General features: G+C 69.8%; 34 protein-coding genes and 7 pseudogenes (2 of these 41 only partly in view). 23 read left to right on the forward strand and 18 right to left on the reverse strand.

Annotated features, from left to right (window positions below):
* From BTZ20_RS29450 to BTZ20_RS13400, 7 genes and pseudogenes are all read left to right on the forward strand, one after another.
* Window positions 1-2,597, forward strand: the 3' portion of a protein-coding gene (locus BTZ20_RS29450; RefSeq protein ID WP_189636467.1) for a non-ribosomal peptide synthetase. Its footprint begins 1,627 nt before the window's first position; 2,597 of the gene's 4,224 nt are visible here — the last part of the coding sequence; the start codon falls outside the window, past its left edge; the stop codon is at window positions 2,595-2,597.
* 23 nt (window positions 2,598-2,620) lie between these two features.
* Entirely contained in the window at window positions 2,621-5,197 is a 2,577-nt protein-coding gene (locus BTZ20_RS29455) for a non-ribosomal peptide synthetase (protein WP_317616036.1), read from the forward strand.
* A pseudogene (locus BTZ20_RS29830) lies at window positions 5,110-5,493 on the forward strand (AMP-binding enzyme); the annotation flags it as partial. The gene BTZ20_RS29455 and the pseudogene BTZ20_RS29830, both read left to right, overlap by 88 nt.
* 120 nt (window positions 5,494-5,613) lie before the next feature.
* Window positions 5,614-16,828, forward strand: a pseudogene (locus tag BTZ20_RS29465) (amino acid adenylation domain-containing protein); the annotation flags it as partial.
* Window positions 16,829-16,840: 12 nt separating this feature from the next.
* A pseudogene (locus BTZ20_RS29835) lies at window positions 16,841-18,007 on the forward strand (condensation domain-containing protein); the annotation flags it as partial.
* Window positions 18,008-18,081: 74 nt separating this feature from the next.
* Complete coding sequence (locus tag BTZ20_RS29470; RefSeq protein ID WP_317616037.1) at window positions 18,082-25,266, forward strand: non-ribosomal peptide synthetase; 7,185 nt, start codon at window positions 18,082-18,084, stop codon at window positions 25,264-25,266.
* A 1,361-nt stretch (window positions 25,267-26,627) separates the two neighbouring features.
* Window positions 26,628-27,389 carry an alpha/beta hydrolase gene (locus BTZ20_RS13400; RefSeq protein WP_077041711.1) on the forward strand — a complete coding sequence of 254 codons (762 nt, stop codon included), beginning with the start codon at window positions 26,628-26,630 and terminating at the stop codon, window positions 27,387-27,389.
* 78 nt (window positions 27,390-27,467) lie between these two features.
* Here BTZ20_RS13400 and BTZ20_RS13405 read toward each other — a convergent pair whose 3' ends face one another.
* Entirely contained in the window at window positions 27,468-28,133 is a 666-nt protein-coding gene (locus BTZ20_RS13405; RefSeq protein WP_077041712.1) for a hypothetical protein, read from the reverse strand.
* 350 nt (window positions 28,134-28,483) lie between these two features.
* Window positions 28,484-29,311: an alpha/beta fold hydrolase gene (locus BTZ20_RS13410; RefSeq protein WP_077043692.1), complete on the reverse strand. Its 828-nt coding sequence runs from the start codon at window positions 29,309-29,311 to the stop codon at window positions 28,484-28,486.
* A 772-nt stretch (window positions 29,312-30,083) separates the two neighbouring features.
* On the opposite strand from BTZ20_RS13410, the gene BTZ20_RS13415 reads away from it, so the two are divergent.
* The 3 genes from BTZ20_RS13415 (at window position 30,084) to BTZ20_RS13425 (ending at window position 34,457) form a co-directional block, all read left to right on the forward strand.
* Complete coding sequence (locus BTZ20_RS13415) at window positions 30,084-31,232, forward strand: tyrosine-type recombinase/integrase (protein ID WP_083742664.1); 1,149 nt, start codon at window positions 30,084-30,086, stop codon at window positions 31,230-31,232.
* Window positions 31,233-31,340: 108 nt separating this feature from the next.
* Window positions 31,341-33,707 (forward strand): ATP-binding protein, encoded by a 2,367-nt coding sequence (locus BTZ20_RS13420; protein ID WP_077041713.1) that lies wholly within the window; start codon window positions 31,341-31,343, stop codon window positions 33,705-33,707.
* 126 nt (window positions 33,708-33,833) lie between these two features.
* Window positions 33,834-34,457 (forward strand): PAS and ANTAR domain-containing protein, encoded by a 624-nt coding sequence (locus BTZ20_RS13425; RefSeq protein ID WP_077043693.1) that lies wholly within the window; start codon window positions 33,834-33,836, stop codon window positions 34,455-34,457.
* Window positions 34,458-34,619: 162 nt separating this feature from the next.
* Here the strand turns inward: BTZ20_RS13425 and BTZ20_RS13430 are convergent, their stop codons facing one another.
* Window positions 34,620-35,057: an STAS domain-containing protein gene (locus BTZ20_RS13430; RefSeq protein WP_083742666.1), complete on the reverse strand. Its 438-nt coding sequence runs from the start codon at window positions 35,055-35,057 to the stop codon at window positions 34,620-34,622.
* Between the two features lie 271 nt (window positions 35,058-35,328).
* Here BTZ20_RS13430 and BTZ20_RS13435 point away from each other — a divergent pair, with 271 nt between their 5' ends.
* The 5 genes from BTZ20_RS13435 to BTZ20_RS13455 all read left to right on the forward strand — a co-directional run bounded on the left by BTZ20_RS13435 (window position 35,329) and on the right by BTZ20_RS13455 (window position 37,450).
* Window positions 35,329-35,769, forward strand: a complete 441-nt coding sequence (locus BTZ20_RS13435; RefSeq protein ID WP_077041715.1) for an ATP-binding protein — start codon at window positions 35,329-35,331, stop codon at window positions 35,767-35,769.
* Window positions 35,766-36,548, forward strand: a complete 783-nt coding sequence (locus BTZ20_RS13440; protein WP_077041716.1) for a SigB/SigF/SigG family RNA polymerase sigma factor — start codon at window positions 35,766-35,768, stop codon at window positions 36,546-36,548. Before BTZ20_RS13435 ends, BTZ20_RS13440 begins: the two co-directional genes overlap by 4 nt.
* Before the next feature lie 109 nt (window positions 36,549-36,657).
* Window positions 36,658-36,927, forward strand: coding sequence for a Rho termination factor N-terminal domain-containing protein (locus BTZ20_RS13445; RefSeq protein WP_077041717.1), 270 nt, complete (start codon window positions 36,658-36,660; stop codon window positions 36,925-36,927).
* Window positions 36,928-36,951: 24 nt separating this feature from the next.
* Complete coding sequence (locus BTZ20_RS13450; protein WP_077041718.1) at window positions 36,952-37,125, forward strand: CsbD family protein; 174 nt, start codon at window positions 36,952-36,954, stop codon at window positions 37,123-37,125.
* A gap of 124 nt (window positions 37,126-37,249) precedes the next feature.
* Entirely contained in the window at window positions 37,250-37,450 is a 201-nt protein-coding gene (locus tag BTZ20_RS13455; protein WP_077041719.1) for a hypothetical protein, read from the forward strand.
* A gap of 15 nt (window positions 37,451-37,465) precedes the next feature.
* Here BTZ20_RS13455 and BTZ20_RS27265 read toward each other — a convergent pair whose 3' ends face one another.
* A complete protein-coding gene (locus tag BTZ20_RS27265) occupies window positions 37,466-37,621 on the reverse strand; it encodes a DUF6131 family protein (protein WP_223263330.1) in 156 nt (51 codons plus the stop codon).
* Between the two features lie 537 nt (window positions 37,622-38,158).
* On the opposite strand from BTZ20_RS27265, the gene BTZ20_RS13460 reads away from it, so the two are divergent.
* A complete protein-coding gene (locus BTZ20_RS13460; RefSeq protein ID WP_077041720.1) occupies window positions 38,159-38,434 on the forward strand; it encodes a hypothetical protein in 276 nt (91 codons plus the stop codon).
* Here the strand turns inward: BTZ20_RS13460 and BTZ20_RS13465 are convergent.
* The gene (locus tag BTZ20_RS13465; protein WP_223263331.1) at window positions 38,404-39,705 is read right to left on the reverse strand and encodes a hypothetical protein; all 1,302 of its coding nucleotides are present in this window, start codon (window positions 39,703-39,705) and stop codon (window positions 38,404-38,406) included. The two genes, BTZ20_RS13460 and BTZ20_RS13465, sit on opposite strands and share 31 nt — an antisense overlap.
* A gap of 78 nt (window positions 39,706-39,783) precedes the next feature.
* Window positions 39,784-41,061, reverse strand: coding sequence for an ATP-binding protein (locus BTZ20_RS13470; protein WP_077043694.1), 1,278 nt, complete (start codon window positions 41,059-41,061; stop codon window positions 39,784-39,786).
* A gap of 217 nt (window positions 41,062-41,278) precedes the next feature.
* Between BTZ20_RS13470 and hypF the strand changes: the two genes are divergently transcribed.
* The 7 genes and pseudogenes from hypF (at window position 41,279) to BTZ20_RS26745 (ending at window position 48,447) form a co-directional block, all read left to right on the forward strand.
* Window positions 41,279-43,672 (forward strand): carbamoyltransferase HypF, encoded by a 2,394-nt coding sequence (gene hypF, locus BTZ20_RS13475; RefSeq protein ID WP_083742667.1) that lies wholly within the window; start codon window positions 41,279-41,281, stop codon window positions 43,670-43,672.
* Window positions 43,669-44,411, forward strand: a pseudogene (locus BTZ20_RS13480) (hydrogenase assembly protein HupF). The gene hypF and the pseudogene BTZ20_RS13480 overlap by 4 nt, the downstream one beginning before the upstream one ends.
* Window positions 44,408-45,097 (forward strand): SIS domain-containing protein, encoded by a 690-nt coding sequence (locus BTZ20_RS13485; RefSeq protein ID WP_077041723.1) that lies wholly within the window; start codon window positions 44,408-44,410, stop codon window positions 45,095-45,097. The pseudogene BTZ20_RS13480 and the gene BTZ20_RS13485 overlap by 4 nt, the downstream one beginning before the upstream one ends.
* A complete protein-coding gene (gene hypE, locus BTZ20_RS13490; protein ID WP_077041724.1) occupies window positions 45,094-46,206 on the forward strand; it encodes a hydrogenase expression/formation protein HypE in 1,113 nt (370 codons plus the stop codon). The genes BTZ20_RS13485 and hypE overlap by 4 nt, the downstream gene beginning before the upstream one ends.
* Before the next feature lie 30 nt (window positions 46,207-46,236).
* Window positions 46,237-46,509, forward strand: a complete 273-nt coding sequence (locus BTZ20_RS13495; RefSeq protein WP_077041725.1) for a HypC/HybG/HupF family hydrogenase formation chaperone — start codon at window positions 46,237-46,239, stop codon at window positions 46,507-46,509.
* Window positions 46,510-46,542: 33 nt separating this feature from the next.
* The gene (gene hypD, locus BTZ20_RS13500; protein WP_145982294.1) at window positions 46,543-47,676 is read left to right on the forward strand and encodes a hydrogenase formation protein HypD; all 1,134 of its coding nucleotides are present in this window, start codon (window positions 46,543-46,545) and stop codon (window positions 47,674-47,676) included.
* Window positions 47,677-48,447, forward strand: a complete 771-nt coding sequence (locus BTZ20_RS26745; protein WP_145982295.1) for a DUF6390 family protein — start codon at window positions 47,677-47,679, stop codon at window positions 48,445-48,447. It abuts the gene before it with no gap.
* A 74-nt stretch (window positions 48,448-48,521) separates the two neighbouring features.
* On the opposite strand, the gene BTZ20_RS13505 is transcribed toward BTZ20_RS26745, so the two are convergent.
* The 12 genes and pseudogenes from BTZ20_RS13505 to BTZ20_RS13555 form a co-directional block, all read right to left on the reverse strand.
* Window positions 48,522-49,265, reverse strand: a complete 744-nt coding sequence (locus BTZ20_RS13505; RefSeq protein WP_223263332.1) for a DUF6226 family protein — start codon at window positions 49,263-49,265, stop codon at window positions 48,522-48,524.
* A gap of 183 nt (window positions 49,266-49,448) precedes the next feature.
* Window positions 49,449-50,060, reverse strand: coding sequence for a LysE family translocator (locus tag BTZ20_RS13510; protein WP_077041726.1), 612 nt, complete (start codon window positions 50,058-50,060; stop codon window positions 49,449-49,451).
* Between the two features lie 7 nt (window positions 50,061-50,067).
* Window positions 50,068-50,688: an RES family NAD+ phosphorylase gene (locus BTZ20_RS13515; RefSeq protein ID WP_083742668.1), complete on the reverse strand. Its 621-nt coding sequence runs from the start codon at window positions 50,686-50,688 to the stop codon at window positions 50,068-50,070.
* Between the two features lie 19 nt (window positions 50,689-50,707).
* Complete coding sequence (locus tag BTZ20_RS13520; protein WP_077041728.1) at window positions 50,708-51,340, reverse strand: hypothetical protein; 633 nt, start codon at window positions 51,338-51,340, stop codon at window positions 50,708-50,710.
* A 73-nt stretch (window positions 51,341-51,413) separates the two neighbouring features.
* A complete protein-coding gene (locus tag BTZ20_RS13525) occupies window positions 51,414-51,671 on the reverse strand; it encodes a HypC/HybG/HupF family hydrogenase formation chaperone (RefSeq protein WP_077041729.1) in 258 nt (85 codons plus the stop codon).
* Between the two features lie 4 nt (window positions 51,672-51,675).
* The gene (locus BTZ20_RS13530) at window positions 51,676-52,209 is read right to left on the reverse strand and encodes a hydrogenase maturation protease (RefSeq protein ID WP_077041730.1); all 534 of its coding nucleotides are present in this window, start codon (window positions 52,207-52,209) and stop codon (window positions 51,676-51,678) included.
* 18 nt (window positions 52,210-52,227) lie between these two features.
* Window positions 52,228-52,347 (reverse strand): DUF6893 family small protein, encoded by a 120-nt coding sequence (locus BTZ20_RS29840; protein WP_097213325.1) that lies wholly within the window; start codon window positions 52,345-52,347, stop codon window positions 52,228-52,230.
* Window positions 52,348-52,349: 2 nt separating this feature from the next.
* Window positions 52,350-53,728: pseudogene (locus BTZ20_RS13535) on the reverse strand (hypothetical protein).
* Window positions 53,725-54,360: a DUF6084 family protein gene (locus BTZ20_RS13540; protein WP_077043696.1), complete on the reverse strand. Its 636-nt coding sequence runs from the start codon at window positions 54,358-54,360 to the stop codon at window positions 53,725-53,727. Before BTZ20_RS13540 ends, BTZ20_RS13535 begins: the two are co-directional and overlap by 4 nt.
* A gap of 40 nt (window positions 54,361-54,400) precedes the next feature.
* Window positions 54,401-55,009: pseudogene (locus BTZ20_RS28100) on the reverse strand (DUF5947 family protein); the annotation flags it as partial.
* A gap of 4 nt (window positions 55,010-55,013) precedes the next feature.
* Window positions 55,014-55,949, reverse strand: a complete 936-nt coding sequence (locus tag BTZ20_RS13550; RefSeq protein WP_083742934.1) for a NifU family protein — start codon at window positions 55,947-55,949, stop codon at window positions 55,014-55,016.
* A 2-nt stretch (window positions 55,950-55,951) separates the two neighbouring features.
* Window positions 55,952-57,671 (reverse strand): annotated as a pseudogene (locus BTZ20_RS13555) (nickel-dependent hydrogenase large subunit); it runs 75 nt beyond the window's last position.

Raw genomic sequence — 57,671 nt, forward strand, 5'->3', positions numbered from 1 at the left:
ACACCGACGACATCGTCATCGCCGCTCCGGTGCCGAGCTGGCCCGACCTGTCGCCGGGGGCGAACCCGGATCGGGGCGCACCCACTGCCGTCCCCAACACCGTGGCCCTGCGCACTCCGATCGACCCGTCGGCACGCTTCCCCGACCTCGCGCGCGAGACCGGCGAGTGCGAGCGCCGCGCCTTCGCCCACCCGGAGACCCCGTTCGAACGGGTCATCGAGACGCTCGGCGGCCCCCGTCCGCGCGTGACGCTCGACGTCCACACCGCCGACACCGCGGCGACCGCGCAGGAGACCACCGAGCTCACTGTCGAACTCGCCGAGCACTTCACCGCACACGGCACGCCCGCCGGTATCGACGCGCGACTGACCTACGACAACACCGCCCTGGACGAGCACACCGTCACCGCCCTCATCGATCGGTTCGAGCGGCTGCTCGCAGGAGTCACCGCGGATCCCGACCGGCCGGTGGGGGACGTGCCCATCCTGACCGCCGCGGAGACCGAGGGGCTGACCCCGGTAGCGGGTCCGCCCGACGTCGCCCCGCGGACACTTGCCCGGATCCTCGCCGACGCGGTGGCCGCCGATCCGGACCACGAGGCGATCGTCGCCGATGGGCGCAGGCTTTCCTACCGTGAACTCGACGAACTCGCCGACAGGCTGTCGAGGCGTCTGCTCGATCACGGTCTCGGTCCGGATTCCGTTGTGGCCCTGGCGATCACGCGGTCAGTCGAGTCGGTGACCGCGGTCTGGGCGGTGGCACGCATCGGGGCCGCGTTCCTGCCCGTCGACCCGAACTACCCAGTGGACCGGATCGAGCACATGCTCTCCGACTCCGGCGCCGCGCTCGGCCTGACCGTCCGGGCGCACAGCGGCCAGCTGCCCGAGGCCATCACGTGGTTGGTCCTCGACGACCCGATCGAGGCCCCCGGCCCCATGGCCTCCGTCGCCGCGGCGACCCGTCCGGTCCACCTCGACGACGCGGCCTACCTGATCTACACCTCCGGATCGACGGGCCTGCCCAAGGGAGTGTTGGTGACCCATCGCGGGCTGGCGAACCTCGCTGCGGAGGAACGCGAACGGTTCGCGATCACCGCGGACTCCCGCACCCTGTCCTTCTCCTCGCCCAGCTTCGACGCGTCCGTGCTCGAACTGCTGATGGCGGTGGGGTCCGGCGCGACGATGGTCGTGGCCCCGCCGGACGTGTACGGAGGCGTGGAACTGGCGGGCGTCCTACGCCGTGAGCGGGTCACGCACGCGTTCGTCACCCCCGCAGCGCTGGCGTCCGTCGACCCCGCCGGGCTCGATCATCTCGAGTGCGTGGTCACCGGTGGTGACGTGTGCCCGCCCGCGCTGGTCCGGCAGTGGGCTACACCGACATCCCAGAGCTCCCGCGGACCAGGCCGGCGGATGTTCAACGCGTACGGCCCCACGGAGGCCACCGTGGTCGCCGGGATCAGCGCCGCATTACGGCCCGGTGCCCCGGTCACGGTCGGCGGACCGTCTCGCGGGTGCGGCGAATTGGTTCTTGACCGGCGGCTGCGGCCGGTGCCGGTGGGCGCGGTGGGTGAGCTGTACGTGACGGGCGACGGGCTGGCCCGCGGCTACCGGCACCGGCCGGGGCAGACCGCGGAACGCTTCGTGGCGGACCCGTACAGCGCCGGCGGCGGACGGATGTACCGGACCGGCGACCTGGTGCGGTGGATTGTTCGAACGCGCGACGGGAGGCCGAACGCGGCAGCGCTCGAACTCGAGTTCCTCGGCCGCAGCGACTTCCAGATCAAGATCCGCGGCTTCCGGATCGAGCTCGGCGAGATCGACAGTGTGCTCCTGGCTCATCCGAGTGTCGCGTTCGCGGCGACCACCGGGCACACCCGTCCCTCAGGCGACGTCGTGCTGGTCGGCTACGTGCTGCCCCTGGCCGACGCCCAGGTCGACGAGGCCGAGCTCCTCGCCCATGCCGCCGCGTCGCTGCCCGCGCACATGGTGCCCGCGACGATCGTCGTCCTCGACCGCGTGCCGCTGACCCCGGCGGGCAAGCTGGACAGGAATGCGTTGCCTGAACCTCGCTTGCGCGGGACCACCGCCGAGTACCGGGCGCCACACACCCCGACGGAGAATACGGTCGCCGCGGTGTTCGCGGACCTGCTCGGGCAGGCCCGGGTCGGTGCCGACGACAGCTTCTTCGACCTGGGCGGCGACTCCCTGGTCGCCACGAGAGTGATCGGACGGGTGAATGCGGCGCTGCCGGTGCGGCTGAGCGTGCGGGACCTGTTCGCGGAACCGACCGTTTCGGGACTGGCGCACCACGTCGACCGGATCCTCGAGAACGCCGATCCCGGTCGGCCGGCGCGAGACCGGCCCGCGCTCGTTGCGCGGGATCGCCCGGACCGGCTCCCGTTGTCCCCTGCGCAGCAGCGGATGTGGCTGGTGAACCAGTTCGACATCGCGTCGCCTGCGTACAACATCCCGTTCGCCGTGACGTTCACGGGCGAGATCGACCGTGCGGCACTGCAGACCGCGTTGGGTGACGTGATCGACAGGCACGAGGCACTGCGGACGGTGTTCCCGGCCGATGCGCGGGGCCCTACCAGGTGATCCTGCCGGCTCCGGACGCGGCGGTGGACCTGACACCCGTCGTCGTGGACCAGGAGCGGGTGGTGGAGTCGGTCGCGGCGACGGCCGCCTCCGGTTTCGATGTCCGCGAGCAGATTCCGCTGAGGATCGTGCTGCTGCGGACCGGGTCGCGTCGACACGTCCTTGCCGTGGTGCTGCACCACATATCGGCGGACGGGCAGTCCGTCGAGCTGCTGGCCCGAGACGTGGCGGCGGCGTACGCCGCGCGGGCGGCCGGACGCGCGCCCGAGTGGGATCCACTGCCGCTGCAGTACGCCGACTACGCCCTGTGGCAGCGCGAACTGCTCGGGGCGGAGGACGATCCGCAGTCGCTCGCCGCCCAGCAACTCGCCTACTGGAGTGACCGGCTGGCCGACCTTCCTGCGACGATCTCGCTGCCGCACGACCGTCCCCGGTCGCCGCGCACGACCGTGTCCGGCGGCAGGATCGAGTTCGATGTCGAGGCCGGGATCCACCGTGGCCTGGTCCGGATCGCTCGCGAGCACGGCTGCACGCTGTTCATGGTCCTACACGCCGCGCTCGCAGTTCTGCTCGCCCGGCTCGGTGCCGGGCCCGACGTCGCCGTGGGCACACCGGTCGCCGGCCGCGGCGAACCCGAACTCGACGACCTGGTCGGCATGTTCGTCAACACCCTCGTCCTGCGCAGCACGGTCCGGCCCGAGACCACCTTCACCGACCTGCTCGCACAGGTGCGCGAGACCGACCTGGGAGCGTTCGCCAACGCCGATCTGCCATTCGAGCGTCTGGTCGACGAGTTCACCTCGGACCGGTCACCCATACACGCGCCGCTGGTGCAGGTGCTGCTCGAGTTCCAGCACGGCGAGCCCACGACGGTGGCCATGCCTGGACTGTCCGCGGAGGCGGCCGAGGTGGACACGGGTGTCGCCAAGTTCGACCTGCAGCTGGGAGTGCGGGAACGATTCGACGACTCTGGTCGCGCCGCCGGACTGTCTGCGGCCCTGCGGTTCGCGACCGACCTGTTCGACCGCACCACGGTCGCCGGGATCTGCGACCGCCTGGTGCGGATCCTGGCCGCAGCGGCCGCCGATCCGACCGCGGTGGTGGGCGACATCGAGATCACCGACGAGCAGGAGAGGTCACTCGCCGCGCGGGGGCGGCCGGGGCGTGCGGTGCCGCCGACCACTCTGCCGGAGCTGTTCACGAGCGCCGCGGCACGCAGTCCTGGCGCATGCGCAGTCGTCGCAGGCACCGCCCGCATCCGGTATTCGGACCTGGCGGCGCGTGCGAACCGGTTGGCCCGCTTGCTGATCGGCCACGGAGTGGGGCCGGCGTCACTGGTGGCGGTCGCGGTGACGCGTTCGGACGACCTACCGGTCGCTCTCCTCGCGGTCCTCACCGCCGGCGCCGCATACGTCCCCGTGGACGTCGACTATCCGGAGGACCGCATCGCCTACGTGCTCGCCGACGCCGCACCGGTGTGTGTCCTGGTCGACGGCGGCGCGAGCGGTTCGGCTCTGCGTCGCACCGGCATTCCGGTTGTCGACCTCGGCGATCCAGGGGTGGCGACCGCGATCGGCACGCTGTCGCCGGCACCGGTGACCGATGCCGACCGGACCGCGCCGTTGTACCCGGACTCGCTCGCCTACGTGATCTACACGTCCGGGTCGACCGGTCGGCCGAAGGGAGTGGCGGTCTCGCACCGCAGCGTGACCACGCTGTTCGCCAATGCGGCGGAGTTGTTCCGATTCGACGGCGACGACGTGTGGACGATGTTCCATTCACACGCCTTCGATTTCGCCGTGTGGGAGTTGTGGGGTGCGCTGATCCACGGCGGCACGGCGGTGCTGGTCGACCACGCCACGGCCCGCGCGCCACACGAGCTGCTGCAGCTGTTACAGGACGAGGCGGTCACGGTCCTGTGCCAGACCCCGAGCGCCTTCTACCAGTTGGCCGACGCCGAGCGGACCCGCACCGACGCCGGGGACGCCGCGGTGCTGCGCCTGCGGTATGTGATCTTCGGCGGGGAGGCGCTGGATCCGGGGCGGCTCACCGAATGGTTCTCTCGCCGTGGCGACTCGGCACCGCAGTTGGTGAACATGTACGGGATCACCGAGACGTGCGTGCACGTGACCCACGGCCCGTTGTCCGGGGCGCCGGGCGCGAGTCGTCGAGGGTCGATCGGCAGCGCGCTGCCGGGGCTGCGGGTGCGCGTGCTCGACGAGCGGCTCCACGTGGTCCCGCCTGGTGTGGTGGGCGAGCTGTACGTGTCCGGCCCTCAGCTGGCGCGGGGTTATCCGCGTCTCGCGGGGAGACCGCGGCGCGATTCGTCGCCGACCCTTCCGGGGCAGGCACCCGGATGTACCGCACCGGCGATCTGGGCCGGTGGCGGGTGGACGGCACGCTCGAGTACGCCGGCCGCAGGGACCACCAGGTGCAGGTGCGCGGCTACCGGGTGGAGCTGGGAGAGGTGGAGGCCGCGATCGCGGCTGTGTCGGGGGTGGCGTCCGCGGTGGTGGTCGCGGACGAGGGACCCGTCGGGATCCGGCTGGTGGGGTACGCGGTGCCCGACGGCGGTGCGGTCCTCGATCCGGACGAGGTGAGGGCGTCTGTCGCCCAGTTCCTTCCGGGCTACATGGTGCCGTCGACGGTACTGATCCTGGACCGTCTTCCGGTCACCGCGCACGGCAAGCTCGACCGCGGGAGCCTGCCGGTCCCCGGTGCCACCGAGGGCTCCTACGTCGCGCCGCGCAACCCGGTCGAGGAGATCGTGGCGGGGGTGATGACCGACCTGCTCGGCGTCGACCGTGTGGGTGCCGCCGACGGATTCTTCGTCCTCGGTGGCAATTCGCTGGTGTCGGCGCAGTTGGTGGCCCGGATCAACGACGCGACCGGCGCCGCGCTCGGCATCCGGGACGTCTTCGACGGCCCCACGGTCGCCGAGCTCGCCAGGAGGGTCGGCGGGGAGGGCAGCGGGGTGCGCCGATCGCCGCTGATCCCGCAGGCCCGGCCCGCCCGGATCCCGTTGTCCCCTGCGCAGCTGCGGATGTGGTTCGTCAACCAGTACGATCCGCAGTCCCCGGCCTACAACATCTCGTTCTCGCTGCGATTGTCGGGTCACCTCGACGTCTCGGCGCTGCGGGCCGCGCTCGGCGACGTCATCGCCCGACACGAATCCTTGCGCACGGTCTACCCGCTCACCGACGACGGGCCGTGCCAGGAGATCCTGCCCGCCGAGTTGGCCGAGCCCGGACTCGAGGTCGTCCGGGTACGTGATGCGGACGACCTGCACGCCCGGATGTGGGCGGCGACGGCACGGGGCTTCGACGTCGCGGACCAGATTCCGCTGCGGGCGATCCTGTTCCGGGCCGACGAGACGAACCACGTGCTCACCGTGGTGCTGCACCACATTCTCGCGGACGGCTTCTCGCTGAACCCGCTGGCGCGGGACGTGGCAGCCGCGTATGCCGCGCGGCTGTGTCGCGGTGCACCGCAGTGGCCGCCGTTGACCGCGCAGTACGCGGACTACTCACTGTGGCAGCGCGAATGGCTGGGCAGTGAGGACGACGCGTCGTCCCCGCTCGCCCGTCAGCTCGACTACTGGACCACCACGCTGTCGGGCCTGGACGAGGTACTGGATCTGCCGAGCGACAGGCCACGGCCTGCGGTCCGCTCGCAGTCCGGTGGGCGGGTCGCGTTCACAGTCGACGAGCGCCTGCACCGGAGCCTGATCGCGCTCGCCCATCGGCACGATGCGAGCGTGTTCATGGTGGTGCATGCGGCGCTAGCCACCCTGCTGTCCCGGCTTGCCTGCACCGACGACATCGCGATCGGCACCCCGATCGCCGGGCGCGGGGCCGCGGCTCTCGACGACATGGTCGGGATGTTCGTCGGCACCCTCGTGCTGCGGTGCGATGTCGGCGGGGCGTGCTCGTTCGGTGAACTGCTTCGCCGGGTCCGGGAGACCGACCTCGGCGCATTCACGCACGCGGACATCCCGTTCGAACGGATTGTGGAGGCGCTGGATCCGCCCCGCTCGCACGCCCATACGCCGTTGTTCCAGGTGATGCTCGAGTTCAGGACCATCGCGCGGCCGGATCTCGCGCTGCCGGACCTGCGAGTGGAGGCGCTCGACTCCGGCGACGTGGCCGCCAACTTCGACCTGCAGCTCACCGTGGCGGAGGAGTTCGACGCCACGGGCGGCGCAGCCGGGATGGCCGCCGGTCTGGTGTTCGCCACCGACATGTTCGACGAGGCCACCGCGCGGACCTTCGCCGACAGATTCGTGCGGATCCTGGAGGCTGTGGCCCAGTCCCCGGACATGCCGGTGGCGGACATCGAGATCCTCGACGGTGCGGAGCGCGCCGCGCTCACGGCGGTGCGGGGTGCGCCGGGGGCACCGCCGCGCACGCTGGCCGCTGTGCTCGCGGCCGGGGCGGCGATCGATCCGCGATCGCCTGCAATCCGGTTCGACGGCAACGAGATCTCGTACCTCGACCTCGACCGCGTGTCGACCGGGCTCGCCCGCAGGCTGATCGACGTGGGTGTCGGACCCGGTTCTGTTGTGGCGCTCGGCATGCCCCGCAGCGTCGAGTACATCATCGGTCTGTGGGCCGTCGCGAAGACCGGGGCCGCCTTCGTCCCGATCGACCCGGCGCACCCGGCGGATCGGATCGCCTTCATGCTCGACGATTCGGGTGCGGTCCTGGGGCTAACCGTCGCGCAGTCCCGGGACGCCCTCCCCGACGCGCTGCGATGGTGGACGCTCGACGCCGACCGTCTCATGCGCGACCACACCGCCGTCTCGCCGATCCGTGACACCGACCGGACCACCCGGCTGCGGCTCGACCAGGCCGCCTACCTGATCTACACCTCCGGCTCGACGGGAATCCCGAAGGGCGTCACGGTTTCTCACCGCGGTCTCGCGGCGTTCGCCGACCACGTGCACAAGCGCTGCCGGACGACGCCACGCTCCCGGGCACTACACTTCACGTCGCCCAGCTTCGACGCCTCGATCCTCGACTTCATCCTCGCCTTCGGTGCCGGGGGACCCTGGTGATCGCGCCGCCCACCGTGTACGGCGGTGACGAGCTGAGAGAGCTGCTCGCGGCCGAACGCGTGACCCACTGCTTCCTCACCCCGACGGCGCTCGCCGCGATGGACCCGGCCGGACTCGACGACCTGGTGTGCGTGGTGTCGGGCGGCGAAGCCTGCCCGCCCGACCTGGTGGCCCGCTGGGCCCCCGGACGGCGGATGCACAACGGGTATGGTCCGACGGAGGCGACCATCGCGGCGAGCATCAGCGATCCGCTGACCCCGGGCGAGCCCATCACGTTGGGACACCCGGCACCGGGATTCCGTGTGCGAGTGCTCGATCGCAGGCTGCAGCCGGTGCCGGTCGGGGTGCTCGGCGAGCTGTACCTTGCGGGCCCGGCGTTGGCCCGCGGCTACCACCGGCGTCCTGGGCTGACGGCCGGCCGGTTCGTCGCCGAATCCGGCGGCGAGCGGATGTACCGCACGGGGGATCTCGTGCGGTGGACCGCCGACGGTCAGCTGGTCTCCCTGGGTCGCGGCGATCGGCAGGTCAAGGTGCGCGGCAATCGCATCGAGCTCGGTGAGGTCGAATCGTGCCTGACGGCAGCCGGATCCGTCGGTCAGGCGGTGGCCGACGTGCGCGCGGTCGGGCCAAGGGGAGACCTGCTGATCGCGTACGTGGTGGCAGCCGCAGGGGCGGCGGTGGACACGGCGCGTCTGCACGAGGCCCTCGCGGCACGGCTGCCCGCGTACATGGTTCCCGCGCACATCGTGGTGCTGTCCGAGATGCCGATGACCGTGCACGGCAAGCGCGACCGGGCAGCACTGCCGACTCCCGATCTCGGGGCGGAGGTGTCGGTGGGCCGGGCACCGTCCGGCGCAGCCGAGGAGAACCTGGGCCTGCTGTTCGCCGAGGTTCTCGGCCTGGACACGGTCGGGATGGAGGACTCGTTCTTCGCCCTTGGCGGCGACAGCATCATGTCGATCCAGCTGGTCGCGCGGGCGAAGGCGGCGGGGCTGTCCCTCACGCCGCGTGACGTGTTCGATCACCCGACGGTCGCCGGACTCGCCGCGGTGGCGGACTCGCGCGTCGCAACCCGGCCCGCGACACTCGAGGAGTTGCCCGGCGGCGGCGTCGGGGATGTGCCGCTCACCCCGATCCTCGCGTGGATACTCCGCCGCAGTGCCGGCCGAATCGACAGGTTCTCCCAGTCGGTGCTGTTGGCGCTGCCCCACGGAGTCGACCGGGTCACGCTCGAGGTCGCGGTGCAGGCCGTGTTGGACGCACACGACATGCTCCGGGCCCGGCTCGAACGTGACAGTGGTACCGAGAGTGGCTGGCGCATGACGGTGCCCGACGCCGCCAGCGTCACGGGCCGGGACGTGCTGACGCGCGTCGAGGTGGATTCGGTGGACGACGCGGCGTTCGACGTCCGCGCCGCCGCGGAGGCGGATGCCGCGGCCGACCGCCTGGATCCGGCCGCAGGCACGATGGTGCAGCTCGTGTGGTTCGACGGTCCGTCCGGCACCGGACGGCTGCTGCTGGTCGTCCACCACGCCGTCGTCGACGGCGTGTCGTGGCGCGTGCTGGTGCCGGACCTGGCGTCGGCATGGGCGCAGGCGTCGGAGGGGCGGGTGCCCGAGTTGGCGCCGGTGGGCACGTCGATGCGCCGGTGGGCGCACGCTCTGGAAGATGTTGCCCCGCAGCGGGTCGGCGAACGGCCGATGTGGGAGCGAATCCTGGGCGGCGACGACCCGGCGATCGGATCGCGACCGCTGGATTCCGCGCGCGACGTCATGGCCACGAGCGAGGTGCTGACCAGCGAGGCGTCCCCCGAGGTCACCGAGGCCGTGCTCGCCGCGCTGCCTGCGTCGCTCCGCGCCGACGTGCTCGACGGGCTGCTGACTGCCCTCGCGATGGCGGTGGTCCGCTGGCGCGCCGAGCGAGGCGTCGAACGGTCGGACGTCCTTGTCGGCGTCGAGGGGCACGGGCGGGAGGAGGCGGCCGTGCCCGGTGCGGACCTGACCCGCACGGTCGGCTGGTTCACGACGCTCTCGCCGGTGCGCCCGGATCTGTCGTCGATCGACCTCGGCGAGGCGTTCACCGGGGGAGCGGCGGCCGGAGCTGCGGTCAAGCTCGTGAAGGAAGAGCTGCGGGCGATCCCGGATCGGGGGATCGGCTACGGACTGCTCCGTGGGCTTGCCGGGGAGTCGGGGGCGCGGGTCCGCGGGTGGCGCGAGCCCCAGATCGTCTTCAACTACCTGGGCCGGATAGCCGGCACCGCCGGCGTGGGCCGGATCACGGCGGGGGCAGGCGGCGATCCGCAGGCGTGGCTGCCCACCCCGCGTTACGGGCTCGGCAGCGCCCACGACCCACAGATGCCCGTGACGGCCGTCGTCGACATCGCGGCCGGGTTCGTGCCGCGGCCGGGAGGCGCTGTCCTGCAGTCGTCCTGGACCTTCCCGACCGGGGTTCTCGATGCCGCGGATGTGCACCGGCTCGCGGACCTGTGGCACCGGGCGCTGGGTGCGCTCGCCGCCTACGCCAACACCGAAGGCGCGGGCGGGCTCACCCCATCGGACGTCGATCTCGTCCCGCTCGACCAGGCGGCGATCGACGCCCTCGAGGCACGGCGACCCGGGCTGACGGACGTGTGGCCGCTGACCCCGCTGCAGTCGGGACTGCTGTTCCACGCCCGTCTCGCGGAGCGATCGGTCGACGCGTACATCGTCCAGCTCGTCGTCGGGCTGCACGGCCGGCCGTCGCCGGAGCGGATGCGCCGGGCCGCGCGGACTCTGCTCGATCGCCACCCGAACCTGCGGGTGTGCTTCGTCGAAGACGACGCGGGCGAGGTCCACCAGGTCGTCGAGGGTCGTGTTTCGTTGCCGTGGAGTGAGATCGACCTGTCCGGCCTGGACGGCTCGGCGGGCCGGGAACGCTGGCGGGAGCTGCTCGCGGTGGATCGATCGACGCCGTTCGTAATGGACCGCGCACCGCTGCTGCGCTTCACACTGGTCCGGACGGGAGCGGAGGAGCACCGGCTGCTGCTCACCCACCACCACATCCTGCTGGACGGCTGGTCGACGCCGCTGCTGCTCGAGGAGTTGCTCGCCCTGTACGCCGCCGACCGGGAGCCGACGTCGGCACCGGCGGGCGACTACCGCGACTACCTGACGTGGCTGACCGCGCAGGACCACGCGTCCGGTGTCGCGGAGTGGCGCCGGGCCCTCGCCGGCGCCGACGGGCCGACGCTGCTGGTACCCGGGGACGGGTCTGTGCTCGATCCGCAGGCTCCGCTCGACCCTGTGCTCGCTCCGCAGGCTCCGCTCGACGCAGTCGTGACACTGGCCGAACCGGGGGAGGCGACGCTGACCTTGCCCGCCGAGGAGACCGCGGCTCTGGTGGCGGTGGCCAGGGAGCACGGGGTCACGGTCAACACCGTCGTACAGGTCGCCTGGGCGCTGGTGCTCGGTGCACTGACCGGCCGCACCGATGTGGTGTTCGGTGCGACGGTGTCGGGCCGTCCCCCGCAGGTGCCCGGGATCGAGGCGATGATCGGACTGTTCATCAACACCGTGCCGGTCCGGATCGCGTTCGATCCCGCGAAAGCGTCGGCGAGTTGCTCAGTCGTGTGCAGTCGGAGCAGGCGGAGATGCTCGACCACCACCACATCGGGCTCGCCGAGATCCAACGGGAGGCGGGTCCGGCGGCGACGTTCGACACCCTGACGGTCTTCGAGTCGTACCCTGTCGACCGCTCGGCACTCACGCGCGCCACCGACATCGCCGGCCTACGGGTGGTGGGTGTCGAGGGTGTCGACGCCACCCACTACCCACTCACCGTGCTGGCGCGCGTGGACGACCGCTTACGGCTTCAGCTGAAGTACCGGCCGGACCGGCTCGACCCGGCCGTGGTGGACTCGATCGCCGACCAGCTGCGGCGCGCGCTCGCGACCGTCACGCAGGATAGGGCGCGCCCCATCGCCCGGGTCGACCTGCTGTCCGAGCACGAGGAGGCCGCGCCCATTCGGGGCGGCCCGGCGAACCCGCCACGCCTGCTGCCGGAGATCCTCGTCGCCGGAGCCGCGATCGAGCCCGACGGCGTCGCGGTGGACTCGGAGGACGCTCGGCTGTCCTACCGGGAGCTCGACGAGGAGTCGAATCGGTTGGCGCGGTATCTGATCGGTGCGGGGGCACGGCCGGGCGTGGCGGTGGTGATCGCCCTGCCGCGTTCGGTGCGGTCGGTGACGGCCGTATGGGCGGTCGCAAAGACCGGTGCGGCGTTCGTACCGGTGGATCCGACCTACCCGCGTGCCCGCGTCCAGCACATGCTCACCGACTCGGACGCCGCCGTCGGACTGGCGCTCGTCTCCGATCGCGGCAATCTGCCGGACTCCGTGCATTGGCTCGTACTCGATGATCCGGGGTGCGCGGCGGACCTCGCCGCACTTCCTGCGGATTCCATCGCCGAGGCAGAGCGGCTGGCCACCCTGCGCGTCGACGACGCGGCGTACCTGCTCTACACGTCGGGATCGACGGGCCTGCCAAAAGGCGTGAGCGTCACCCACCGCGGCCTGTCGAGCCTGCTCGCCGCGCAGCGGGACCGCTATGTCGTTCCGGCGACGGCGCGCTGCCTGCACGTGTGCTCACCGAGTTTCGACGTCTCGGTGCTCGAGCTGCTGCAGGCCGCCACTGCGGGCGCGTGCCTGGTGATCGCGCCGCCGCACGTGTACGGCGGTGCCGATCTGGGCCGACTCCTGCGCCGCGAGCGGATAACCCACGTCTGCATCACACCTGCCGCGCTCGCCACCGTCGATCCCGATCGTCTCGATGCCCTCGACGTGCTGGTGGTCGCGGGCGACGCCGTCGGTCCAGAACTGGTGGCCGACTGGGCACGGGGACGAACGATGCTCAACGGATACGGGCCGACCGAGTCGACCGTCCTGACGACGATCAGTGCGCCCCTGGTGCCCGGGGCGAAGGTGACGATCGGGGGCCCCGTGCGCGGCACCGACGTGTTCGTCCTCGACGGCTTCCTGCGTCCGGTCCCGGCCGGCGTGCCAGGAGAGCTGTACCTCGCGGGAGCGGGGCTGGCCCGCGGATACCATCGCCGGGCCGCGTTGACCGCGGCGCGATTCGTGCCCGCCCCCGGCGGCGCGCCCGGCGACCGCATGTACCGCACCGGTGACGTCGTCCGGTGGTGGCCGGACGGCACGCTCGACTACTTGGGCCGCAGCGACTTCCAGGTGAAGGTGCGGGGACTGCGCATCGAGCTCGGGGAGATCGACGCGGTCTTCGCCGCACACCCGGCGGTCGGGTTCGCCGTCACGGTCGCGCGGCCACGGGAAGCAGGCGACCCGATGTTGGTGACGTATGTCATGCCGAACTCCGCGGCCGGCGTCGACGTCGCCGCCCTGACAGACCACGCGCTCCGGATCCTGCCGGTGCACATGGTGCCGACCACGGTGATGGTGCTCGACGCGATACCGCTGACCCCGGTCGGAAAGCTGGACCGCGCCGCGCTGCCCGAACCGGACTTCGACTCCCTGACACCGCGATTCCGGGTCCCGGGAAACTCCACCGAGGCCGGTCTGGTCACCGTGTTCGCCGAGGTGACCGGCGTCGACCGGGTGGGAGCCGACGACGACTTCTTCACGCTGGGTGGCAACTCCCTCAGTGCGACGCGGGCCGTGGCCCGCATCAACCGCGCGTGCGGCAGCAGGATCGGGGTGCGTGATCTGTTCGAGTGCCGGACCGCCGCGGCGCTCGCGCCCCGGTGTGTGCGCGTCACCGCGCCGCACGGGGACGAGTTGCGCACGGGCACCCGGCCCACCCGCATCCCGCTGTCATCGGCCCAGGAACGCATGTGGTTCATCAACCAGTTCGATCCGGCGTCGGCCGCGTACAACGTGCCGATGGTGTTGCGGCTCTCGGGCAGCCTCGACGCTCCTGCCCTGCGGCGCGCGCTGGTCGACGTGGTTGAGCGTCAGGAATCGCTGCGGACAGTGTTCCCATCGCCGGCCGCAGGCCCGTCCCAGCCTGCCGCAGGCCCGTCCCAGGTGACGGTGCCCGCGCCCGGTGTTGTCGGCGACCTGACGCCGGAACAGGTTGCCGAGGACCGGGTACCCGCCCGCGTCGCCGAGATCGTGCATGAGGGATTCGATGTGGCTCAGGAGGTTCCGGTACGGCTGCGGCTGCTGCGCATCGCGGCGGACGACCACCTCCTCGTACTGGTGGTCCATCACATCGTGGCCGACGGATTCTCGATCGGCCCCCTGGCGCGGGACGTCGCGACGGCGTACGCGGCGCGGGTCAGCGGCGGTGCACCGAATTGGGCGCCGCTGCCGGTCCAGTTCGCGGACTTCGCCGTGTGGCAGCACTCGATGCTTGGCTCCAGGGACGACCAGGACTCCCGCGTCGCCCGCGAACTCGCCTGGTGGGAGGGCCGACTGGCGGGGGCGCCGCCGGTGACCGGGTTGCCGCTCGACCGCCCGCGCGAGGTCCGGCGCTCGACGCGCGGTGGCCGGGCGGCACTCTCGGTGGATCCCGGCGTGCACCGTGGGCTCGTCGAACTCGCCCGCAGGCACGATTCGACGGTGTTCATGGTGGTGCACGCCGCGCTCGCGGTGCTGCTGTCCCGCGTGGGAGCAGGCTGTGACGTCGTGGTCGGAACCCCGGTCGCCGGGCGCGGCGAGGCCGAGCTGGACGATGTGGTCGGCATGTTCGTGAACACCCTTGTGCTACGCACCGCGGTCGAACCGGCGGACTCCTTCGCCACGGTGCTCTCCGGGACGCGGGACGCGGACCTGGACGCCTTCGCACACGCCGACGTGCCGTTCGAGCAGCTCGTGGAACGGTCGGCGTCGGCGCGATCCACCTCGCACACCCCGCTGTTCCAGGTGATGCTCGAGTTCCGCAACGTCGAGCATCCCCACGTCCGGCTGCCGGGACTGACGGCCGAGGTGCTCGACGTCGAGATGGGCGAGGCGAAGTTCGACCTCCAGTTCGGGATCGGCGAGCGGTTCGACGAAGCCGGTGCCCCTGCGGGTCTGACGGGCGAGCTGCTGTTCGCATCCGACGTGTTCGACGAGTCCACCGCGACGGCGCTCGCGGACATGTTCGGCCGCGTGCTCGCGGCCGTCGCGGCCGATCCGTCCGTCCTGGTCGGAGACATCGACGTCGCGGGGGCGCTCGCGCGCGAGGAGGCCGCAGCGCGCGCGACCGGCCCGGTGTCGGCGGTGCCGGCGTACTGGACTCTGCCGGACCTGTTCGCCGCGACGGTCGCCGCCGATCCGGACACGGTCGCCGTGGTCGCCGCGGACTCGCGGATGACCTACCGCGAGCTCGACGCGCGTTCGAACCGGCTGGCGCGCTGGCTGATCGACCGCGGCATCGGTCCGGAGTCGCTGGTTGCCGTGATGATGGAACGATCGGCGGACCTGGTGGCCGCGCTTGTCGGGGTCGCGCGGTCGGGTGCGGCCTACCTGCCGGTGGACCCGTCGTACCCGGCGGCGCGCATCGAGTTCCTGCTTGGCGATGCGGCACCGGCCTGCGTGCTGGTCGACGCGAGCGTGCAGGGGGACCTGGTCGCCGGTGCACCCGTTGTGCACCTCGACGACCCGAACGTGCGCGCACAGCTCGACTCCCTGAGCGCCACGCCGGTCGCCGACGCCGATCGCACGGGCCCGCTGCACGCGGATTCCGTTGCCTACGTGATCTACACGTCGGGTTCGACCGGAAGACCCAAGGGTGTCGCGGTGACGCATCGGAACGCGGTGACGCTGCTGACCGGCGCCCGCGCCGTGCTCGGCTTCGGTGCGGGCGACGTGTGGACGATGTTCCATTCGTTCGCGTTCGACTTCGCTGTGTGGGAACTGTGGGGCGCCATGGGGTTCGGCGGCCGGTTGGTTGTCGTCGGGCACGACACCGCGCGTTCCCCGGACGAGCTGCGCCGCCTGCTGGTCTCCGAGTCGGTGACGATGCTGAGCCAGACGCCGTCGTCGTTCTACCAGTTCGCGCAGGCCGATGCCGCCGCCGACGACGGCACCCTCGCGCTCCGCTGGGTGGTGTTCGGCGGCGAGGCGCTGGACGTGGCCCGCCTGGCGGGGTGGGTCGAACGGCACGGCGTCACCGCGCCTGCTCTTGTGAACATGTTCGGTATCACCGAGACCTGCGTGCACGTGACGTGGCGGACGATCGACGTCGCGGCGGTCACCGGGCCGCGTTCCACCGGATCGGTGATCGGCCTCGGACTGCCTGGTGTGCGGGTGTGGGTGCTCGACGAGCGGTTGCGCCCCGCGCCGCTCGGGGTGGCGGGCGAGCTGTATGTGTCGGGCGCGCAGGTGGCACGGGGATACCGGGGACGGCCCGGGCTGACCGCGGGACGCTTCGTCGCCGACCCGTTCGGTCCCGCGGGGCGGATGTACCGCACCGGCGATCGGGCCCGCTGGACCTCGGACGGCGAGCTCGAGTTCCTCGGACGCAGCGACTCCCAGGTCCAGATCCGGGGATTCCGGGTGGAGCCGGGGGAGGTCGAGTCGGCGCTGACCGCGGTTCCTGGTGTCGGGTCCGCCGTGGTGCTGGCGCGACCCGGGCCTGCCGACGGCGCCGCGCGCCTGGTGGCCTACGTGGTCCCCGAGTCCGGTGCCGCCCTCGATCCGGCCTCGGTCACCGAGGCCGTCGCCCTCCGGTTGCCCGGACACCTGGTGCCGTCCGTGACGACGGTCCTCGCGGAGTTCCCGATCACCGCACACGGCAAGCTCGACCGCGCCGCACTCCCCGAACCGCGGCCAGAGACCGTGGGTGGGAGAGCACCCGGCACCGGGACCGAACGCCTGCTGGCGAGACTGTTCGCGGAGCTTCTCGGTGTCGAGACGGTCGGTGCCGACGAATCGTTCTTCGGGCTCGGCGGCGACTCGATCATGTCCATCCAGCTGGTGTCGCGGGCGAAGGCCGCGGGGCTGGCGTTCACGCCGCGCGACGTGTTCGAGCGCCGCACCGTCGCCGGTCTCGCCGAGGTCGCCGACCTCACCGGCACCGACGATGTCGTCGCGCTGCCGGAGCTGCCGGGCGGCGGCGTCGGCGACGTCCCACTCACCCCGATCATGCGGTGGCTGGTCGAGCGCGCGGGCACGCGGCGCGGTGGCGACTTCCGCCGCTACTCGCAGTCGGTCCTGCTCGCGGTGCCCGCCGAGATCGACCTCGAATCTCTCACCCGGGCGGTGGACGCGGTCCTGGACCGGCACGACATGCTGCGGGCCCGGCTGCGCCCGGATGCCCGCTCCGAGTCCGGGTGGCGGCTCGAGGTACGACCACCGGGGGCGGTGCCCGCCGCCACGATCGTGCGACAGGTCCCGATCGACAGCGTCGCCGGAGCGGACCATGGGACCCAGGGTGCACTGGAGGCGGCCGCCGACCTGCTGGATCCGGAGTCCGGCAGCATGATCCAGTTCGTGCACCTCGTCGGGGGAGACGCGGCCCGGTTGCTCGTCGTCGCCCACCACCTCGTCATCGACGGGGTCTCGTGGCGGATCCTGATCCCCGACCTCGCGCTCGCCTGCACGCAGGTGATGGACGGCGCGCAGCCGGACCTTCCGGCGATCGGCACCTCGATGCGGACATGGGCGGACGGGCTCGTGCGGGCGGCGCGGGACCGCACCTGCGAGCTGGACCTGTGGCGGTCGACGGTCTCCCGAGCATCCGTGGGACGCGCTGCGGGAGAACTCGATCCGTCTGTCGACATCGCGGGCACCCTCGAGCGCGTCGAGGTGGAATTGCCTGCCGACGTGACCCTGGGCCTGACGACCACGGTGCCGCGGGTGTTCCACGGCGTCGTCGAGGACGGACTCCTCACCGCGCTGGCCCTCGCGCTCGTGCACTGGCGGCGCGGCCGCGGCCTCGACACCGACGACGTCGTGGTGGCGCTCGAGGGGCACGGCCGCGAGCCCCAGGTGGTGCCGGGCGCCGACCTGTCCCGCACGGTGGGGTGGTTCACCTCGATCTACCCGGTGCGGCTGGATCTGTCCGGCATCGACATCGACCAGGCCCGCGGCGGGGGAGCCGCCGCGGGTGCGGCGGTGAAGTCGGTCAAGGAGCAGTTGCGCGCCGTACCCGACCACGGGATCGGGTACGGCCTGCTCCGGTACCTCGGCGACGAGGCCGGGGCCGAGCTGCGCGGGTTGCCCGAGCCGGAGATCAGCTTCAACTATCTCGGTCGGCTGGGCGGCGGCGTCGAACCGCGCGGTGACGGAAGCTGGCTTCCTGTCACGGAAGCCGGGCTGCACGATGCGGTCGCGGCGGACGTGCCGGCGGCGTTCGCGATCGACGTCAACGCGGTGACGGTGCCCGGCCCTGACGGCCCGCGAATCAGGGCGACGTGGGCCTTCCCTCGCCGCGTGCTCGATGCCGCGGACGTGGAACGGCTCGCGCAGGGGTGGATCGTTGCCGCGCGGGGGTGGTCGAGCGGGCGAGCGCACCGGGTGCGGGCGGGCGGACCCCGTCGGATCTGGGTCTGGTGCACCTGGACCAGTCGGACGTCGAGCGGTTCGAGGCCCGGTTCCCGTCCCTGTCCGACGTGTGGCCGCTGACACCGATACAGCGCGGCATGTTCTTCCATGCCGAGCTCGCTGGCGCCTCGGTGGACGCGTACCTGGTGCAGCTGATCCTCACGCTGGGCGGCGAGGTGGACTCGCTGCGCCTGCATCGTGCTGTTCAGAGTCTGCTCGACCGGCACGCGAATCTGCGTACGGCGTTCGTACGCGCGCCGGACGGGGAGGCCGTACGGATCGTCACCTGCGAAGTGGCCGCGCCGTGGACGGAGACCGACCTGCGCGCGTTCACCGAACCGGCGGCGTCGGAGCGGTTCGGTGAGTTCCTGGCCGAGGACCGCGCCCTCCGGTTCGACATGGCATCGCCGCCGCTGCTGCGGATCGGCCTGGTGCGCATGCCCGATGGCACGAACCGCCTGATCCTGACCAACCACCACATCCTGCTCGACGGGTGGTCGACGCCGCTGCTGCTCGAGGAGCTCGTCGTCCTCTATGCGACCGACGGTGACACCTCCACGCTGGCACGGGTCCGGCCCCACCGCGACTATCTCGAATGGCTCGCGGCGCAGGACCGGCCGGCGGCGCTGCGCGCGTGGGCCGATGCCTTCGACGGTACGGACGAGCCCACTCTGCTGGTCCGCGACGGATCTACCGCGACAGCGCAGTCCGCGCCGTCGCAGGACATGCGATACGAGTTGGACGGCCCGGCGACCGAGCGGCTGCGTGCCCTCGCGCACGAGCGCGGCGTGACGCTCAACACCATCGTCTCGGTCGGATGGGCGATCGTCCTCGGCCTCCTCACCGGTCGCGACGACGTGGTCTTCGGCGCCACTGTGTCCGGCCGACCCCCGTACGTGCCCGGCATCGAATCGATGATCGGACTGTTCATCAACACCGTGCCGGTCCGGGTCCGGCTCGATGCCGCGGAAACCCTTGGCGCGTTACTCGATCGGGTACAGGCGGAGCAGGCGGCGCTGCTCGATCACCAGCACGTCGGGCTCACCGATGTCCAGCGTGCCGCGGGACCGGCCGCGGGCTTCGACACGCTCACCGTTTTCGAGTCCTATCCCGTGCGCAGCGCCCTGCCCGCGGACGCCGACATCGCGGGGATGCGACTGCAGGGCGTCGAAGTCCGCGACGCCGCCCACTACCCGCTGAGCGTGGTCGCGTCCGCGACCGACCGTCTGCGCCTGACGATGAAGTTCCACCCGGACCTCCTCGACCGGACGGCGGTCGACGCCGCCGCCCGCAGGCTGCTGCACGTCCTGCGCGCGATCGGTGACGACCCCCGGCGGCGCCTGGCCGGACTCGACCTGCTGACCGCCGACGAACGCCGGATGCTGGCGCCGGTGCGGGGCGGCCCGCCCAGCGCCGCCCGGACGCTCCAGGAGATCCTGACGGAGTCGGCCGCCCACGATCCGGAGGCGGTCGCGCTGGTCGCCGGCGGACTCGAGGTCACCTACGCGGACCTCGACGCCCGGTCCAATCGCCTGGCGCGCGCACTGATCGACCGGGGAGCGGGGCCAGAAACCTCAGTCGCGCTCGGTATTCCGCGCTCCGTCGAGTCGGTGCTCGCGATGTGGGCGGTGGCCAAGACCGGGGCCGCGTTCGTCCCGGTGGACCCGGACTATCCCGAGGAGCGGGTCGAGCACATGCTCGCCGACTCCGGTGCACGCGTCGGGCTGACCGTCGCGGCGCACCGGCACCGGCTGCCCGACACGGTGCCGTGGTTGACGCTCGACGACCCCGGATTCGCCGCGGACTGTGCATCCCGACCGGCGGCGCCGGTGACCGACGCCGAGCGCACGGCGCCCGTGCGGATCGACCATCCTGCGTACCTGATCTACACATCCGGCTCCACCGGCCTGCCCAAGGCGGTCACCCTGACCCATCGGGGCCTGGGGAACTACGCCGACGAGCAACGGGATCGGTGCGCGGTGACCGCGGACTCCCGGACGTTGCACTTCTCGTCACCCAGTTTCGACGTCTCACTACTCGAGTACCTGCTGTGCTTCGCGGCAGGCGCGACCATGGTGATCGTGCCCCGAAGTGTCTACGGCGGCGCGGATCTGGCCGCGTTGCTGAAGGACCAGCGCGTCACCCACGCCTTCATCACGCCTGCCGCCCTCGCCTCGATCGACCCGGCTGGGCTCGACGACATGCAGTGCGTGATGGTCGGCGGCGAGGCGTGGCCACCGGAACTGATCGCGAACTGGCTGCCGCAGCGGCGCATGGTCAACGGATACGGGCCGACGGAGACCACGATCGTGGTGAACATCGAGGACTGCGTGCCGGGCGTCGTGCCGATTCCCCTTGGCGGGCCGATCCGCGGCGTCGCCGAGATGGTGCTCGACGCGCGACTGCAGCCGGTGCCTGTTGGCGTCGAGGGGGAGATCTACATCGCCGGCCCCGGCCTGGCCCGCGGCTACCATCGGCGGGCAGGCACGACCGCCGGACGATTCGTTGCCGACCCGTTCGGCGCGCCCGGCGAGCGGATGTACCGCTCCGGCGACGTCGGGGTGTGGAGCAGGGACGGGAAGCTCGAGTACCGCGGGCGCAGCGACTTCCAGGTGAAGGTCCGGGGCTTCCGCATCGAACTCGGCGAGATCGACGCCGTACTCACCGCGCACCCCGACGTCCGGTTCGCGGCCACCCTCGGCCGCCCCGGGCCGGGCGGCGACACCGTGCTGGTCTCCTATGTGGCTCCGGTCGACGGCCGGGACATCGACGTCGACGATCTCCGATCCCGGTTGTCCGCGCGGGTCCCCGATTTCATGGTGCCTGCATCGATCGTCGTGCTCGACGAGATCCCGCTCGGTCCCACCGGGAAGCTCGATCGCCGCGCACTGCCCGATCCCCGGTTCGGCCACACCCCGATGGCGTTCCTGGCGCCGACCAACCCGGTGGAGGAGGCGGTGACCGAGGTGTTCGCGACCACGCTCGGGGTGGACCGCGTTGGGATCGGCGACGACTTCTTCGAACTCGGCGGCAATTCACTGTCCGCAACGCGCGTGGTCGCCCGGCTCCGGGAGACCCTCGGCGTCGACCTGGGGGTCCGCGAGCTCTTCGCTGCGCCGACCGCGGCGGCACTGGCCGAGCGCATCGAGCACACGGAGACGGGAGCGTCCGGTCGTCCCGCGCTCGAGGCGCTCGAACGACCGGAGGTGATCCCGCTGTCCGCGGCGCAGCAGCGGATGTGGTTCATCAACCAGTTCGACCCGGCATCGCCCGCCTACAACGTCCCGCTGGTGGTGCGTCTGTCGGGTGCCCTCGACGCCCCGGCCCTCGACGCCGCCCTTGCCGACGTGATCGACCGGCACGAGTCGTTGCGGACCGTCTTCCCGACCGGACGAGACGGCCCGGTCCAGGAGATCCGCCCGGCGTCCGAGGCGGCGCCCGACCTGCGGCCGGTGCCGGTCCCGGACGAGCCCGAGCTCGCCCGGCGGATCCACGCCGAGGTGTCCGCCGGGTTCGACGTCACCGCCCGGGTGCCGGTCCGCGGCGCGCTGTTCGAGCTCGGTGCCGATGAGCACGTCCTGGTACTGGTGGCGCACCACATCTCGGTCGACGGGCTCTCGATGGGTCCGCTGTCCCGGGACCTGGTCCGCGCGTACGCGGCGCGGGCGGCGGGCCGCGCACCCGAGTGGTCACCGCTCGCGGTCCAGTACGTCGACTACACGCTGTGGCAGCGCCGACTGCTCGGTGACGCCGACGACCCGGGGTCGCTGGCCGCGCGGCAGCTCGACCACTGGACCTCGACCCTGGCGGGGGCACCGGACCTGCTGGGCCTGCCGACGGATCGACCGCGCCCGTCCCAGCAGTCGTTCCGCGGCGCGCGTACCGGCTTCGCGATCGATCCGCAGCTGCACCGCAGTCTCGAGGAGTTCGCCCGGCGGCACGGGACGAGCGTGTTCATGACCGTGCACGCCGCGCTCGCGGTGCTGCTGAGCCGCCTCGGCGACACCGATGACATCGTGATCGGCACGCCGGTCGCGGGCAGGGGAGAACCGGCGCTCGACGACCTGGTCGGCATGTTCGTCGGAACGCTGGCGCTGCGTACCCGGATCGATCCCGCGCAGCCGTTCGCCGATCTGCTGGGCGCCGTGCGGGAGGTGGACCTCGGCGCCTTCGCACATGCCGACCTCCCGTTCGAGCGGGTGGTCGAGGCGCTCGACCCGCCGCGCTCGACGGCGTACTCGCCGATCTTCCAGGTGGCGTTGGAGTTCCAGAACGACACGCGGGCCCGCCTCGATCTGCCGGGCCTGACGGTCGAGGGCCTCGCCCCGCATTCCGGTGTGGTGAAGGAGGATCTCGAGTTCGTGCTCGCCGAGCAGTTCGACGACTCGGGCGCCCCTGCCGGTATCGCCGGGAGCATCGAGTACGCGACGGACCTGTTCGACGCCGCGACGGTGCGCAATGTCGCCGAACGATTCCTCCTGGTCCTCGAATCCGCGCTCGACGATCCGCACGGAGCCGTCGGCGACATCGCGATCCTGCGCGACGACGAACTGCGCGAGCTCGCCCCTGCGCACGGCGGCCCCGACGCCCCAGAGCTGTTGCTGCCCGAGCTGCTGGCCAGGGCCGGGCACGATCCCGATGCGACCGCGGTCGCCTGCGACGGCGTCGAGGTCTCGTACGGGGAGCTGGATCGGCGATCGAACCGGCTGGCGCGGATGCTGATCGGCCGCGGTGCCGGTCCGGAGCGCTACGTCGCGCTCGCCTTGTCGCGGTCGCTCGAGTCGGTGCTCGCGGTGTGGGCGGTCGCGAAGACCGGGGCGGCGTTCCTGCCGGTCGACCCGGGCCACCCGGCCGGGCGGATCGAGCACATGCTCGGTGATTCGGGCGCGGTGCTGGGGGTGACCGTCGACGAGACGCGGAATCGTCTGCCCGACAACGTCGACTGGGTGGTGCTCGACGATCCCGACACGACGGAGGCGGTCGCGGTCATGTCGGACGCGGCGATCGGCGATGCCGAGCGGATCGGCCCCGTATGCGTCGACCACCCCGCGTACCTGATCTACACCTCCGGATCGACCGGCGTCCCGAAGGGCGTCGTGCTCACCCACCGGGGTCTGGCGAACCTCGCCGCCGAAGAACGTACCCGCCTCGACGTCACCCCGGATGCCCGCACCCTGCACTTCGCGTCCCCGAGCTTCGACGCATCGGTGTTCGAGATGGTGATGGCGCTGAGCGCGGGCGCGACCATGGTGGTCGTCCCGCCGCACGTGCGCGGGGGCGCGGAGCTGGCCGCGGCCCTCGAAACCGGTCGCGTCACACACGGATTCATCACCCCGACCGCGCTGGAGTCGGTGGATCCCGGCCGGCTCGATGCGCTCCGGGTCCTCGTCGTCGCCGGTGAACCATGCACCCGGGAACTGGTGGCGCGGTGGGCGCCGGACCGCACGATGCTCAACGCGTACGGCCCCACCGAGACCACGATCATGTCGAACATCAGCGACCCGATGGCCGCAGGTGCCCCGATCACGTTCGGTGGACCGATCCGCGGCGTGTCCGAGCTGGTGTTCGACGCGCGCCTGCACCCGGTGGCACAGGGTGTGGTGGGGGAGCTGTACGTCGCGGGGTCAGCCCTCGCCCGCGGCTACCACCGTCGGCCCGCGTTGACCGCCGACCGCTTCGTCGCCGACCCGTTCGGCCGGTCCGGTGAGAGGATCTATCGCACCGGCGACCTGGTCCGACGACGGATCGACGGCACGCTCGAGTACGTCGGCCGCAGCGACTTCCAGGTCAAGGTCCGCGGCTTCCGCATCGAACCCGCCGAGATCGACGCCGTGCTCACCGCGCAGCCGGGCGTCGGGTTCGCGGTGACGATCGCGCGCACCGGACCGGCGGGCGACACGCTGCTGTGCTCGTATGTGCGCGCGACCGGCGACGCGCACCTCGCGCCCGACGAACTCCGGCGCGCTGCGGCGCAGCGACTTCCGAGCCACATGGTGCCGGCCTCGGTCACGGTGCTCGACCAGATCCCGTCCACCCCGACGGGCAAGCTCGACCGGGACGCCCTGCCGATGCCGACGTTCACGACAGCCGCGTTCCGAGAACCAGCCGGTCCCGTGGAGTCGGCGGTCGCAGGCGCGTTCGCCTCGGTGCTCGGGGTGGAACGGATCGGCGCCGACGACAGCTTCTTCGACCGCGGTGGCAACTCGCTGTCGGCGACCCGCGTGGTCACCGAACTCCGTGAGCGGCTCGGCAGGGAGGTCTCGTTGCAGATGCTCTTCCTGGATCCGACACCGGCCGGGATGGCCGGCCGGATCGGTGCCGAGTCCGCCTTCCAGGTCGTGAGCGTCGAGGACGCCCTCCGGGTCGTGATCCCGCTGCGCGGCAGCGGAACCGGCCGCCCGCTGTTCTGTGTCCATCCCGGAATCGGATTGTCGTGGGGATACACCGGGCTGGTCCGATACCTGCCCGCCGATCGACCAGTGTTCGGCCTGCAACTACCCGCGATCACCGGCGGTCCTGGGTACGGATCGATCGAGGAGCTCGCGCGGCGGTATGTCGACGAGATGCGCGCGATCGCGCCCGAGGGGCCGTACGACCTGCTCGGTTGGTCCCTCGGCGGTGTCCTCGCGCACGCGATGGCCGTCGAACTGCAGAGTCGGGGGGAGTCCGTCTCGACCCTGGCGGTCATGGACAGCTACCCGGACGACGGCTCGGACCCCCTGCTCGGACGGCTCGAGATCGCGGACCTGCTGCGTGGTCTCGGGCTGGACGTCGGTGCGCCCGAGCGGCATCGGGACCTGACCTACGATTCCGCGGCGCACATGCTTGGCGAGTTCCTCGGCAGCGCGGGGGTCACCGCTGCGCACCTCGAGCGGATCAACGACGGATACGCGAACTCGCGGCTGCTGGTGCACCGCTTCGTGCCTGGTGTGTTCGACGGTGACCTGCTGGTGTTCCCGGCGCAGCGCGGGCAGGGCGGGGGCACCGATCGCTCGGCGCAGGAGTGGCGGCCGCTCGTCACCGGTGGCATCGACGAGTACCCCGTCGACTGTGGGCACAACGAGATGATCGAACCATCGTCGTTGTCCGTGATAGGTCCCGTGCTCGCCGCCCGCCTCGGGCGTCGCACCTGAGTGGACGCGTGGTGCGCATTTCATCACAGTGACAATATGACCCGACGTGCCAGGGAGGCGCGTTCAGGGGAGTGCAGACATTCAGTCGCGGTCGACGCCGCGGAAACGGAAGCGAACGGCCGGTCGTCCATCGCGATGTGCGCAGGTGCCGTGCGACGAACACGCGCTCGACCTACGGTTCGACTCAAAGTCTCGGCGACTCAGTGAATTGCCGCCACCCCATAACGTCACAGTGACGCAATGGGGTGGCGCAGCCGGGAGGCGGGGGGCAACCAGGAGTAGGCCATGAACACCCGGATACGCACCGGACGGAACAGGCGCCGGGCGGAAACGTCTCGGCCCGCGACCAGAGGGACATCGGATCTGCCACCGACCGCCGGCAAGCGATTGCCAACCAGCAAGTCGGACTTGCCATCCGAGCGCGACGCAGAGTGTCGCGGCGGATTGCGGCGACGAGCCGACCCGAACGAGAACGAAACGACTACACGGACGTGTTATCAACGCAGTTCAGTGCACAACCGATAATCGACATTATGTCATCTCGAGTGGATCCGGGCCGCCCCAGCCAGCATGGATGTACCCCGGATCGACGCGAGCGCACCGCACACACCGGTGACCCATCGGACGGAATTGCCACCCGAAGGCGAACCCCGGCTCCGCGCCCCCGCGAGGACCTCCGCCGGAGCGCCGGGTTCGTTGCGAGCATGCGATCGTCGGCGTCCCGGCGGATCACCCGGGCGCCGATGCATCCGAATGGTCCGAACGGATCGATTCGCCGCCACAGTCGGCTGCCGGCGACCGAGACCAACCGCAGACCCCCACCGGCGGCACGGGCCCACCGACCAGCGGCACCGCAACCGAGTTTCATGGATAATCACTGTTATCCATGAAATATGGTGCAGTACAACAGAATACGTGAATCGCCGGCATCTCCGTCGGGCTTTGCCCGAACCTAACCCAGTCGGCGTAATTGCCCGCCGACCCGTCCCGAGTTCCCGGCCGCTCAGACCAGCGGGCCCGAGGCCGACCCGGGCCCCGACTCCCCCGGAACGCACCACCGGCCCACTCCTCCACCACCACCCCACGCTGCCCAGCCGGCCGTCCTACCGACCGATCCCCCGCGACGACGATCCGTCCGACCTACGCCCAACAACCGCGCCGCTCGGGTGGGTGGGCAGGAAATACGTTGGACGGGATTCGATTCAGGTTGATAGCGTCTACGAGACCGTGCATCACACGAGGAGGTGAGACCCATGAACGCAGTAACCATGTGGGTGCTCCACTCGTGTTCACGGTTCGGCGATTGACGTAGGTGTCGCCGGGAGCGCCTCGACAACACGGCAATCCCGAAAGGCAACACCATGCACTTCACCTCTGAGACATCGTCGAACGGTGTCATCGAACGCAATTTCACTCTGAACGAGATCACCGGCGTGCTCTGGTCGCCCACATCCGGAACCCTTGGCGCACCGCTGCTGCTGTCGGGGCACTCCGGCGGCATGCACAAGAAGGCGCCGGGGCTGGTAGCCAGTGCGCTCCGCTGCGTGACCACCTACGGGTTCACCGTCGCCGCCATCGACGCGCCCGGACACGGCGACCGGCCGCGCAACCTTCAGGATCAACGGTGGGCCGAGGCGATCCATCAGGCCAGGGCGTCGATCGAGCCGATCGCCCCGATCGTCATCGACTACAACATGTCGCTGGCGCAGCGTGCGGTGCCGGAATGGCAGGCGACCCTGGACGCCCTGCAGGCGCTGCCCGAGATCGGCGCCGAGGCACCGATCGGCTACGGCGGGGTGAATTTGGGCGTCGTGACCGGGCTGATGTTGACGGCGGTCGAATCCCGGATCGCTGCCGTGAGCTTCGGTGGGGTTTACGTGCACGACGCTCTGATCGAGGCGGCAAGGAAGATCACCGTCCCGGTCGAGTACCGGATTCCGTGGGACGAGGACGAAATCGACCACACCTCTGCGGTGGCGTTGTTCGACGCCTTCGCCTCGAGGGAAAAGACACTGCACGCCCACCCGGGCAGGCACAACCAGGTGCCCGATTACGAGCGCGACAGCTCGGCCCGGTTCTTCGCCCGCCACCTCGGACGAGCCACCGACACGGCGTCGGACTGACCTGACCGGGTGGCCCGCCCCCGCCAGGGACGGGCCACCCGACGACGCCCGGCGGCGCGATCGCTGCCGGATGCAGGACTACTTCTTGGCCGCGGGCGGCGCGTTCAGCAGCGTGATGAACGGCTGGGCGTTGGCGGCCACGGCGCCCAGTCCCCCGATCGCGGTGCCAGCGAGCGAGGCACCGGCTCCCACCAGCAGCGCGCCGCCGATGCAACCCGCGAGCGGACCCGCACCGAACAGCATTGCCGCAGGTGCAGAGACCACGCCGGCTGCGACCGCGCCGAGGATGCAGCCGCCGACCAGACCGGTCGCGGCGCCAAGGAACCCACCGACGGCACCCGTCATGGTGATGTTGTCCTTGACCCCCGCGACGGCCGCGGGCAGGTCGATGTCCTTGACAGGCAGGGCGACCGGGGTCGCCGCCGCCGGGCTGGTGTCCGCGGTCAGCGTCGCCGTGCGGCCGTCGATCGTCGCCGTGACCGGGTGCGCGATGCCGTCGACCGCCAGCGCAAGCGGCACCGACTCGACGATGACACCGCTCGAGTCCCGGACGATCAGGTGGTTGTTCTCCTTGGCCAGCGAACCCGCGGCCGTATCGAGGATCACCTGGTTGCCACTGCGGGTGACATTCCACCCCACGCCTGCCGTCGTGGCGGGCGCCGGATCCGCGTAGGCGGTACCGGCAATGATTCCCATCGACGCGATCGTCATGGCCGAGACGGCCGCAAGTTTGGTCATTTTCATGGTCGGTGAGATTCCTTCTCGTTCTGTCGCAGGGACCGATGGTCCCTGCGCTGCCGGACGAAGCCGGCCGATGGGTGACGCGTCGATCGACGCAGACGGACACGCTGAGCTGCTGCGACGGTGAAGACAGACAGCGGGGTGGAGATGCGAATGACCCTAGAGACGGATTGTGTCCGCCCCGTGGCGCGCGGTGTCCACACCCTTACGATTCGCGCACCTCGTCAGCTACTCGCGAGTCAGAAACGCGCAATCAGCGCGTGACCCGGCCGAAACGCCGTGTGTACCGGGCGGCGGGCACCGAACCTTGTTCGGCGCGGCATGAGGATCTTCGACGACGACTCGGCCGACGTTCACGTCGACGAAAGGAACCCGCGGATGGCCGAGGTCAACTCGCGCGGACTGTCCTCCGGGATCAGCGTGTAGCAGTCGGCGAGTTCGACCAGCTCCGCGCGGGGAAAGAGCTGGGCCAGGCGGCGGCCGTGCTCGACCGGCATCACACGGTCCTCGGTCCCCCACACGACCAGCACCGGGCCCTGGTAGCCGGCGGACGCGGCGGCCCAGGTCCGGAGCGTGTCCCGGTCGGGCACGGAGGTCACGTACTTCCGAAGGTCGCGCCGCACCTGCGCGTTCTCCGTGGCCGGCCGGAACCAGCCGTCCATCACCTCGGTCGGCACCGCGCGCTTGCTCATCCCTCCCCACGCTCTCGGCGATCGTCGCATCGCACGCAGGCGCATCGCCTGCATGGTCAGGTACAGCCCGCCCGGGATCCGAGCGACGGCCGCGATGGGTCGGGCCGGCGGCGGCGGATAGTTCTCGAACGCCTCGCTGGCGGTGATGATCATCCGGCCGACCCGCGAGGTGTCGCCGTTCGCGATCAGGACCTGCGCTCCGCCCCAGTCATTCTGCGCGAGGGTCACCTGCGTCAGGCCGAGCCGCTCGACAAACTCCCCGATCAGCACCGCGAGCGAGGACAGCGACAGATCCGCGTCCGGCTTCATCGGAATTCGGTGGCCGCCGAGCGGCCACGTCGGCAGGATGCACCGATAGTCGTCACGCAGGTCGGCGACCACGTGCCGCCAGAGCGTCCCGTCCATGGCCAGCCCGTGCAGGAACACGATCACCGGCCCCGGCCCGCCCGTGTCCTCGTACTCGATCGTCCCCACCGATAGTTCGACCATCTCCACGACAACTCCCCCTGCCGGAACATTCGCACGGACATTGCAGCCGAGCCTAGGGCGTCGCGGCACGTCCGCGACCGAGGCGGGGCCCTCTCCCCTTCTGTGCCGACGGACGGAAGCACCGTTGGACGTCAGGCGACTGCTGAAGGTTCCCTCGGCTCGGCTCCTGAGCCGATAGGCCAAGCGTTATGTCATTATCATCGCGGATGTCGCCGCGTGATGAACACCCGCAAGGAGCCCATGACCGATCGCCTCCCCTTCACCACCTCAACGACGCCTACAAGGGCGAGTGCCGAAGAGGCGTCCGACTCCCCCTCCACGGCCAGGCCCCGCATCCGCGAGACCGGCGATCGAGAGAGGCGCCTCACGGTCAACCAGGGGAATCGCGACCTCAGCCTGACGCCAGTGCACTCCCCCGCGACGAGGACAACTCACCGTCGCGCACAGTCGGCCGCAGCAGGCCTCCCGGTCGACACGAGCCATCACGACCGCGGCCACCCCGAACGCCACGGAGGCCGGCCCCCCTCTCTTTGCCGACAGGCGTGAGCGGGCACGAATCGGCGGCCGACTACGGCGAATGACCCCCACTGCGGCACAAGTGCCGATATCCTCAGCGTTATGACATTATCAAGACCACCGGATCCCTCGGGTTGCCGCGCTCCCGTGCCTGCGGCGGCCGCCGCCGCACGAAGGCCTCTGCCCCAACGTGTTTGACGGAAATCTCCGGACCCGCTCCCCTCGATGTCGGTGCCTGCCGCTAGCGTGCCCGCTCATGGTGACGGAGCGAGACCCCGATGACGACAGCGTTCAGACGGGAGGTCGGGCACGGGATCGGCTGGCCCCCTGGTTCGAGGAGTTCCTGGTCCACCGCAGCACCGCGAAACCGTCACCCAACACCCTCAAGGCCTACCGCCAGGACTACACCCTCATCGCCGAGGCCCTCTCGCGTACCCGCGGGGTGACCGCCACGGACCTCACCCTCGACGCGCTCGACAAGACGACCGTGCGGGCGGCCTTCGCCGAGTACGCGCGGACCCACCAGGCTGCCTCGATCAGGCGATGCTGGTCGACCTGGAACATGCTGTGCGACTTCCTGTTCTCCGTCGACGCCATCGTCGCCAACCCGATGTCGGCGGTGCTGCGCCCGAAGGCACCCAAGACACTGCCGAAGGCGTTTCGCGCCGACTCGATCGAACGGCTCGTGTCCACGCTCCAATCGTCGGACGACAACGGAGCGCGCGCCTGGCCGGAACGCGATCTCGCGCTCATTCTCACCGGGCTGCTGACCGGGATGCGTTCGGCCGAACTCATCGCGGTCGATCTCGGGGACCTGCGCGACGCGATCGACGACGGGGACGGCCACGCCAAGGTGATCCACGTCCACGGTAAGGGGAACAAGGAGCGGGTCGTCACCGTGGAGCCTGCTGTGGTCGATGTACTCGGCGACTACCTCGTCAGCCGTTCCGAGCGATTCCCCGACACGGCGCGACGCAGGCCGAGGGCCGAGGCCTCCCCGTGGGAGCGGTTCGCCGACGCCGACCCCATGTTCGTCGGTGGCGACGGCAGGCGGATCACCAGGGGGACGCTGCAGTATCGCGTCGAACGCGCCTATCGCCGCGCGGGGATCAACGGCGACCGCGCCAAGGGCGCCCTCGTCCACCAGCTGCGACACACCTTCGCCACCGCCATGGCGGACCAGAACGTCAGCATCTACACGTTGATGCGGATGCTCGGTCACGAGTCGATGAACACCACGCAGCGGTACACCGTGGGCGCGGGCGCCTCGGTCCGGGACGCCGCTGCCCTCAACCCGGCCTACCAACTCGTGTCGAGGGGCACGCCACTCCCCCGCACCGACACGGCCGAAGCGCACGGGAACTCCCTGCATACCGGGGTGAATGGTGCGGTGGACCGAGTATGAGCCGAGCCGATGAACAAAATGAACGCAACGATATGGCCACCATCCGCCAGGCATAGCCTTCCAGGGATAGCGTCGATCACAGCACACCGCGAAACGAGATGACGTTCGATGACAACCTCCGTCAAGGAAAAGCCCGGAAACCTGCGGGTTGAATTGACCAGTTTCATCGGTAGGCGCCACGAGATAATCGAGGCACGGCGGCTGCAGTCCACCTCGCGGTTGGTCACGTTGACCGGCATCGGTGGGGTCGGCAAAACCAGACTGGCGTTGCGGGTCGCCGAGGATTCGCGGCGGGCGTTCGCCGACGGAGTCTGGTTTGTCGCGCTCGGCGACCTGCACGATCCTGCGTTGTTGCCGGAGACCGTCGCCGCGGCGCTCGGGCTTCCTGATCGGCCCGGACGTTCGGTCTCTCGCCTGCTGATCGATCACCTCTCCACCAAGCAGACCCTGTTGGTGCTGGACAACTGCGAACACGTGCTCGGTGCCGTCGCGGAGCTGGTTCAGACACTGCTGCGAGCGTGTCCGGACCTGCAAGTCCTTGCGACGAGCCGCGAGGTCCTCGGGGTGGACGGGGAGCAGGTGATGCGGGTGCCGCCATTGACGGTGCCGGACACGCTTCAGGTCCCATCGCTCGAGGCGATGGCCAGTTGCGAGGCGGTGGCACTGTTCGTCGCGCGCGCCACGGCCTGCCTGCCGGACTTCGAGCTCACCGAGAGCAATTGTGCGGCGGTGGCGGGAATCTGCAGCAGGCTGGACGGGCTTCCGTTGGCAATCGAGCTGGCGGCGGTACGGATCCGGGCGATGACCGCGGAACAGATCCTGCACCGCCTGACCGACCGATACCAGCTGCTGACCGTCGGTTCCCGGGTCGCGCCGACCCGACAACAGACCTTGCGGTCATGTGTGGACTGGAGCTACGAGCTGTGCACCGCGCGAGAGCAGCAGCTGTGGGCCTGGCTGTCGGTGTTCGCCGGCGGTTTCGAGCTCGATGCCGCCGAGGGCGTCTGCCCCGAGGACCTGGTCGCCGACGATTTCCTGGACGCGGTGTCGTCCCTGGTGGACAAGTCGATCCTGGCCCGCGAGCAGGTCGGGGAGGTCGTGCGCCTCGGCATGTCCGAGGCGATCCGCGACTACGGCAGGGAGAAGCTGCGCGAATCCGGCGACCTTCCCCTGGCTCAGCGGCGGCACCTCGCGTGGCACGAGCAGTTGGTGGAGCGGGCCGAGTCCGAGTGGATCGGCCCCCGCCAGACCGATTGGATCGCCCGACTCGATCGGGAACAGTCGAACCTGCGGGATGCTCTGGCGTTCAGTCTGACCGACGCGGTCGTCGGCACCGATCCAGATGTCAACGCGCGCATCGCCAATGCCTTGTTCATGTTCTGGTCGTGCCGGGGCCTGTTGGCGGAAGCGAGGCGATGGATGGGCCGCTGCCTGACCAGCTCCGACGCCATGCAAGCCGAGGAGCGGGTGGAGATGTTGTACTGCGACGGCGTGCTGGCAGGAATGCAGGGTCAACTCGGGGAGGCCTCGGCGCGGGCGGAGCAGTGCTGCTCGCTTGCGGAGCAGCTGGGGGACGCGGAGTCACTCGAGATCGGCAACTATGCGAGGGGATACCGGGCGCTGTTCAGCGGAGACCTCGCGGCGGCCGTCGAACCGCTCCAGACTGCAATTGCCAGCGCGGGCGCATCGATCGCCACCGGGGCCGACCGGGGTCCGAGCGCGTCCCGGATCGGCCGACAGCTGGGTGGCCTCCTCGGCTTGGCAATCGCGAGTGGACTGTCCGGGGACGAGGAGACGGCCGACGCGTGTCACGAGCAGGTGCTGGCGATCACCACCCCGCGGGAGGAGTCCTTTTTCCGCGCGTACTCGTCATGGACCCTCGGACTGACGGCGCTCCGCACGGGAGACACCGGTCGCGCGTCAACCGTGACAGCGCTGGCGTTGCGGCTCATCCGGAAGGTCGATGACCCCGTCATGACGGGCTGGTGTCTGGAGTCGCTGGCCTGGATCGCGACCCGCGAGGACGAGCCGACGCGTGCCGCGGTGCTGATGGGCGCCGCCGAGACGCTCTCGCAGACCGTCGGGAGCACCTCCGCAACCCTCCCCTACCTGCTCGCCCACCATGAGGAGTGCGAACAGCTCGCCCGCGACGCGCTCGGGACTCGCGCCTACGGCGAGGCGTTTCGTACCGGTACCGCGATGAGCCTCGACGAGGCTGTCGCGTTTGCACTCGGGGACCGCTGCGTCGCCCAGGCCCGGACGACGCCGGTCGCGCCCGTGTTGACCCCCCGCGAAACCGAGGTAGCACACCTGGTCGCAGCGGGCCATTCGAACAAGATGATCGCGTCGATGTTGGTGATCTCGCCCCGTACCGCCCAGGGCCACGTCGAACACGTGCTGTCCAAGCTCGGGTTCACCTCGCGCACGCAGATCGCGGCCTGGATCGCCGAGAATCAGGTTGATCGACGCCCCTGATCAGAACCCGCCCGGGGTTCACCGCCACCACCCGGAAAATGGGTCCATACTCGATTTGTGAGCGATGTCGCGCCCGAGGCGCAGCCTGAGTTCAGCGAGACGGCGGCCGCCGGGAATGAATCGTCCTTGCTTGTCGGCAGCTTTCGCTTTCGGGTCGCGGACGATGCGTGGGAGTGGTCCGACGCGGTCGCCAGGATGCACGGATACGCGCCGGGCTCGGTCGTGCCGACAACCGAACTGATGCTCTCCCACAAGCACCCCGACGACAAGGAACACGTCGCGGCGATCCTCGACAACGTCCGAGCACATGGTGCGCCCTTCAGCAGCCGACACCGCATCATCGACACGCAGGGCGAGACCCATCGCGTGGTGGTCGTCGGCGATCGACTGCTCGACGAGGACGACAACGTGATCGGGACCTTCGGGTTCTATATCGACGTCACCAACGCATTCGAATCCGACATCCAGGAGTCGATCGATGACGCGGTTGCGGAAATCGAATCGTCGCGCGCTGCGATCGAGCAGGCCAAAGGCGCCTTGATGCTCGCATACGGGATCTCCGCTGACCGCGCCTTCGCGGTGCTGACCTGGCGCTCGCAGGAATCCAACGTCAAAGTGCGGGACGTGGCACGGCAGTTGCTCCGAGACATCTCCACCATGATCACCACGCCGCAGGGCTTCCGAGAGGATTTCAACCACATCCTGCTGACGACATCGACCCGGGCGGACACGAAACATCCGAACAATTGAAGTCTCGCTGAGCGGTTTGATCGCGCCGAGCCAGGGCATCCATTGGTCAGGACCTGCGTCCGCCCGGGTGGTCACAGGAGCCGAGGGACCGGCGGTTCAGAATCCGAGCCGCCGGTCCCGCCCAATCCACGGCCTTCTCCTCGAACCCCCGTCGGGGTCCGTTCAGCCGACCGCCTGCCAAGCCCCGAGCGGGGCAGGAACCATCGAAAGCGATCGACCATCGCGGAGTTGCGCGAGCGCATCTTCGACTGAGGTAAAGCACTGGAATCGGTTGTCCAGGTCGGTAACCCGAAGGGTGTGGTCGACCGCACGCGAACCGGTGACCAACGAGAACCCCACCCCGTCGGCGCCTGCTCGCCATTGAGCATCAGCGAGCACCTCCGCCCCTCTGATGCTGAGGAACGTGACCTGGGACACGTCCACCACGAGACTGCGAGCAGCCTCGTCGATCCCGGTATTGATCTGCTCTCGGACGGTCCGCAGACTCGCGGCATCGATATCGCCACTGATCGAAACCACGACCGTCGACGATTCTCTCGGCGGGGTTCGCGCCGGTCCCGACGCACGATCCGTTCCCTTGAATTGGTGACGCTTGAGCACGACACCCTCCTCATCATCGCAATTGACATGCGGAGTGGAGCGGCGGTCTCGCGATCAATCACCAGGCATTCGAGAGGATTTCGGGAGCTGCGACGATTGCTCGACCTACCGCCGGCTGTTGGCTCAACCTCTTTCCTTCTTACCAGATCCATCTGGCCGTGGCCAATACCCAGCTCCGCCGGCGACCCGTGTGACGTTTCGATGACCACGAGAGTGGGTAGTCTCTGAATTCAGCGAACCGCAACACCCCACGCTGAGGGAACGAGGCCGCATGTCACGGGCGCACGCCGAAGAGCCAGAACAGCAGACCGGACCGGAAGTAGAACTCCGGTTGCCTGCCCACGTCGACCAACTCTTCCTCGTCCGTGCGATGGTCACGGCCATCGCGACACAGAATGACTTCGATCTCGACACCATTGCGGACCTGAGACTCGCCGTCGACGAGGCCGCCACCCGACTGGTCCGGTCCGCCCGGCCGGACTCAACACTCTTGTGTCGGTTTCGCGTTCACGGCCGGGAGTTCGGATTCTCGGGATCGACGTCGTCCGGCGCCGACGAGACGGTCGCCGGATTGGATCACGGTTTCGGATGGCACGTACTGCGAACCCTCACCGATGAGGTGGCCGCACATCAGGCGCCCGACCCCGACCGTGAGTCCCACATGATCCTCACGATCGACTTCACTCGCCGGGCTGAGGGCACGACCGGGTGAGCCGACACTCGGGCCCCGGTTCGGATGAGTATTCGGGCGTCGACATCCAGTTCGCAGCGCTCGCCGCGATGACGCCCGACGACCCCGCACGTGCGGCCGCGCGCGAGGACATCGTGGAACAGTGTCTGCCGTTGGCAGAACACATCGCCCGCAGGTTCACGGGCCGCGGCGAACCGCACGAGGATCTGATCCAGGTCGCCCGGTTGGGTTTGGTGAACGCCGTCAACAGGTACGACGTCGAACGGGGCACCGAGTTCGTCGCATTCGCGGTTCCCACGATCATGGGCGAGGTGCGTCGCCACTTCCGCGACGCGGGCTGGGCTCTGCGTGTTCCGCGCCGCACCAAGGAACTCCATCTCGCCATCGGGAAGGTGACGGGGGCCCTCAGTCAACAACTCGGCCGGTCCCCCACACCCTCCGAGATCGCGTCGGAGCTCGGTGTGAGTCGCAGCGACGTCAACGAGGCCCTGTTGGCAGGCAATGCCTACCAGACGACGTCAGTGGACGCCCCCGGCACGGATCGCCCTGGCGCGCCGCCCCTCGCGGAGACCGTGGGGGATCTCGACTCCTCTTTCGACATGATCGACAATCGCGAGGCTCTCCGACCAATGGTCGCCGCGCTGCCGGAGCGCGAACGCACGGTTCTGATGCTGCGCTTCTTCGGCAACCTCACCCAGATGCAGATCGCGGAGCAGGTCGGGGTCTCCCAGATGCACGTGTCGCGGATACTGGCGCGAACCCTTGCGTCGCTCCGGGCGGCGATGGACGAGTCGGACTGAACCGCCGCGTTTCGGACCGCTGAGGGCTGGGTACTAGTGGGGATCGAGGGCCGGGCACCTCACTGCTCGCCAACCCGGCCGGCACGACGGTACGAGGAAGGAGAAGCCGATGCCGCGAAAGGGATCTGACCCCCACCTCAAGGACCAGGATCTGTACGAGAGGCTCCGCGAGGAGGGCGACTCGAAGGAGAAGGCGGCACGAATCTCGAATGCCGCCGCCGCCGAGGGGCGTTCGTCTGTGGGCAAATCGGGAGGCGAGGCCGAGTCCTACGAAGAGCGCACGGTGCCCGAACTGAAAGAACGGGCGAAAGAGCTCGGCCTCAGCGGCTATTCGAGGTTGAACAAGAAGGAACTCATCAACTCACTGCGCAATCACTGAGCCAAGACCACAAGGAGGCATCCCATGGGAGCGACCGACAAGGCGAAGAACAAGGCCGAAGAACTCGCAGGCAAGGCAAAGGAAAAGGTCGGCCAGGCGACCGGCGATCGTGAAACCGAGGCCCAGGGTCAGAAGGATCAGGCCAAGGGCAACATCAAGCAGGCCGGCGAAAAGATCAAGGACGCCTTCAAGGACTGATCGGCCGTAGTCGACGCCTCCCGGATTGCGCGTGCAACCCGGGTGGCGTCGACGTAGGTTTCGCGGCTGCCGCGCCGGGGTATTGCTCGGAGAAGGCGAAACCGCGCGAAGTCGGAGGTGTGTGATGCGTTTGATCACTCTCGTCGTGCTGATCTGGCTCGTGGTCGGGGCCATCGCGGCAGGCCAGCGCGGCTACTACACGAATACCCAGGAGAACTGCGCAGGCGTAGGCACCATCGTGGTCACGGTACTGGCCGGGCCGCTGAACTATGCCGGGGTCAATCCGAAGGTCACCGATTGCAATGTGCCGCAGCCGAGTCCGTAGGCAGCGTCGGAAGCGTCAATACCAGTACTTCCGACCCCCGACGGCCCGGCCGGTCGAACCGAGCACGGCCAGGACCAGTCCGATGACCACGAGGACGATGCCGATCGTCCACAGAATCGAGATACCGGTCAGGAAGCCGATGAGAAGCAAGATCAATCCGAGCACGATCATGACGTGAACCCCGCTTCAACGTAGTGGTCGATAAGTCACGAAGACCACATACCCGTTGTCGCCCACTCCGAAACAACCCCGATGTCGCGCCGTCAATCCGGTCAGACGCGTGCCGCCCGATCCAATCTGCGCAGCCCGGAACCCCGGCGACGCCCATCCGGCCTGGCCGACACGAACATCGCATCGAGTCGGGACTTGATCTCCGCAGTGGTCATGGAGCCACCGGCTCCGGTTGCCCCGGAGGGGGTCGACGCCGGTGTGTTCATCGCGTTCATGCCGAACTCTCTGTGGTCGTGTCGGGTGAATCCGATTCCGGATTCGCTACTCCTCAATGCTGGGCCGCGCGGCACCGACGCCGCCATCACCCCAGGGCGAGGAATTGCCCACCCTCGGGTGAAAGACCGAAGAATGGGCGTCGCAGACACTCGTGACCGCCGTTCGAGGTCCTCTGACCGGGACGAACGGCTTGACAATAAGGTTAGGCGTACCTAATAATCGCGGCCGGGCACAGTGCCCGACACGTGAGGAGTCAGCGTCATGATCGACGGTCTCATCGAAGAGGCATACGCGCGCGGTGCCGTCCGCGCAGTGACGCCGACCCCGGCGGGCGACGACGAGTACCTGCTCGACCGTGCGGGCGACCCCGCGCGCAGGGAGGCGGCCGTCGCGGTGCGGGTCCGGGCGGACGGGCGATTCGCCCTTGCGACCGACAAGGGCGGGGCGCTGACCCTCGGGCAGGTGGCGACTCTGTGCGGGCTCACCGGCCGCCCGACGGACCGGACTCAGCCGTTCCCGTCCAGGCAGGCCCGGTAGCCGCCCGCCTCGAAGTCGGCGCGCGTGCAATAGCTCGCCCTCGGGTAGTACTCCCCCATGGTCGTGGCGGGATCGGAGTTCGCGGCCTGGGACGCCTGCACCGACTGCGGGTAGAAGGCCGGGCTGGGCAGCATGTGCCGCAGGAAGAGCACCTTTTTCGGAACCTCGGTGCTCCCCCAGGGCAGAACCGTCACCGTGGGGTCTGACGCGGCGGCCGCGGGCACGTCCTCCGGCGCCGCCACCACGTATGTGTAGTAGCCGCGCGCATCGAGGTTGGTCTGGAAGTCGGCCGCGCAGGCGACCACGGGGTACGGCGACACCTGGTCGTTCTGGCACATCGACCAGTACCGCACCTGCTGCCCCGGCTCGGTCACCGGCACGCCCGCCCTGGTGTCCGGGAAGGTCGGGGCCCGTCCCCGCACGACCACGATCCGGCCCGGCTGATAGGTCAGGCCCGCGCCTATGTACTTGTTGTCGCCATTGGGGAACAGCCCCGAGGTGCTCGCCGGGTTCACGAACGTCGCCTCCGGCACGTTCCCGGGGAAGGCGCCCGAGGCCGCGCCCGCGATCAGTCGGTCGAAGGTCGCCTCCATCGCCTGCCCCATCGGTCCGTTGGTGGCGTCCGCCGGGTCGAATGCCGCCGGGCAGGTCGAGATCGGGATCGTGGTTGCGCCGTTGTTCAGCACCAGGGCGACCGCGGGCAGCGACACCCCTCCTGGCGGCGAGGCGGCGTCGTCGGGGACGTACACCCGGATGATCAGGAAGCCCATCGGCACGGTCTGGCTCGCGGCTCCGGTGGGCAGCGCCCGGATCTGGTTCAGCGCGTGGTCCGCCTCGCCGGGCACCACGGTGGCGCGCCAACTCTGCGCCGGCTCTGGTGACCCGGCCGACGAGGGATCCACGAACGGGTTCCCGCCGCCCTGATCCGGGACGATCTGGTCGTCCCGCAGGGTGTCGACCGTGTTGAGGTCGGTGCCGTAGGTGTTGAGCGAGAAGTACCGCGCGGCGGGATAGTCCCCGCTCAGCTCGATCCGGTCGTCGCCACCCAACGCGTACGGCAGCACCCAGTAGGTCGCGTTGGCGTCCGGGAACGCGACATTGAGGACGGTCTCGTTCGACATGAACCGCCACGCGCAGGCGGGCGACTCCGGGCCGGCAGGGGCGGCCGGGGCGGCCAGCGCTGGCGACCCGAATGCCGCGGCCAGCACCGCGCAGACCAGCACGAGCAGGACCCGCACCGCAGGTGTCGAATGACGCGCCGAATCGGGCATACCGACTCCGTTTCGTTCCGTTCGCTCACGCTACCGCCCGAGCCCCGACTCGGTCGGGTGTTCCCGCAGGTGAGAACGTCACAAGCGTGTGTACTGCTCGGTGTCCTGGTCGAACTCGGCCAGCAACTCGGCGCTGAGGGTCGGCCGCGTGTCGGCGATGGCCGCGAGATAATCGTCGGTGTTCGCCGGCTCGCCGCGGCGGTGGAGAATCTCCCGCTCGAAGGCGGTCTGCGCGCCCTTCCGAGCCGCGAACTCGATGTCGGCGGGGGTGAACAGCTCACTGGAATTCACGATCAGGTTCACGTCGACGGCACCGTGTGCGGCACCGAGATAGCGCTCCCACACCGCACGACGGGCTGGCGCATCCGGCGGGCCGACCGGGATCACGTAGTCGAATCGACCGGGGCGCAGGAACGCAGAATCCAGCGAGTGCACCGAGTTCGTCGCACAGACCATCAGTCGCCGGTCACGATCCCGAAACAACGGGATCAGCTTGAGCAGTTCATTGGTGACCCCGTGCGCGGCATTGGCCGCCGACCCGGTGCGGGCGGCCGCGATCTCCTCGACCTCGTCGATGAACAGCACCACCTCCTCGAGCTCGGCCAGTTCGGAGAAGACGTCCCGTAGCGAGGCGGCCAACCCACCGTCCACCGCCGCGGCCAGGCGAGAGGGGAACAGTTCGACGAACGGCCAGCCCAGTCTCGATGCCACCGCCTTCGCGAAGCTGGTCTTGCCGGTACCTGGCGGGCCGAACAGGATCACCGCCTTGGGGGGCTGGACGCCATACCGTTCGGCGACGTCCGGCTCCGCCAGCGGCAAGACGACCCGGCGCTCGATGGCTTCCTTCACCCGCTCCATTCCGGCCATGGCCTGCCACAATCCCGTTGGCAGTATGCGACCACCCAACTCGGCGAGCAACGCCCGATCCGGGCCGAGCGGCTCGAGCATTTCGTAGTAGACGAGACCGTCCCGACGGGCGTAGCCGGAGTTCTCGAACGCCGCCGAACCAGTGGCACCCTCGGTCAACACCGCACAGATCCGCTGAACCCCCGCGGAACGCAGGCGTTGCTCCAGGTTCGCCAGCAGCGCGCTACCGATTCCGCGTCCTCGCCATCTCGATCCCAGTGCCACCAGGAGCACCCAGGCCCGCTCGCCCTGTGTCTGTGCCACCGCCATCCCGACCAGTTCGTCCCCGACCGCGGCCACCACGGCGGGCTGACCGGCCCGGGCCGCGGCCATCACCTCGGCGACCGCGAACACCGGCTCCTCCGACCCCGGCGCACGGCTCTGATCCAGGATCTGGATGGCTTGATCGAGATCCCCGTCATGGAAGTCACGCAGCCGCCACACCGGCATGCTCACCCACCGCCGCCTGCCGAGCCGGGCCCAAGGCTCATGCGATCAAGTACACACCCGTCGACCGCTCCGCGTCTGCACCTGGGTCCTCCGGATCGGCGGATACTGCGCCGACGCCCCTTGCGGGTCCGGAGCGCGAGGAGAAGGATCCGATGAAGGCCGGTCGTCACCCAGCACCCCGGACCCGGGGTGCACCGTCTGCGATGTGGAGTCGGGTATGACAACCCACTTACAGCCAGCACACCGGGCGGAAGGCCGTATCGAACGGCGTCGGATCGTGGTCCGCGGAATCGTCCAGGGAGTGGGGTTTCGGCCCTTCATCGCCAGGCTGGCGGCGGACCTGGCGATCGTCGGCCACTGCGGCAACGACGACGCCAGCGTGTTCATCGAGGCGGAGGGCCCCGCCGCGGCACTCGCGGAGTTCGAGCGCCGGATCCGGGCCGATGCGCCACCGATCGCCGTGATCGTCGACATCGCCACAGAAACCCTTGCCCCGCAGGGCGAGCGGTCCTTCCGCATCGCCGAGAGCAGGCACGTCCCGGGCGCACGGACGCTGATCTCCCCGGATGTGGCGACCTGCGAGGACTGCCTACGGGAGTTGCGGGACCCCGCCGACCGCCGCTACCGGCATCCGTTCATCAACTGCACCAACTGCGGGCCGCGCCTGACCGTGATCACCGACCTGCCCTACGACCGGCCTGCGACGACACTGGCCCCATTCGAGATGTGCCCTCGCTGTCTACTCGAGTACGGGACCGCGGAGGATCGGCGCTACCACGCCCAACCGATCAGCTGCCACGACTGCGGCCCGCGGATCTTCCTGGAGCGAGACGGCATCCGGACCTTCGGGGACGACGAGGTGCTGCGGTGCGTCCACCAGGCGCTGAGCGACGGCCTGATCGTCGCGATCAAGGGGCTCGGCGGCTTCCACCTGGTGTGCGATGCGACCCAGCCGTCCGCGGTCCGGCGGTTACGGATCCGAAAACGCCGTCCCGCCAAGCCGTTCGCGGTGATGGCCGCGGACACGGCGACGGTCCAGCGGATCGCCGACGTATCCGACGCCGAGCAGCGCCTGCTCGGCCACCCGGCGCGGCCGATCGTGCTGCTGCGAACCCGGGGGCCCGGCCCCGTCGCGGGCGAGGTGGCGCCCGGCCTGGACGAGCTCGGGGTGATGCTGCCCTACACCCCGCTGCACCACCTGCTCTTCTCGCCGGCTCCCGGGTCGCCACCGGATGAGCACCCCCGTGTCCTCGTGATGACCTCAGGGAACACCAGCGGCGAGCCGCTCTGCTTCGACAACGACGACGCGCGCGCACGGCTCGGCGGGATCGCCGATCTCTTCCTGATGCACGATCGCGACATCGCCGTGCCCTGCGAGGACTCGGTGCTGGCGGTGTCCGAGGACCGCGAGGTCCCGATCCGCCGGTCGCGAGGGTATGCGCCGCTCCCGATCCTGCTGCCCTCCCCTGGTCCGGTGGTGCTGGCGGTGGGGGCCGAGGTGAAGAACACCTTCTGCCTGACCCGCCAGGATCTCGCGTTCTGCTCGGCGCATCTCGGTGACATGGGCACCCTGGAGAGCAGGCGCGCGTTCGAGACCTCGGTGCGCCAGCTCACCACCATGCACCGGGCCGCGCCCGCGCTGATCGTCGCGGACGATCACCCGGGCTACTCGACCAGGCAGTGGGCGACGCGGTACGGCGAGGAGAACGAGATCGAGCTGCGCACGGTGCAGCACCACCACGCGCACGTCGCCTCCCTGCTCGCCGAGCACGGCCGCCTCGGCTCGAGGGTCCTCGGCGTCGCCTTCGACGGCACCGGATACGGGTGCGACGCGACCGTGTGGGGCGGCGAGCTCCTGCTGGTCGGCCCGGACCTCCTGGCGACCGAGCGGTCGGGCCACCTGCAGTCGTTCTGGCTGCCCGGCGGCGACGCCGCGGTCCGCAACCCCGCCCGCGTCGCGCTGTCCCTGCTGCACGAGGCCGGGATCCGCGAGATCGACGACCTGCCCTGCACCCGTGCGCTCGCGGTCGCGGAACGCCTGCTCGTCGCCTCGCAACTGGCCTCCGGGGCCGGCGCCGTCCGCACGACCAGCGTCGGGCGCCTGTTCGACGGCGTCTCCTCGCTGCTGGGCGTCTGCCACCGGGTGAGCTACGAGGCGCAGGCGGCCATCGAACTGGAGGCGCTCGCGCGGCAGGCCGCGAGGCCCGCGCCGCTGACGATGGCGATCGAGGACGAGCAGCTGCGCCTCGAAGCGCTGTTGACCGGTCTCGTCGCAGGCCTACGGCGGGGCGAGTCCGCGGCCTCGCTCGCGCTCGGATTCCATCGCGCGCTCGCCACCGCGACCGCGACGCTGGCCCTGCGTATCGCCGACCGGACGGGCACAGGAACCGTCGGGCTGACGGGAGGCGTCTTCCAGAACCGGCTGCTGCTGAGCATGCTGCGAACGCGTTTGCAGGGCAACGGTGTCGAGGTCCTCACCCACCAGCGGGTCCCCGCGAACGACGGCGGACTCTCGCTCGGCCAGGCGGCGCTCGGCCTCGCATTACTCGAGCGCACCGCCGACCGGCGCGGCACCCGGGCCGACGGACCGAAGATCGGAGCACGGCGATGACCGCGACAGCGCATTCGGACGCCCCCCTGATCGACGACGATCTCTCCGCGGATCTCGCATCCGCGGCGCTGGCGCTCGCCAGGAGGTTCAACGCGGGCGCCACGCTGTGGGTCATCTCGCCGCAGTGGGAGCCGCACGCCCATCACGTCGCGGTGGAGTTCGTGCACCCGGTGATCATGGGCAAGCGGGCGCTGCCGTCCGTCGCGCTGGTCGAACCGGACCCGGTCGCACAGTGCCGCGTCGCCACCCGGCCCGGCGACGTGATCATCGCGGTGGCCTCCGCCGACCAGCCCCAGGTGTGCGACGCGATGCGGCGCGCGCCCGCGTGGGGCGCCGACACGATCTGGATCGGCTCCGGCCCGCGCCCACCGGCGGGCAGCGCGGATCACACGCTGTGGGTGGCCTCCGACGACCCGATGATCCCGGCGACCGGCAGGTTCGTGCTGATGTACCACCTGCTGTGGGAGCTGACCCACGTCTGCTTCGAACATCCCGGCCTGCTGACCCCGGACGAGGACGCCTGTGCCGACGACGGGTGCGTCACGTGCAGCGACGAGGGCAGGCTCGCCGAGGTGGTGCTGCCCCGGCGACCGCGCTGGACACCGCGCTGGTCCGTACCGGCTCCGGCGAGGAGTCCGTCGACGTCACCGTGCTCGGCGAGGTCGAGGCGAACGACCTGATCCTCGTGCACGGCGGCGCGGCGATCACCCGCATCGACAACCCCGAGGTGTCGCGATGAGCGAGCAGGAGAGCACGAACTTCCTCTACCCCTTCATCGACGCGGAGGAGAACGACGCCGACGCGTTGCTGACCGACCTGGCCGCGTCGGCGCGCAGCAAGGCCGCCGAGAGCGCACGGCTGCAGCGGGTCTCGCTCGAGGAATGGGGCGATGGGATCACCTCGGCTGGTGCACGGATGGCCGAGCGGTTCCGCGCGGGCGCGCGGCTGTACACGTTCGGGAACGGCGGCAGTTCCACCGACGCGGCCACCCTGGCCTCGCTGTTCAGCAGGCCCGCCCGCGGTCGACCGGTCGCGGCCTGGTCGCTGGCGGCCGATCAGGCGGTGGTCACGGCGCTGGGCAACGACGTGGGCTTCGAGCTGATCTTCTCGCGCCAGATCATCGCCCATGCCAAGCCGGCCGACATCGCCATCGCGCTGTCCACGTCCGGCAACTCCGACGACCTGATGACGGCGTTGGCCGAGGCCCGTACGCGCGGGCTGCTCACCGTCGGGTTCGCCGGCCACGACGGCGGCCGGATGTCGACCAGCGACGACCTGGACTTCTGCTTCACCATCCGGTCCCAGAGCATCCATCGCATCCAGGAGAGCCACGCGCTGGTCGGATACCAGCTCTGGTCTGCGGTGCAGGACAACCTCGCGAAACCCGCACCGGGACCGCGAGAGACGACAGGCGGTCCCAGATGAGCAGCTCACAGGTCGGCGACCGACCCTCGACCGCGGCCGAACGCGAGGGCCGGGTGCTCGACCGCATCGACGAGTTCCGCAAGCGCCGTCCGCGCCTGCTCGAATCGGTGGTGACCCTCGCCCACGGCGCGGGCGGCAAATCCTCGGCGGCCCTGGTCGATTCCGTCTTCGTCGAGGCGTTCCGCAACCCTGAACTCGAGCAGCTCGGCGACGCCGCGGTGCTCCCGCTCCCCTCGGGCGAGCGGCTCGCGTTCTCGACCGACTCGTATGTGGTGCAACCGCTGCGGTTTCCCGGCGGGTCCATCGGGAACCTGGCCGTGCACGGCACCGTCAACGACCTCGCTGTCTCGGGCGCCCGCCCGCAATGGCTCTCGGCCGCATTCGTCATCGAGGAGGGCTTCGAGATCTCCGCGCTGCGCGAGATCGTCGCCGACATGCGCGATTCCGGCCAGGCGGCCGGCATCGAGATCGTCACCGGCGACACCAAGGTGGTCGGCAAGGGCGCCGCGGACGGGATGTACATCTGCACGGCGGGCGTCGGCGTCATCCCCGCGGGCCGGGTACTGTCCGCGGACCGGGTACAGCCCGGCGACCGCGTCCTGGTGTCGGGCACCATCGGCGAGCACGGCATGGCGGTGATGCTCGCCCGCGGCGAGCTCGCCATCGAGGCCGACATCGACTCGGACACAGCGCCGGTGAACTCGCTCGTCGAGTCGCTGCTCGAGGCCGCACCGTCGACCCGGTGGATGCGCGACGCCACCCGCGGCGGGGTCGGCACGGTCTGCAACGAGCTCGCGCAGGTCTCCGGCCTCGCGGTGATCCTCGACGAGCAGTCGCTCCCCGTCCAGCCGCAGGTGCTCGGCGCCTGCGACATGTTGGGAATCGACCCGCTCTACGTGGCCAACGAGGGCAAGTTCATCGCGATCGTGCCGCGCGCCGAGTCGGACGCCGCGGTCGACGCGCTGCGTGCGCAGACCGGCGGTGCACAGGCGGCCGTCATCGGTGAGGTGATGGCCGAGCCGCAGGGCATCGTGGCACTGCGGACCGCGTTCGGGGGCAGCCGGATCGTCGACATGCTCGTCGGCGACCCGTTGCCGCGAATCTGTTGAGCAGCAGGAACTCCTGAAAGGAGGACGGCTATGTGCTTGGGCATACCGGGGCAGGTGGTCGACATAGTCGACGCCCAGCAGCACCTGGCCAAGGTCGACGTCAACGGGATCCGCCGGGTCATCAGCGTCCGCCTGCTGGCCGATGATGGCCTGGTCGTTGGCGACTGGGTATTGGTGCACGTCGGGTTCGCGATGTCGAAAATCGACGAGGCCGAGGCGCAGGTGACGCTGGATCAGGTCCAGAAGATGGGCGCCGACTACACCAATGAGATCGACGCGTACAACTCGTCCGAAATCGCCTGATCTCGGGCATCTTCCGTCAGCGAGGAACGCACGATGAAATTCGTAGACGAATTCCGTGATCCGGCCGCAGCCCGCGCGCTCGTGAGGTCCATCACCGACCTCGCGGGCACCGACGAGTTCAAGTTCATGGAGGTGTGCGGCGGCCACACCCACACGATCTACCGCCACGGCATCGAACACCTGCTGCCGCCGACCGTGGAACTGGTGCACGGCCCAGGCTGTCCGGTGTGCGTCATCCCGATGGGCCGGGTCGACGACGCGATGTCGCTCGCGGAACAGCCGAGGGTCATCTTCACGACCTTCGGCGACATGATGCGGGTGCCCGGTTCGCGGGGCAACCTGATCGAGGCGAAGGCCAGGGGCGCCGACGTCCGATTCGTGTACTCGCCGCTCGACGCGCTCAAGATCGCCGTGGACAACCCCGATCGGGAGGTGGTGTTCTTCGCGGTGGGCTTCGAGACCACCGCACCGTCCACCGCGGTGACGCTGGTGCGCGCCCGACAGCTGGGTGTCAGGAACTTCACCGTGTTCTGCAACCACGTCACGATCGTCCCGCCGATCAAGGCGATCCTCGAATCCCCGGACCTGCGTCTCGACGGCTTCCTCGGCCCCGGTCACGTGTCGACCGTCGTCGGCACCAGGCCGTACCGCTTCGTGCCGGAGGTGTACGGCAAACCGATGGTGGTGGCCGGGTTCGAACCGCTCGACATCCTCGCCTCCGTGCACATGCTGCTGCAGCAGCACCGGGACGGGCGGTGTGAGGTGGAGAACCAGTACACCCGCGTGGTCAAGACCGAGGGCAACACCCAGGCGCTGAAGCTGATGGCCGAGACCTTCGAGCTGCGGCCGCATTTCGAATGGCGCGGGCTCGGTTTCATCTCGCAGAGCGCGCTGAAGGTGCACCACGACTACGCCGAGTTCGATGCCGAGGAGAAATTCTCGATGCCGGGCGTGCGGGTCGCCGATCCGAAGGCGTGCCAGTGCGGCGAGGTGCTCAAGGGCGTCATCAAGCCATGGGAGTGCAAGGTCTTCGGGACCGCGTGCACGCCGGAGACCCCCATCGGGACCTGCATGGTCTCACCCGAGGGCGCCTGCGCGGCGTACTACAACTTCGGCCGGCTGCACCGCGAGACGGCGATGCTGGTCGGCAAGAACACGGAGGCGTGAGTGCCGAGCCCGCCCGGTCACCGGCTCTTCGCGCAATACGCCTACGCCCCCAACGCGCTCGGCTACTGCGGCCCGGCGGACGCGCGCGCCCTGGAGGCCGCCGCATGCGGCGACGGGATATGTGCCGACGGGACCATCGCGGACGTGCCCGCGCTGGCCGCCAGGTTCAGCGGCGCCTGGCCGTACCAACAGGTCATCGCCGAGATGTCGGGGCGCACCGACCCGTTGGACGCGTCCGTGGTGCGCGCCTACTGGACCGGCAACGAGCTGACCGACGAGATCGACCGCGAGCGCTTCGGCAGGGAGCTGCTGGCCCGGCTGGCGCCCCAGGCAGGGCACTACTGGAAGCACCTGACCGAGGACCTGCTCGCCGAGGCGGCGCCAACGCACGGCTTCCACGTCTTCGGCGTCTATCCGTGGTCCCGGCTGCTCGGCTCCGGTGTGCCGCAACCCCTGCAGGTGCTCGACTCCTGCCGGATCACCTGCGGGACGGTGATCGAGGTTCGGGACGAGGACGTGGTGGTGCGTTCGCGACGGCTCAGCTACGACGGCGCGCTCCGCCTCGGCGACGAACAGGATCGGCCGGTCCGCCATCGGGTTGCGGGTGGCTCGTTCGTCCCCGATCTCCGTAGGGGCGACACGGTTGCCGTGCACTGGGACTTCGTGTGCGACAGGCTGACCCCGGAGGAGGCGGACCGCCTGCAGCACTGGACCGGGTGGCAGCTCACCCGCACCAATCGCCGTCTCGAACCGACCGAGGCCGCCGGCTGAGCGATCAGAACCTACCGACCGATCTCGCCAACGTCAGTTCCCAGATCGGATAGGTCGACAACTCGTGTCGGAGATCAACCTCGGAGACTCGGCAGAGGAGCCACTGGGCGCGCAGTCCAATTTGGGGGCCACGGTGCGGCGGTGAATGCCGTCCGTGCGCGGGGACCTTGGATTCCCCCGCCTCTGACGTGGAACGATGTGCGTACCCAGTAGCGGTCGTCTCCAACGTCAACGTCGAGGGAACCGTCGACGACAGAGAGCACCAACATGTCCATGTACTCGAGCAGGCGGGCGGACCCGCTGTCGCACCCGTCGCATGCACAGTCGGGAAGCGTATCCAACCGCACCGCGGGATCGCCCGCGGCAATCGTGATGTTGAAGGGATGGTCACTGTCCATCGGTGTGTGCGTCGTCAACACCAGCGGAACCGCACCGTCCGCAGAAGGTTTGAGAACGGTGTCGGTACCGCCGGGTTCCATGGGAGGAAGCGCCCAGTCCGCATGCGATGCTTCTCGCGCCCAGCCGCGGTCGAGGAGAACCTGAGTCCACGCCTGTGCTCTGGCCACCACGATCCGGTACTTCTCGGGGTTGCTGGAACGCTCGTACGCCTCTTCGACTGGGCCTGGGCCATCCTTAAAGGGGTTCGGCCACCCAGGAGTGTTCGCGCCGGTGACCGCGAAGGTCTCGTCGACGCCATCGAGCAGTTCGCACATCTCTCGCGAGAGCAACGGCTCGTCCCCGCCCCAACCGGTTTCGCGCATGCGGAGAATATTGTCGTTGGACTCTTCCCACCACGACTGCGCCGCGTCTGTCACCACCACAGGGACGTTACCTATCGCCGGTCGCCCTCCCCGCCGACGCACCCAGCCGTGTGGCCAAGCGCGCCCCGCCAACGGCGAACACCCCCGCTGCTTCGCGGAAGCTCAGCTGCTTCGGCAGCACTCGTGACCCCGCGGACTTTCGTCCGGACTGGACTCTGCGAGCTCGGCGGCCGGGCTGGATCAGGCGTCGCGAGCGAGCGTGGAGCAGAAGCCGAGCATGACGACGCCCGCGACGGTGTCGACCGTCCGTCGAACCGTGGGGCGTTCGAACTGTCGGCGTAGTGAACCCACGAACGCGACGACAAGCAAGCACCAGAGGGTTCCGAGAAGCGGCAGGGTCCAGGCGTGCCACAGCCAGACCCACCAGGGCGCGTCCGGTGGCACGAACTGTGGCAGCAGTGACAGATAGAAGACGAAGATCTTCGGGTTGGTGGCGTTGCAGAGGAATCCCTGCCGGTATCCGGTCCATGGGGCAGGTCCGGTTTCAACCGAGGTGGCGGCGCCGTACCCTCGGGCCGCGCTGAGCAGCATCGAGAACCCGATCCAGGCGAGGTAGGCGATTCCGAGCCATTTGATCGTGAGAAAGATCGGGTGCACACGGATGATCACGCTCGCGATGCCGAACGAGACGAGCAGCCCCTGGAGCGCCGCGGCGGAACTGACCCCGAACGTGGTGGCGATCCCATACCTGCGCCCGCCAGAAATGCTGTTGCGGACGATCAGCGCGAAGTCCGCGCCCGGCGTCAGCACCAGCACGACGGCGACCGCGAGGAACACCCACGAGTACGTCACACCGCGATCAACGCAGTGTGGCGTTGTAGACCGCGAGGTGCGAGCGCACCAACTCCAGGCCCGTGGCGTCGTCGAGCGGAATCGGGTCCCGCACCACGGACATCAGGTCGGCCAGCGCGACGGGTGGGTCCGCGTCCGCGCGGATGGTCATGACCACCGAGAACCGGTCCTCATCATTGCGGGCCCGATACTTGATGCCGCGCACCTCGGTGCCGTTCACCACCGCCGCAGCCCACTGCTGAGTCCGCGGATAGTCGACGGGGTCGCATTTCGTGAGCCACAGGTCCTGGCCGATGGCGGCCAGGTGGCGACCGTGCAGGAGCGCGACCGGGAACTCGGTGGTCACCTGCACCTGCGACAGCACCCGCCCGTCGAGCTTCTTCCTGCGCAGGATCCTGGGCACGTTGTCGTCGAGCGGGAGTGAGCGGCAGTAGGTCTCGGCGATGCACACCGAGATGTCGTCGCCGAAGTAGCTGTAGTGGAACGAGCCGTCCGGGGAGTCGAACCTGCCGCCGTGGACGGGATGGGCCGGGGTCTGGTTCAGGGACAACACGTGTCGATCCGGGGCGCCGGAATGGATGCGCCACAGCTTCGTTCCGGCAGGGATCGACGCCACCTCTGCGGTCACCGCGGGTGGAGGTACCCGGTTAGGCAATGTCGTCCTCGACCTCGGCCCGGACCAGGGCGGCGACCTGCTCGAGGTCGCCCGCTTCGAGCAGGTCCACCGGCGTGGTGCGGCCCGCTGCGGCCGGGTTGGGCGAGAGCCACCAGGACGCCACGCCCCACGGGTCGTCCTCGGCGCCCAGCGCGACGTTGCTCCGGCGGATCAGTTCGATCGCGTCCTCGGGCAGCGAGAACTGGAACTCCGGGTAGCGGTATCGCCTGCCCTGCTTGAGGCCGATGATCTGTCCGGCCCGCTTGCGCAGCGCGTCGCTCGGGTTTGCCCAGGTCTTGCGGTACTTGACGGCGACCTCGCCCGCGGAGAGGTGCGGGAACGACAGGATGTACTCGACGGCGTCGCGCATCACCGTCTTCTCGTCGAGGACGTTGCCCGGATCGATGAGGTCGAGGATCGGATCGTCGCCGTCGACCTGGCCGGCCAGCAGCAGGTGGGAGACCCGACCCGCGACCAGGCTCAGGGTGGGACGGCTGGCCAGTTCGGATCGGATGAGCTCGATGAGGTCGTGGTCGCTGACCGAACCGCCGACGGCTGTCAGGCGGCGTGAATGATCCCGGTGACGCTCCGGGACGCCGCGGGCGCGTGCTGCACTGTTCGACATGTCTGCCTCCCGGGACGCCTGGCTGATCTATCTAGATAGCTAGTATAGATCCTCCTGGGTCCGCCCGCGACCCTCACCTCCCCTGGTCGTCCGGTTCCCGGGGCCGACCCATCAACTCGAGCCCGGCCAGGGCGCCCTGCGCGCCCGCCGCATCGGTCTTCTCGACGGCGAACCCCATGTGGATGATGATCCAGTCCCCCGGCTCGAACACGTCGTCGGGCAGCATCCCCACGTTGATCTTGCGGTGCTCGCCCGCGACGTCGACCAGCGCCAACTGGTCGCCGTAGCCGTCGAGCATGCGCACCACCTGTCCCGGGATCCCCAAGCACATCCGCTCAGCCCTCCTCTCCAGGATCCACGGCTGCCGCGGGCACCCACCTCGGCGGATCCTCGACCAACCCGAGCACTGCCCCGACCGCGTCGTCCACCACCGCGGCCACCTCCGGCGACAACCCGATGCCGTCGGCGACGGAGCGCACCTCGCAGCCCACCACGACCGTTCGGGGTGCGGTGCCGCCGAGCGCGTCCAGGCTCGCGAAGACCGACGCCGGGTCCATGCCGTGGGCATCGAGCCCACCGCCCCCGCCGCCGCGCTCCGGATCGACCTCGAAGACACGGATGGTGCCCGGCGCGCCGCGATCCGGCAGGGCATCCACCAGGACGAGGGCATCCCAGCCGTCCAGCAGGTCGTAGGCCAGATGAACGCCCCGAATCCCGTAGTCCACCAGCCGGACCCCGTCCGGGGTCGGCTGCCGGTCGCTCGCGCGCCCGCGCTCGGCCAGCCGTCTCAGCACCTCGGGACCGAACCCGTCGTCACCGAGAAAGATGTTCCCGATACCGGCGACCAGCACCCGCCGTTGGTCCTTCACCGATCTCTCCGCGCGCCGTCACATGTGACGCATGCGTAGGTAGCGCCTGATGTCGGGAACCGAACGCACGCCGACGATCACGCCTGCGGCGACCAGCGCCACCACGAGCACCGTCGCGATCTGCCCCACTGTTTCCATCGCTAGTTCTCCTCTCTGCCCGGTTCATCGCCGCCGAGCGGTTCCAGCTCGTCCGGGGCGAAGTAGAGGTAACGCCCGTACCAGTCGTGCAGGTCCGCGGCGGGATCGTCATCGATCACCACGCCGACGTGGGTGTTGCCGTCGACATCGGCGTGCACCGACGCGACCCTGGCCGTCCTGCCGTCGAAGAAGAGGTCCTGCGCGTCGGCACGGCGGGAGGGGTGCAGCCGCACCGCGCTGCCCTTGGCCACCCGGACACCGTTCACCGACACCGCGTCCACATCCGGCCGCACGCTCGCGTCGGCCTCGGGATCCCACCAGGGAACCCCCTCGGGCACTTCGGGTATCAACCCCGGATCGAGCCGCGGATCGCGGAAAACGCCGTGCAGCCGCTGCATCGCCTCCGGCGTCATCGCATCGCAGCGGTCGACGATCTCCGCGGCCAGCGGATCGGTGGCGCGCGCCTGCGCCTTCTCCTCGTCGGTCATCGCCATCACCCTCAGGGTGAGGATCTCGTCGATCTCGGTGGAGTCGAAGAGCGCGCCGTCGCTCTGCGCGGCGACCTCCGGGTAGTCGTACAGGATGATCGGCGAGATCAGCACCGTGTCCGTCTCGCCGCGCGTGCCCGCCAGCACCGGGAAACACCGGTGGTGGACGGCCCGGGCCACGGCGCCCGCCGCCGTGTCCGGCGGTTCGAGCAGGGAGACGAAGGACCCGCCGCGGACGGTCACGATCGCGTGCGCGCCGATCAGCGACCCCGCGATGGCGAGATCCTTGTCGATCGTCTCCGGCCCGATGTTGCGCACCTCGACCGACAGCCGGGTGAAGCCGTCGTCCTCCGCGGCGCCGAGAGTCACCGTGGCGGCGATCGGCAACCGGGACCGGACGATCCGTCCCGCGGTGGATCCGTCCGGCGCGAGCAGCTCCTCGGTGTCCGTGCCGCCCGGCACGTCGACCGGGAAGCCCCTGGCCACCGCGAGTTCCGACAACGCCACAACCGGGAGTTCGATCTCCCGCTCGACGGCCTCGTCCCAACTGAGCCACGACCGCGCCCCCACCACCAGTTCGTCCACCGCGCGGTATCCGCCCGCGCCCGACAGCTCCTGCACGCTGCGGGCCTGCAGCTGCAGGAAGCGAAGCGTCACCGTGACCCGTGCCGCGCGTCCCCCCTCCGGCGCGCCGCACGACAGCACGCACTGCGCGGACAGCGACGGCTCCTCGCCGACGCCTGCCGACGCCGCCCTGGCGGACCGAGCACACCGAACTGCCAGCGCGACTGGTTCTTTCGCGAGCTCGCCCGGTACGGATAGAGCAGGTAGCCCTCGTACAGCACCGCGTCGGCGACGGCGCGGACTCGGGTTCCGACATCGGTGGTGGTCACCGGGCCTGCTCCCGGGTCTGCGCGAGCAGTTCCGTGACGGCCTCGTCGAGGCCGACCAGGCCCCGCGCGGACTTGTACTCGGCCAGCGCCTCGAGGGTGTCCCGGCCGAGGCGCACCCAGCCGGTGTTCGGGAAGTGCATCCGGATCAGGTCCCGCCACACCGCGACCGGGAGGTCGTAGCGGTCCTCGCGATCCCACGGGATCTGCTGGACCCCGAATCCCCCGGCGCCCTTGGTGAACACCGTGCCGCTGAACAGGAACACCAGTGGGACGGTCCCCTCCTCGAGAGCGTGCAGGTACTTCGACGCCGCCACCTCGAAGTCGTAGGTGCACGGCATCGGCAGGGTCGCCTCGCAGGTCTCGGCGAAACCCTGCACCAGCGCGGCGCACTGCAGCCACACGAACGAGTGCTGCGTCGAGGACCACCGCTCGCGACCGCCGAACAGGTCCACCAGCCCCGCGGCCTCGGCGTCGGTGTACCGCCGTCGGTGCGGCTCGATGCGCACCTGGCAGCGCAGCGCGATGGCGTGGACCGGCGCGTCGGCGCTCACCCCCACCCGGGCGGAGAGGATCGGCGCCGCCGCATACGGCTCCGGGGCGACATCGAGGACGGCGAACGACACCTCGCTCACGGCCCCTCACCACCGCTGCGCTGCTGGCCGGTACCGCCGGCGCGAGCCGCGACCCCGCGAAGAAGTCGTCGATGTACCCGCGCGCCTCCTGGCCGCCGTCGAAGCCGCGCCACAGCGTGCGCAGTCGACCGACGAACTCGTAACACGCGTCGATCGGGACCAGGAAGCACTCCGCCTCGCCGCGCCCCTCCTCCGGCATCCGTATCAACACCGCCTCGACGTCGTCGGCCGCCGTGTCCAGCTCCGGATTCGCCGTCCGCACGGCGTTCCACGCGTCGAGAGGCAGTTCCGACTCGATGGCGCCCGCCGGACCGGGGTAGAACGCGACCATCCGGCCGAGGACCGAGTTACGGAAGAAGAAGGCCAGTCCCACCGGGATCTCGAGTTCGTCCCAACGGCCGGAGCCGAGCTCGAACCCGGGGAACGACAGATAGCGATCCGGGACCGCGCGGTACCGCAGCTCGGCGCCCTGGTCGGTGAACAGCAGGTAGCAGCCGCGGCAGACACACATCAACGCCCGCCCCTCCACGTTGACCACATGCTGATGGCGATCGCCGATCGCCTCCGCGCACATCTCACAGCGCTCGCCCGGCTGCGGAGCCGGGCGGGTCGCCGTGATGCGTTTGAGCACCGAGAAGGGAGAACTCATCCGCTCACCCCACCGGTACCGCGACCGAGCGCACGCCGTCCCGGACCAGCACCGGCAGCGGCTCGAGGTGCACCTCGCCGTCGTCGAGCCCGGCGCCCGCGTGCACCACGTCGAAATGGGCGCGGCAGGTCGGACACCGCAGAACGGCGTCGCCCGCCGGATGGCCTGCACGTCGCGCCAGGACGGCGCCCGCCAGCGAGTGCGTACACGCCGGGCAGCGGTCCCGGTACGCCAGCAGGTCGTCGCCGATGCGGCAGACCAGGATCGGCAGACCTCCGACCACGAACCCACCCACCTCGCCGGGCGCGAGCTGCTCCAGTTCCGGCGCGGGGCACCACGTTCCGGCGGGGCCCGACGGGGCGTGCACGTGCGAGAACAGCGACTCGGCTGCGATCAGCCCTGGCTCGGAGTCCGGCTGTGCGGCGACCACCTCGATCGAGGCGATCTCCGGCGCCGCGGCGAGCACCGCGCCCTCCACGGCCAGTTCCAGCGTCACCGACGAGGACGGACAACTCCGGCAGCTTCCGGTCAACTGCAGGCGCACCACCCCCGCGCCGTCGGCGGGCCCGCGCTCACCGGGGAACTCGATGCCCATCAGCTCCACGTCGCCGCCGTGCGAGCCGAGATAGGGCCGCACGCTGTCGAGCGCCGCACGCACCCGGGTCTGCACGTCGTGCGGGTGCAGGCCGTGCACCAGCAGCAGGCTCGCCACCAGGTCGTCGGCGGCGAGCCACTCGGCCCCGCCCTCCACGTGCTCGGCGAGGATCCGCACGACCCGCGCCAGTCCCTCGCCGTAGAGGTCGACCACCTCGCGCACCAGCTGTTCGGCACGCTCGCGCGCCGCGGAGCCGCCCGCCGAGCTGGCCTCGAGAAGTGTCTCTATCCGATCACCCGCCGCGCGCCACCGTGCTTCCTCGTCTCCTGCCGCCGGGCCGTTCACCGTCACTCTCCGGTCGAGTACTGCGTCGGCGAGTGCAGCTTCTCCAGGGTCTTGCCCGCGCCGAGGTACATGTGCACGCCGCAGGGCAGGCAGGGGTCGAAGCTGCGGACGGTCCGCATGATGTCGATACCCTTGAAGTGATCGCGATCGTTCTCCTCGAAGATCGGCTGCCCCTGCACCGCGTCCTCGTACGGACCCGGCGTGCCGAGGCTGTCGCGGGGGCTGGCGTTCCACGGGGTCGGCGGATAGGGGTGGTAGTTCGCGATCTTTCCGTCCCTGATCACCATGTGGTGTGAGAGCACGCCGCGAACCGCCTCCGTGAACCCGCAGCCGATGCCCTCGTCGGGGACGTCGAACTTCTCCCATGTCTTGGTGCGCCCGGCCCGGATCTCCACGAGGGCCTTCTCCGCGAAGTGCAGCGCGCAGGCCGCCGCGTACGCCTGGAAGTAGGTCCGGGCGCGGTTGCGTTCGATGGTGTTGCTGCCGTGCTCCGGGATCTTCCACTCCAGCGAAACCGGGCCCTTGAGCGCGGTCTTCGGGAGGTTGATCTGCACGCTGCGGCCGGTCGACTTGACGTACCCGATGTCGACGAGCCCGGCCAGCGCCGTCGACCACAGGCGGGCCAGCGGCCCACCGCCGGTGTCCAGCGCGAGGTGGTCGGTGCCGTCGAACCACCTGGGCGACATCACCCAGCTGTACTTGTCCTCGAGGTCACGTTTCTGCGGCTGCGGGTTGGTGTGCTGGTTCCACGGGTGCCGCCGGTCGACCGGATTGCCAAGCGGGTCCTGCTTGACGAACGTCTCCTGGTCGCTCCAGTCGTCGTAATACGACGAGCCCAGCAGGATCCGGATGCCCAGGTTGATGTCGACGAGATCGGTGGTGACCAGCTTGCCGTCGACGACGACCCCGGGGTGACGAACATCTTCCTGCCCCAGTTGGTCATGTCCTTGTACTCGAAGTTGCAGTGTTCGGGGTCCTGGAACGAGCCCCAGCAACCGAGCAACGTCCTGCGCAGGCCCACCTTCTCGTACCCAGGAATCGCCTCGTAGAAGAAGTCGAACAGGTCGTCGTGCATGGGCACGACCTTCTTCATGAACTCCACGTACCGCATCAGCCGGGTCATGTAGTCCGTCATCAGCTGGATGGTGGCCACCGTCCCGACCCCGCCCGGATACAGCGTGGACGGGTGGACGTGCCGACCCTCCATGAGGCAGAACATCTCTCGGGTCGCCCGGCTGACCTGGAGCGCCTCGCGATAGAACTCGCCGGTGAAGGGATTGAGCGAACGCATGATGTCCGCGATCGTCCGGTACCCGTGTTCGCCCGCCCGCGGCGCCTGGGTGTTCTCGGCCTTGGCGAGCACGCCGGGGTTGGTCTCCGACACCATCTTCTCGCAATAGTCCACGCCGACCAGGTTCTCCTGAAAGATGTTGTGGTCGAACATGTACTCGGCGGCCTCACCGAGATTGACGATCCATTCCCCGAGGTGCGGCGGCTTCACGCCGTATGCCATGTTCTGCGTGTAGCAGGAACACGTCGCGTGGTTGTCGCCGCAGATGCCGCAGATGCGGCTCGTGATGAAGTGCGCGTCGCGGGATCCTTGCCCTTCATGAACAACGAGTAGCCGCGGAAGATGGACGAGGTGCTGTGGCATTCCACCACCTCTCGGTTGTCGAAATCGATCTTGGTGTAGATGCCGAGACTGCCCACGATGCGGGTGAT

This window comes from Rhodococcus sp. MTM3W5.2 (assembly GCF_001984015.1).
In the GTDB taxonomy this organism is placed as follows: Bacteria; Actinomycetota; Actinomycetes; order Mycobacteriales; family Mycobacteriaceae; genus Rhodococcus_G; species Rhodococcus_G oryzae.

Excerpts from the sequence above, each read along its gene's own strand:
- BTZ20_RS13400 (WP_077041711.1), top strand. The coding sequence starts at position 26,628 with ATGCACTTCACCTCTGAGACATCGTCGAACGGTGTCATCGAACGCAAT.
- BTZ20_RS13405 (WP_077041712.1), bottom strand. The coding sequence starts at position 28,133 with ATGAAAATGACCAAACTTGCGGCCGTCTCGGCCATGACGATCGCGTCG.
- BTZ20_RS13410 (WP_077043692.1), bottom strand. The coding sequence starts at position 29,311 with ATGGTCGAACTATCGGTGGGGACGATCGAGTACGAGGACACGGGCGGG.
- BTZ20_RS13415 (WP_083742664.1), top strand. The coding sequence starts at position 30,084 with ATGGTGACGGAGCGAGACCCCGATGACGACAGCGTTCAGACGGGAGGT.
- BTZ20_RS13420 (WP_077041713.1), top strand. The coding sequence starts at position 31,341 with ATGACAACCTCCGTCAAGGAAAAGCCCGGAAACCTGCGGGTTGAATTG.
- BTZ20_RS13435 (WP_077041715.1), top strand. The coding sequence starts at position 35,329 with ATGTCACGGGCGCACGCCGAAGAGCCAGAACAGCAGACCGGACCGGAA.
- BTZ20_RS13445 (WP_077041717.1), top strand. The coding sequence starts at position 36,658 with ATGCCGCGAAAGGGATCTGACCCCCACCTCAAGGACCAGGATCTGTAC.
- BTZ20_RS13450 (WP_077041718.1), top strand. The coding sequence starts at position 36,952 with ATGGGAGCGACCGACAAGGCGAAGAACAAGGCCGAAGAACTCGCAGGC.
- BTZ20_RS13455 (WP_077041719.1), top strand. The coding sequence starts at position 37,250 with ATGCGTTTGATCACTCTCGTCGTGCTGATCTGGCTCGTGGTCGGGGCC.
- BTZ20_RS27265 (WP_223263330.1), bottom strand. The coding sequence starts at position 37,621 with ATGATCGTGCTCGGATTGATCTTGCTTCTCATCGGCTTCCTGACCGGT.
- BTZ20_RS13460 (WP_077041720.1), top strand. The coding sequence starts at position 38,159 with ATGATCGACGGTCTCATCGAAGAGGCATACGCGCGCGGTGCCGTCCGC.
- BTZ20_RS13465 (WP_223263331.1), bottom strand. The coding sequence starts at position 39,705 with ATGCCCGATTCGGCGCGTCATTCGACACCTGCGGTGCGGGTCCTGCTC.
- BTZ20_RS13470 (WP_077043694.1), bottom strand. The coding sequence starts at position 41,061 with ATGCCGGTGTGGCGGCTGCGTGACTTCCATGACGGGGATCTCGATCAA.
- hypF (WP_083742667.1), top strand. The coding sequence starts at position 41,279 with ATGACAACCCACTTACAGCCAGCACACCGGGCGGAAGGCCGTATCGAA.
- BTZ20_RS13485 (WP_077041723.1), top strand. The coding sequence starts at position 44,408 with ATGAGCGAGCAGGAGAGCACGAACTTCCTCTACCCCTTCATCGACGCG.
- hypE (WP_077041724.1), top strand. The coding sequence starts at position 45,094 with ATGAGCAGCTCACAGGTCGGCGACCGACCCTCGACCGCGGCCGAACGC.
- BTZ20_RS13495 (WP_077041725.1), top strand. The coding sequence starts at position 46,237 with ATGTGCTTGGGCATACCGGGGCAGGTGGTCGACATAGTCGACGCCCAG.
- hypD (WP_145982294.1), top strand. The coding sequence starts at position 46,543 with ATGAAATTCGTAGACGAATTCCGTGATCCGGCCGCAGCCCGCGCGCTC.
- BTZ20_RS13520 (WP_077041728.1), bottom strand. The coding sequence starts at position 51,340 with ATGTCGAACAGTGCAGCACGCGCCCGCGGCGTCCCGGAGCGTCACCGG.
- BTZ20_RS13525 (WP_077041729.1), bottom strand. The coding sequence starts at position 51,671 with ATGTGCTTGGGGATCCCGGGACAGGTGGTGCGCATGCTCGACGGCTAC.
- BTZ20_RS29840 (WP_097213325.1), bottom strand. The coding sequence starts at position 52,347 with ATGGAAACAGTGGGGCAGATCGCGACGGTGCTCGTGGTGGCGCTGGTC.